Origin of the sequence: Mesorhizobium sp. M1078 (assembly GCF_040318615.1) — a bacterium.
Classification (GTDB): domain Bacteria; phylum Pseudomonadota; class Alphaproteobacteria; order Rhizobiales; family Rhizobiaceae; genus Mesorhizobium.
Map to the genome: position 1 here is coordinate 390910 of NZ_JAMYMP010000002.1, position 55969 is coordinate 446878.

The 55969-nt window shown below is 62.7% G+C and carries 55 protein-coding genes and 1 tRNA gene (2 of these 56 running past the window's edge); 23 read left to right on the forward strand and 33 right to left on the reverse strand.

Annotation, left to right across the window (positions count from 1 at the left end; translation table 11 throughout):
• Positions 1-2738: the 3' portion of an aminomethyl-transferring glycine dehydrogenase gene (gcvP, locus tag NKH38_RS06015; protein ID WP_023729867.1), read on the forward strand. 73 nt of this gene lie to the left of the window's left edge; only the last 2738 of its 2811 coding nucleotides appear in the window; its start codon lies off the left edge, out of view; the stop codon is at positions 2736-2738.
• A gap of 12 nt (positions 2739-2750) precedes the next feature.
• Here gcvP and NKH38_RS06020 read toward each other — a convergent pair whose 3' ends face one another.
• A complete protein-coding gene (locus NKH38_RS06020; RefSeq protein ID WP_352761690.1) occupies positions 2751-3233 on the reverse strand; it encodes a GGDEF domain-containing protein in 483 nt (160 codons plus the stop codon).
• Between the two features lie 557 nt (positions 3234-3790).
• Here NKH38_RS06020 and NKH38_RS06025 point away from each other — a divergent pair.
• Positions 3791-3961, forward strand: coding sequence for a hypothetical protein (locus NKH38_RS06025; RefSeq protein WP_245264503.1), 171 nt, complete (start codon positions 3791-3793; stop codon positions 3959-3961).
• A gap of 114 nt (positions 3962-4075) precedes the next feature.
• Here the strand turns inward: NKH38_RS06025 and NKH38_RS06030 are convergent, their stop codons facing one another.
• The 9 genes from NKH38_RS06030 to cpaB all read right to left on the reverse strand — a co-directional run bounded on the left by NKH38_RS06030 (position 4076) and on the right by cpaB (position 12932).
• Positions 4076-4546, reverse strand: a complete 471-nt coding sequence (locus tag NKH38_RS06030) for a hypothetical protein (RefSeq protein WP_023729868.1) — start codon at positions 4544-4546, stop codon at positions 4076-4078.
• Positions 4547-4679: 133 nt separating this feature from the next.
• Positions 4680-5732 carry a PA3715 family protein gene (locus NKH38_RS06035; RefSeq protein WP_245263958.1) on the reverse strand — a complete coding sequence of 351 codons (1053 nt, stop codon included), beginning with the start codon at positions 5730-5732 and terminating at the stop codon, positions 4680-4682.
• Complete coding sequence (locus NKH38_RS06040; protein WP_023667598.1) at positions 5663-6628, reverse strand: type II secretion system F family protein; 966 nt, start codon at positions 6626-6628, stop codon at positions 5663-5665. Before NKH38_RS06040 ends, NKH38_RS06035 begins: the two co-directional genes overlap by 70 nt.
• A 1-nt stretch (position 6629) precedes the next feature.
• On the reverse strand, positions 6630-7595 hold the full coding sequence (locus NKH38_RS06045) for a type II secretion system F family protein (protein WP_023667599.1): 966 nt from the start codon (positions 7593-7595) through the stop codon (positions 6630-6632).
• 4 nt (positions 7596-7599) lie between these two features.
• Positions 7600-9021 (reverse strand): TadA family conjugal transfer-associated ATPase, encoded by a 1422-nt coding sequence (locus tag NKH38_RS06050; RefSeq protein WP_023667600.1) that lies wholly within the window; start codon positions 9019-9021, stop codon positions 7600-7602.
• The gene (locus NKH38_RS06055; RefSeq protein WP_023667601.1) at positions 9018-10232 is read right to left on the reverse strand and encodes a CpaE/TadZ family protein; all 1215 of its coding nucleotides are present in this window, start codon (positions 10230-10232) and stop codon (positions 9018-9020) included. Before NKH38_RS06055 ends, NKH38_RS06050 begins: the two co-directional genes overlap by 4 nt.
• 44 nt (positions 10233-10276) lie before the next feature.
• Positions 10277-10543, reverse strand: a complete 267-nt coding sequence (locus NKH38_RS06060; protein WP_023667602.1) for a hypothetical protein — start codon at positions 10541-10543, stop codon at positions 10277-10279.
• A gap of 4 nt (positions 10544-10547) precedes the next feature.
• Positions 10548-11948, reverse strand: a complete 1401-nt coding sequence (locus tag NKH38_RS06065; RefSeq protein WP_031208075.1) for a type II and III secretion system protein family protein — start codon at positions 11946-11948, stop codon at positions 10548-10550.
• Positions 11949-12026: 78 nt separating this feature from the next.
• Positions 12027-12932: a Flp pilus assembly protein CpaB gene (cpaB, locus tag NKH38_RS06070; protein WP_023688289.1), complete on the reverse strand. Its 906-nt coding sequence runs from the start codon at positions 12930-12932 to the stop codon at positions 12027-12029.
• A gap of 257 nt (positions 12933-13189) precedes the next feature.
• Here cpaB and parE point away from each other — a divergent pair, with 257 nt between their 5' ends.
• Both parE and NKH38_RS06080 read left to right on the forward strand, forming a co-directional pair.
• Positions 13190-15244, forward strand: a complete 2055-nt coding sequence (parE, locus tag NKH38_RS06075; RefSeq protein WP_023667605.1) for a DNA topoisomerase IV subunit B — start codon at positions 13190-13192, stop codon at positions 15242-15244.
• A 102-nt stretch (positions 15245-15346) separates the two neighbouring features.
• Positions 15347-17416, forward strand: coding sequence for an FUSC family protein (locus tag NKH38_RS06080; RefSeq protein ID WP_352711448.1), 2070 nt, complete (start codon positions 15347-15349; stop codon positions 17414-17416).
• A gap of 4 nt (positions 17417-17420) precedes the next feature.
• On the opposite strand, the gene NKH38_RS06085 is transcribed toward NKH38_RS06080, so the two are convergent.
• On the reverse strand, positions 17421-18542 hold the full coding sequence (locus NKH38_RS06085; RefSeq protein WP_352711451.1) for a DUF2336 domain-containing protein: 1122 nt from the start codon (positions 18540-18542) through the stop codon (positions 17421-17423).
• Between the two features lie 91 nt (positions 18543-18633).
• Here NKH38_RS06085 and NKH38_RS06090 point away from each other — a divergent pair, with 91 nt between their 5' ends.
• Positions 18634-19146 carry a MaoC family dehydratase gene (locus NKH38_RS06090; RefSeq protein ID WP_444848965.1) on the forward strand — a complete coding sequence of 171 codons (513 nt, stop codon included), beginning with the start codon at positions 18634-18636 and terminating at the stop codon, positions 19144-19146.
• A complete protein-coding gene (locus NKH38_RS06095) occupies positions 19146-20021 on the forward strand; it encodes an HpcH/HpaI aldolase/citrate lyase family protein (protein ID WP_023710650.1) in 876 nt (291 codons plus the stop codon). Before NKH38_RS06090 ends, NKH38_RS06095 begins: the two co-directional genes overlap by 1 nt.
• Here NKH38_RS06095 and NKH38_RS06100 read toward each other — a convergent pair.
• Entirely contained in the window at positions 20018-21949 is a 1932-nt protein-coding gene (locus NKH38_RS06100) for a CASTOR/POLLUX-related putative ion channel (protein ID WP_352761609.1), read from the reverse strand. The two genes, NKH38_RS06095 and NKH38_RS06100, sit on opposite strands and share 4 nt — an antisense overlap.
• Before the next feature lie 81 nt (positions 21950-22030).
• Positions 22031-22615, reverse strand: a complete 585-nt coding sequence (locus tag NKH38_RS06105; protein ID WP_023723386.1) for a nitroreductase family protein — start codon at positions 22613-22615, stop codon at positions 22031-22033.
• A 165-nt stretch (positions 22616-22780) separates the two neighbouring features.
• Here NKH38_RS06105 and NKH38_RS06110 point away from each other — a divergent pair, with 165 nt between their 5' ends.
• A complete protein-coding gene (locus tag NKH38_RS06110; RefSeq protein WP_023695450.1) occupies positions 22781-23743 on the forward strand; it encodes an RgsD C-terminal domain-containing protein in 963 nt (320 codons plus the stop codon).
• Positions 23744-23899: 156 nt separating this feature from the next.
• The gene (locus NKH38_RS06115) at positions 23900-24790 is read left to right on the forward strand and encodes an ankyrin repeat domain-containing protein (protein ID WP_352761613.1); all 891 of its coding nucleotides are present in this window, start codon (positions 23900-23902) and stop codon (positions 24788-24790) included.
• 84 nt (positions 24791-24874) lie between these two features.
• Here NKH38_RS06115 and NKH38_RS06120 read toward each other — a convergent pair whose 3' ends face one another.
• Both NKH38_RS06120 and thrS read right to left on the reverse strand, forming a co-directional pair.
• Positions 24875-25813 (reverse strand): lysophospholipid acyltransferase family protein, encoded by a 939-nt coding sequence (locus NKH38_RS06120; RefSeq protein ID WP_352761616.1) that lies wholly within the window; start codon positions 25811-25813, stop codon positions 24875-24877.
• Positions 25814-25898: 85 nt separating this feature from the next.
• Positions 25899-27872, reverse strand: a complete 1974-nt coding sequence (gene thrS / locus NKH38_RS06125) for a threonine--tRNA ligase (protein WP_352761619.1) — start codon at positions 27870-27872, stop codon at positions 25899-25901.
• A 206-nt stretch (positions 27873-28078) separates the two neighbouring features.
• Between thrS and NKH38_RS06130 the strand changes: the two genes are divergently transcribed.
• Positions 28079-28915 (forward strand): SAM-dependent methyltransferase, encoded by an 837-nt coding sequence (locus tag NKH38_RS06130; RefSeq protein ID WP_023729878.1) that lies wholly within the window; start codon positions 28079-28081, stop codon positions 28913-28915.
• A gap of 13 nt (positions 28916-28928) precedes the next feature.
• Here the strand turns inward: NKH38_RS06130 and blaOXA are convergent, their stop codons facing one another.
• The 3 genes from blaOXA to NKH38_RS06145 all read right to left on the reverse strand — a co-directional run bounded on the left by blaOXA (position 28929) and on the right by NKH38_RS06145 (position 30559).
• On the reverse strand, positions 28929-29744 hold the full coding sequence (gene blaOXA / locus NKH38_RS06135) for a class D beta-lactamase (protein ID WP_352761622.1): 816 nt from the start codon (positions 29742-29744) through the stop codon (positions 28929-28931).
• Between the two features lie 161 nt (positions 29745-29905).
• A complete protein-coding gene (gene yidD, locus NKH38_RS06140; protein ID WP_352761625.1) occupies positions 29906-30271 on the reverse strand; it encodes a membrane protein insertion efficiency factor YidD in 366 nt (121 codons plus the stop codon).
• Positions 30272-30370: 99 nt separating this feature from the next.
• Positions 30371-30559: a hypothetical protein gene (locus NKH38_RS06145; protein ID WP_352761627.1), complete on the reverse strand. Its 189-nt coding sequence runs from the start codon at positions 30557-30559 to the stop codon at positions 30371-30373.
• Between the two features lie 93 nt (positions 30560-30652).
• On the opposite strand from NKH38_RS06145, the gene NKH38_RS06150 reads away from it, so the two are divergent.
• Positions 30653-31570 (forward strand): LysR substrate-binding domain-containing protein, encoded by a 918-nt coding sequence (locus NKH38_RS06150; RefSeq protein ID WP_352761629.1) that lies wholly within the window; start codon positions 30653-30655, stop codon positions 31568-31570.
• 27 nt (positions 31571-31597) lie between these two features.
• Here NKH38_RS06150 and tolA read toward each other — a convergent pair whose 3' ends face one another.
• Both tolA and NKH38_RS06160 read right to left on the reverse strand, forming a co-directional pair.
• Entirely contained in the window at positions 31598-31990 is a 393-nt protein-coding gene (gene tolA, locus NKH38_RS06155; protein WP_352520476.1) for a cell envelope integrity protein TolA, read from the reverse strand.
• Between the two features lie 31 nt (positions 31991-32021).
• Complete coding sequence (locus tag NKH38_RS06160) at positions 32022-32468, reverse strand: iron-sulfur cluster assembly scaffold protein (RefSeq protein WP_352520477.1); 447 nt, start codon at positions 32466-32468, stop codon at positions 32022-32024.
• A gap of 241 nt (positions 32469-32709) precedes the next feature.
• Here NKH38_RS06160 and folE point away from each other — a divergent pair, with 241 nt between their 5' ends.
• The 3 genes from folE to NKH38_RS06175 all read left to right on the forward strand — a co-directional run bounded on the left by folE (position 32710) and on the right by NKH38_RS06175 (position 34895).
• Entirely contained in the window at positions 32710-33345 is a 636-nt protein-coding gene (gene folE / locus NKH38_RS06165; protein ID WP_023667622.1) for a GTP cyclohydrolase I FolE, read from the forward strand.
• Positions 33346-33380: 35 nt separating this feature from the next.
• Entirely contained in the window at positions 33381-33839 is a 459-nt protein-coding gene (gene hisI, locus NKH38_RS06170; RefSeq protein WP_023729882.1) for a phosphoribosyl-AMP cyclohydrolase, read from the forward strand.
• An 84-nt stretch (positions 33840-33923) separates the two neighbouring features.
• Positions 33924-34895 carry a patatin family protein gene (locus NKH38_RS06175; protein ID WP_023667624.1) on the forward strand — a complete coding sequence of 324 codons (972 nt, stop codon included), beginning with the start codon at positions 33924-33926 and terminating at the stop codon, positions 34893-34895.
• A gap of 15 nt (positions 34896-34910) precedes the next feature.
• Here the strand turns inward: NKH38_RS06175 and recJ are convergent, their stop codons facing one another.
• From recJ to NKH38_RS06195, 4 genes are all read right to left on the reverse strand, one after another.
• On the reverse strand, positions 34911-36695 hold the full coding sequence (recJ, locus tag NKH38_RS06180; RefSeq protein ID WP_023701219.1) for a single-stranded-DNA-specific exonuclease RecJ: 1785 nt from the start codon (positions 36693-36695) through the stop codon (positions 34911-34913).
• Between the two features lie 250 nt (positions 36696-36945).
• On the reverse strand, positions 36946-38259 hold the full coding sequence (locus NKH38_RS06185; protein WP_023707143.1) for a homoserine dehydrogenase: 1314 nt from the start codon (positions 38257-38259) through the stop codon (positions 36946-36948).
• A gap of 50 nt (positions 38260-38309) precedes the next feature.
• Positions 38310-39527 carry an LL-diaminopimelate aminotransferase gene (locus NKH38_RS06190; RefSeq protein ID WP_352761632.1) on the reverse strand — a complete coding sequence of 406 codons (1218 nt, stop codon included), beginning with the start codon at positions 39525-39527 and terminating at the stop codon, positions 38310-38312.
• Positions 39528-39617: 90 nt separating this feature from the next.
• Complete coding sequence (locus NKH38_RS06195) at positions 39618-40037, reverse strand: hypothetical protein (RefSeq protein ID WP_352761634.1); 420 nt, start codon at positions 40035-40037, stop codon at positions 39618-39620.
• A 97-nt stretch (positions 40038-40134) separates the two neighbouring features.
• On the opposite strand from NKH38_RS06195, the gene phaC reads away from it, so the two are divergent.
• The 6 genes from phaC (at position 40135) to NKH38_RS06225 (ending at position 45619) form a co-directional block, all read left to right on the forward strand.
• Positions 40135-41970, forward strand: a complete 1836-nt coding sequence (phaC, locus tag NKH38_RS06200; protein ID WP_352761635.1) for a class I poly(R)-hydroxyalkanoic acid synthase — start codon at positions 40135-40137, stop codon at positions 41968-41970.
• A gap of 360 nt (positions 41971-42330) precedes the next feature.
• Entirely contained in the window at positions 42331-43452 is a 1122-nt protein-coding gene (locus tag NKH38_RS06205) for a YcbK family protein (RefSeq protein ID WP_245260877.1), read from the forward strand.
• A 323-nt stretch (positions 43453-43775) separates the two neighbouring features.
• Positions 43776-43850: transfer RNA gene (locus NKH38_RS06210), tRNA-Glu, on the forward strand.
• 292 nt (positions 43851-44142) lie between these two features.
• Complete coding sequence (locus NKH38_RS06215) at positions 44143-44409, forward strand: hypothetical protein (RefSeq protein ID WP_352761637.1); 267 nt, start codon at positions 44143-44145, stop codon at positions 44407-44409.
• Between the two features lie 63 nt (positions 44410-44472).
• On the forward strand, positions 44473-44901 hold the full coding sequence (locus NKH38_RS06220) for a hypothetical protein (protein ID WP_352761639.1): 429 nt from the start codon (positions 44473-44475) through the stop codon (positions 44899-44901).
• A gap of 37 nt (positions 44902-44938) precedes the next feature.
• Positions 44939-45619, forward strand: coding sequence for a hypothetical protein (locus NKH38_RS06225; protein ID WP_352761641.1), 681 nt, complete (start codon positions 44939-44941; stop codon positions 45617-45619).
• A gap of 118 nt (positions 45620-45737) precedes the next feature.
• Here NKH38_RS06225 and NKH38_RS06230 read toward each other — a convergent pair whose 3' ends face one another.
• Entirely contained in the window at positions 45738-46412 is a 675-nt protein-coding gene (locus tag NKH38_RS06230) for a hypothetical protein (protein WP_352761643.1), read from the reverse strand.
• Between the two features lie 415 nt (positions 46413-46827).
• On the opposite strand from NKH38_RS06230, the gene NKH38_RS06235 reads away from it, so the two are divergent.
• The 4 genes from NKH38_RS06235 to NKH38_RS06250 are packed head-to-tail and all read left to right on the forward strand — an operon-like array spanning position 46828 to position 49766.
• The gene (locus tag NKH38_RS06235) at positions 46828-47310 is read left to right on the forward strand and encodes a hypothetical protein (RefSeq protein ID WP_352761644.1); all 483 of its coding nucleotides are present in this window, start codon (positions 46828-46830) and stop codon (positions 47308-47310) included.
• A 53-nt stretch (positions 47311-47363) separates the two neighbouring features.
• Positions 47364-47669: a hypothetical protein gene (locus tag NKH38_RS06240; protein WP_352761646.1), complete on the forward strand. Its 306-nt coding sequence runs from the start codon at positions 47364-47366 to the stop codon at positions 47667-47669.
• A gap of 52 nt (positions 47670-47721) precedes the next feature.
• Positions 47722-48744, forward strand: a complete 1023-nt coding sequence (locus tag NKH38_RS06245; protein WP_352761648.1) for an acyltransferase family protein — start codon at positions 47722-47724, stop codon at positions 48742-48744.
• Positions 48744-49766 (forward strand): acyltransferase family protein, encoded by a 1023-nt coding sequence (locus tag NKH38_RS06250; protein ID WP_352761650.1) that lies wholly within the window; start codon positions 48744-48746, stop codon positions 49764-49766. The genes NKH38_RS06245 and NKH38_RS06250 overlap by 1 nt, the downstream gene beginning before the upstream one ends.
• Here the strand turns inward: NKH38_RS06250 and NKH38_RS06255 are convergent.
• The 8 genes from NKH38_RS06255 to NKH38_RS06290 form a co-directional block, all read right to left on the reverse strand.
• Entirely contained in the window at positions 49763-51919 is a 2157-nt protein-coding gene (locus tag NKH38_RS06255; protein WP_352761652.1) for a glycosyl hydrolase family 28-related protein, read from the reverse strand. The genes NKH38_RS06250 and NKH38_RS06255 overlap by 4 nt on opposite strands.
• Positions 51920-51993: 74 nt before the next feature.
• On the reverse strand, positions 51994-53187 hold the full coding sequence (locus NKH38_RS06260) for a hypothetical protein (RefSeq protein ID WP_352761654.1): 1194 nt from the start codon (positions 53185-53187) through the stop codon (positions 51994-51996).
• On the reverse strand, positions 53184-53642 hold the full coding sequence (locus NKH38_RS06265; protein ID WP_352761656.1) for a hypothetical protein: 459 nt from the start codon (positions 53640-53642) through the stop codon (positions 53184-53186). Before NKH38_RS06265 ends, NKH38_RS06260 begins: the two co-directional genes overlap by 4 nt.
• A 3-nt stretch (positions 53643-53645) precedes the next feature.
• The gene (locus tag NKH38_RS06270; RefSeq protein WP_352761658.1) at positions 53646-54323 is read right to left on the reverse strand and encodes a hypothetical protein; all 678 of its coding nucleotides are present in this window, start codon (positions 54321-54323) and stop codon (positions 53646-53648) included.
• Positions 54320-54448 carry a hypothetical protein gene (locus tag NKH38_RS06275; RefSeq protein ID WP_352761660.1) on the reverse strand — a complete coding sequence of 43 codons (129 nt, stop codon included), beginning with the start codon at positions 54446-54448 and terminating at the stop codon, positions 54320-54322. Before NKH38_RS06275 ends, NKH38_RS06270 begins: the two co-directional genes overlap by 4 nt.
• Positions 54449-54460: 12 nt before the next feature.
• The gene (locus NKH38_RS06280; protein ID WP_352761662.1) at positions 54461-54655 is read right to left on the reverse strand and encodes a hypothetical protein; all 195 of its coding nucleotides are present in this window, start codon (positions 54653-54655) and stop codon (positions 54461-54463) included.
• Complete coding sequence (locus NKH38_RS06285) at positions 54652-55254, reverse strand: hypothetical protein (protein ID WP_352761664.1); 603 nt, start codon at positions 55252-55254, stop codon at positions 54652-54654. The genes NKH38_RS06280 and NKH38_RS06285 overlap by 4 nt, the downstream gene beginning before the upstream one ends.
• 73 nt (positions 55255-55327) lie before the next feature.
• Positions 55328-55969, reverse strand: partial view of a terminase large subunit domain-containing protein gene (locus tag NKH38_RS06290; protein WP_352761666.1) — the 3' portion only. 141 nt of this gene lie beyond the right edge of the window; 642 of the gene's 783 nt are visible here — the last part of the coding sequence; the start codon falls outside the window, past its right edge; its stop codon occupies positions 55328-55330.

A 55969-nucleotide genomic window follows, 5' to 3' on the forward strand; every position in this document is an offset into this window, starting at 1 on the left:
CCGTGATCGGCGTTCCCTCAGTCGAGACGCTGATCAGCCAGGCCGTGCCGCAGTCGATCCGCCTCGATCTGCCGCTAGCCCTTCCCGCGCCGGCGAGCGAAGCCGAAGCGCTGGCCGAATTGGCTGCGACCATGGCAAAAAACAGGGTGCTGAAGAGCTTCATCGGCGCCGGCTATCACGGCGTCCATGTGCCGCCGGTCATCCAGCGCAACCTGTTCGAGAACCCGGCCTGGTACACGGCCTATACGCCCTACCAGGCCGAGATCAGCCAGGGCCGCCTGGAAATGCTGTTCAACTTCCAGACCTTGGTCACCGAATTGACCGGCCTGCCGGTGGCTTCGGCCTCCCTGCTCGACGAAGCGACGGCGGTGGCCGAAGCGGTCGGCATCGCGCTGCGCCATCACCGCGACAAGCGCACCAAGGTGGCGCTGGCCGGCACGCCGCATCCGCAGACGCTGGACGTCGTGCGCACCCGCGCCGAGCCGCTCGGCATCGAGATCGATGGCGAGACCATCGACGACAACACCGCCGCCCTGCTGGTCTCCTGGCCGGACACGTTTGGCGTCTATGGCGACCACAAGGCGGCGATCGAGAAGGCTCGCGCCACCGGCGCCGTGGTCGTCTTCATCGCCGATCCGCTTGCGCTCACGCTGACCGAAGCGCCGGCCAGGCTTGGCGCCGACATCGCCGTCGGCCCGATGCAGCGCTTTGGCGTGCCGATGGGCTTTGGCGGCCCGCACGCCGCCTATTGCGCCGTCTCCGACAAGCTGACCCGGCTGATGCCCGGCCGCCTCGTCGGCCAGTCGATCGACAGCAAGGGCCGTCCCGGCTATCGCCTCGCCCTGCAGACGCGCGAACAGCATATCCGCCGCGACAAGGCGACCTCCAACATCTGCACCGCGCAGGCGCTGCTTGCCAACATGGCGACCGCATACGCGATCTGGCACGGGCCTACTGGTTTGCAGGCGATCGCAGCCCGAATTCATGAGCTCGCCAACGGCCTCGCAGCAGGCCTGAAAACCGCTGGTGTTTCCGTGCTCGGCTCAAGCCGTTTCGACACGGTGACGGCCGAAGTGAAGGGCAAGGCAGCTTCGATCGCCGCTGCCGCTGAAAAAGGTGGCCGGCTGCTGCGCGTCATCGATGCCGACCGCATCAGCATCGCCTTCGACGAAACCTCGACCGAGGCGGATCTCGAGGCTATCGCCGCCCTGTTCGGCGCCAAGTCCGGCGCTACTGAGGCCGGCGCGATGCCCGGCAAGCCGCGCGGCAAGGAGTTTCTGACCCAGCCGGTTTTCCGCGAAAACCACTCCGAGACCGACATGATGCGCCTGCTGCGCAGGCTAGCCGACAAGGATTTGGCGCTCGACCGCACCATGATCCCGTTGGGCTCCTGCACCATGAAGCTCAACGCGGCGGCCGAAATGATGCCGGTCAGCTGGCCTGTTGTCGCCAACCTCCATCCCTTCGCGCCGGCCAGCCATTCGGCCGGCTATCGCGCCATGGTCGGCGAGCTGGAAGGCTGGCTGGCGGAGATCACCGGCTTCGACGCCGTCAGCCTGCAGCCCAATGCCGGCAGCCAAGGCGAATATGCCGGCCTGCTCGCCATCCGCGCCTATCACCGTTCGCGTGGCGAAGGCCATCGCACCATCTGCCTGATCCCCCAGTCCGCGCATGGCACCAATCCGGCGAGTGCGGCGATGGCCGGCATGAGCGTCGTCGTCGTGCGTTGCCTGGAGGACGGCAATATCGACATGGACGATATGCGGGCCAAGGCCAACGAGCATTCGAAGAATCTCGCAGCCCTGATGTTCACCTATCCCTCGACGCACGGCGTCTACGAGGAAGGCGCGCGCCACCTGTGCGCTCTCATTCACGAGCATGGCGGCCAGGTCTATTTCGACGGCGCCAACCTTAACGCCCTGGTTGCTTTGGCGCGGCCCGCCGATATCGGCGCCGATGTCTGCCACATGAACCTGCACAAGACCTTCTGCATCCCGCATGGCGGCGGCGGTCCGGGCGTCGGTCCGATCGGCGTCAGGGCGCATCTGAAACCCTATCTGCCGGGTCATGTCACCGAAGGTTCGGCGCATGCCGTGTCCGCTGCCCCGTTCGGCAGCGCTTCCATCCTGCCGATCACCTGGATGTACATCCGCATGATGGGCGCCGCCGGCCTGAAGCAGGCGACGGAGACGGCGATCATCTCGGCCAATTATGTGGCGACGCGGCTCGCGCCGCACTTCCCGCTTCTCTACAAGGGCAGGCACGATCGCATCGCGCATGAATGCATCCTCGACACGCGCGTCCTCAAGGAGAGCGCCGGCATCAGCGTCGATGATATCGCCAAGCGGCTGATCGACTACGGCTTTCACGCGCCGACCATGTCGTTCCCTGTCGCCGGCACGCTGATGGTCGAGCCCACAGAGTCCGAGCCCAAGCGCGAACTCGACCGGTTCTGCGAGGCGATGATTGCCATCGCCGGCGAGGCAGCGAAAGTGGCGAAGGGCGAATGGCCGCTCGAGGACAACCCGCTGGTCAATGCCCCGCACACGGCGGCCGAAACCCTTGCCGGCCAGTGGACTCACCCCTATTCGCGGCTGGAAGCGGCCTACCCCGCTGGCGATGTCGATACAGCGGCCAAATACTGGCCGCCGGTCTCGCGCATCGACAATGTCGCCGGCGACCGCAACCTCGTCTGCTCCTGCCCGCCGTTGTCGGAATATCTCGGCGCCGCCGAATAACACTCTGGCCTGTCAGGCTGAACGCAAGGCCGGCCCATCGGCCTTGCCGTTGAGGACAAGCACGCGATTTCGCCCGGCGTTCTTGGCCGCGTAGAGCGCCCGGTCGGCCTCGGCCAGCACTTCATCCAGGCTGCTGCCGTCTTCCTTGCCAAAGCCAATGCCGCCGCTGACGCTGCTGCGCAACGGCCCGCGCGGCGTCGGCACCACTTCCGTGCCGAAGGCGACGCCGATCCTGCTGGCGAGATCGTAGGCCTTGTCTTCGGTCATCCGAGACATGACCAACGCGAACTCCTCGCCGCCCAGCCGGAAGGCGTCGACGCCAACCCTGTCATACTTCTTGATGACTGCGGCGAAACGGCAAAGCACCCGGTCGCCGACGGGATGGCCATAGATGTCGTTGGTCCGCTTGAAGTGGTCGAGGTCGAACATGGCGACCGACATGAACGGGCCGAAGACGCGCTCGCCATAAAGCGAGTTCAAAGCCCGCCGGTTCATGAGACCGGTCAACGGGTCGGTCAAGGTCTCGGCCTTCAGTTCGATCTGTGCCTGCAGATGATGCAGCGACAGCGTCAGCGCGCCCGAGCGCCGTCATGCAGGCGACTGCCACGACCGAATTCAACCGCTCGGCCCAATTGTCGGGTGCGACGCCGAGCACCCACTGGCCCTTGACCAGAAGCACGGCGCCGCAGAGCCCGAAGGATACGCCGCAGACGCCGCTTAGCGCCGAAACGACCAGCAGAATGCCGCGATCCTGACTGCCCTTGATCCAGAACATCACCCCGATCGAGGCGAGCAGCACTGTTACCGTCGTATAGGTGAGGATGAAGCCGACACCATCGAAACCGAGATAGGTCACGCCGGCGCAGACAGCCATCGCAAGCATGGCCGGCAGGACAGCGCGGCTGTAATTTCGCACACCAAGATATTGGATGGCCGAAAGTGAAAGCGCCAGGAAACCGAGGCTGAGCAGCGCCAGCGCCGCCTGGCAAAGCAAGGGACTGGGCTCCCTCGTGTAGCGCCAGAAGACGATGACGTGGGCGACAAGGACGAGAATGCCGCACGCCACCGTCAGCACGAAGCGTGCACGCGGCGCCGTGAACCAGATCACAAACATGGTGACGCTCAGGCATGTGCCCGACAGCGCAGCCGCCAGCAATAGCGAACTGAAATCCAGCATGGATGAGCGGCAACCTTTGGGATCTTCGATTTGTGGCGCATCATAGGCATGCAACCGGCCGGAGATACCGTTTCGGCCGGTTTTCAAAGCAACCTGCCGACAGGGTTTACAAAGCGTCGACTGCCGTCCCGCGAAGCTCGGCACGCGAGTGTCCCTAGTCTCAGCCCTTGTTGAGCAGCGCCAGATTGGCGTTGATCACGCTCGGGTCGGCCATGCCGGCCCTTGCTTCCATGAGCAGCGCTCTCGCCTTCTTCTTGTTGCCGCGCAGCAGCTGCGAATAGCCCATATTGTTGACAATCTGCGGCTTGCGCCCGGCAACCTTCAAAAGCTGGTCGTAGGCGCGGTCGGCGAAGTCGAAGCGGCCGAGTTCGTCATAGGAGGCGGCAAGCCCCATCCATCCCTCGGCACTGTCGGCCTTCAGTTCCACGGCCTTGCGGAAATGCTGTTCGGCAAGGCCGTAATTGGCCTCGCGGAACTGCGCCTTGCCTTGCGCAAGGTCGGAGGTGCTGACGTCTTTTGCCACCGGTTGGATCGATGTGGTCTTGGTTTTGTCGACGTTGTCGGTCGTGCAGCCGCCGACCATCAAGACGGCCGCTAGCGCGGCCATTACCGTGAAACTTCTGTGACGCATGCCCCTGGCCCCAATCGCCCGATTTACCGGGTCGTTCTCTGAGGAAGCAGACTACAACAGGGCGATTAAACTTCAGTGCGGAAACGCGCCTAAAATTTGGTTTCGGGCACAGAAGCCATTAACCAACCGAAGCCTATTCCGGCTCCAGCGCCTTGAGCCCCGCCGGAAACTGATAGCGCCTGCCGTCGTAGCGCAGCCGGTAGGTTCGTTTCATGGACCTGCCGGGATGGGACTGGCACTCGCCATTCTTGTCGACAGACGGATTGTCGGTGTCCAACCGCTCGAACACTGTGATGTCGTGATAGCCGTGATGTCTCGCCGGGCTCATCGCCAGGCTGACCCGGTTGGATTGAAAGGATCCTGCGCAATTGGTGTCGCCTTCGCCGCCAAAGCCGGCCACGATGATGCCGTCGAGCACCAGGCGCAGAGCACCGCCGTCAAGGGCATAGAGCCGCAGGTCGGTTTCACTGAAAGGATTCGGCTGCGAATGGTTTGCCATGTCGATGCGCAGGCCGAAGGCGCCGACATCGGGCGCCAATCTGTAGCGCCCGGTATCGAAGTCGATCTCGCGGATGCCGACGGCATCATCGGTCATCAGCCCGGGCTGGAGCAGGCGCTGGCGCACCTGCCGGGTCTTCCTGTCGACGACCAGAAGCTCGACATCGCCGAAATGCCCGTCGTCGCTGGATTGGGAGCTGTCGATCAGCGGCACGGCGACCAACAACAGGTCGTCATGGGCGGGCCAGATCTTGCAGACCACGCCGAATGGCGCATCGCCATCCCAAAGCGTCTGGGCGATGCTGGTATGAGGTTCGAGCGTGAAGGAGGCGCCATCGGCACTCTTTTGGGCCTTGGGATATGCCTGCTGCACCAGAGCGGCAGCGTCGCCGCAATCGTCGGCCGCGGCCGAGGCCGGCGACAGACTGGCCGCGGCGAGGCCGAGGAAGGCGGTGCACAAGACTATTCGCATGGACGGCTCACTCATTTTGCTTTTTGCGGATTTTGCCGAAGGAGAGCGGCCAAACCGGCCGGATATGACATCCAGGCGAAGCGTAGTTGAAGTGAGTAACCGCAGAAAGCCGCCGGGCGGCCACTTGGTATCTACTGCCTTGGTATCTACTGAACCGCCGTCATTTTGACGATGATCGGGATGACGGCGATCATCAACACCACCGGCAGGATGCACACCACCACCGGCACCGACATCTTGGCCGGCAAGGCATGTGCCTTCTCCTCGGCCAACGACATGCGCTTGTGGCGCATTTCGTCGGAGAACACGCGCAGCGCCCCGGCGAGGCTGGTGCCGAGTTCCTTCGACTGCTGCAAGAGCGTGGCGAAGGAGCGCACCTCGTCCAGGCTGAGGCGGTCGGCGAGCGCCTTCAATGCATCGTCGAGGCTGCGGCCGGCCCTGAGTTCCAGCGACACCAGCTGCAGATTCTGGCTCAGCGACGGATAGGTCTTGGCCAGTTCCCTCGAGACGCGCTCGATGCCGGCCTCCATGCTCATGCCGGCATCGGAGCAGACGATCATCAAATCCATGAAGTCGGGAAAGCCGTTGCGGTATTCGCGCATCTTTTCCCGCACCTTCTGGCTGAGCACCAGGCCGGGCACGAAATAGCCGGCGGCTCCCGACAGGATGATGAAGGTCCAGCGGCTGGTCGCGGTGGAATCGGCGCTGCCCATCCAATGGTTGACCAGGAACGCGCCGATCGCTGCGCCCACGAGGCAGGCGAAGCGGATCAGGAAGAATGTGCCGACCGCGCGCGGCTCCATATAGCCCGCCTGGATCAGCTTCATACGCAACCGGGCGACATTTTCCGGATCGCTCTTGGCGTAGAATTCCTGCGCCCGCTTCACCGCCTTCTCGCGCACGACGCTCTGGTTCTTCTTCGGCGCCACCTCGGCCTGTTGGGGAGTCTTGCTGTCGTCGATCTTGAGCCGGCGCTTGAGATCGTTGCGGTCGCCTTTGGCCACCACCAGCGGCCATGCCACCGCGCTGCCGCCCAATGCCAGCAGCATCGCGGCTACCGGCATCAGCGACGTCGGCGCCAGCGAGGCAAGAAACTGGATCACCTGCTCCATCTCAGAACCGGAAGTTCGACATCTTGAACATGATGATGTTGCCCAGCATCAGCCATGTCACCGAACCGCCCAGCAGATACCAAGTCTTCGGCACATCCCAGACGCTTTGATAAAATTGCGGCATCATCACCATGATGGCGGCGAACAGCAGCGCCGGCACCGCCGTCAGGATATAGGCCGACATACGACCCTCGGTCGAAATGGCGCGCACCTTGCGGCGCAGCTTGCCGCGTTCGCGGATCGTCGTCGACAGCCCGTCGAGGATCTCGCGCAGATTGCCGCCCGAACTCGTCTGGATGGAAACCGCGGTGACGAACAGCGGCAGATCCTCCTGGCCGACGCGATCAAACAGTGAATTCAACGCCGAAACCAGGTCGGAACCATAAGTCACCTCGTCGGAGATAACGCCGAATTCGGTGCCGATCGGATCGGGCATCTCGCGCGACACCATCGAGATCGCCACCGGAACCGGATGCCCGGCCTTCAAGCCGCGCGTGATCAATTCCAGCGCCTCCGGCAACTGCACGCCGAAACGCTTCACCCGCCGGGCACGCTTGGAGCGCAGCACAATTACCGGCAGCAGCGCTGTCAGCACCACAAACAGCAAAATGGCGAGCAACAGCGGCAGGCCGTACCAGAGCGCGACGAGCATCATCGCCAGCGCCACGCCCGTCGTCATCGTCAGGAATTTCGGCAAGGGCATCACCATGCCAGACTGCGTGCGCAGCGCGCGAAAACGGTCGGGCGAGAAGGATGACGTGCCGGAATCGAGGCCGCGTTCCTTGCGCAGCTGGATCAGCACCTGTTCCTGGCTGATCTTGTTTTCCTGCAGCTTCATGCGCCGGTTGATAGCCAGGCGCTTGTCGCTGCGGCCGGCATAGAGCAGATAGCAGCCTTCGGCGATCATGATGCCGGTCAGCGCTGCCGCGGCATAGACGACATAGATCGGGCTGAAATTCTCGAACACCCGGCTACTCCTGCGGCCGGCCGGGTTCGAAATATTTGCCGGGGAATTCAATGCCCATATTGCGCAGGTCCTCGAGGAAACGCGGGCGAATGCCGGTCGCCTCGTAGTGACCGAGGATCTTGCCGTCGGCTTCCATGCCGGTGCGCACGAAGCGGAATATCTCCTGCATCTGGATGACGTCGCCTTCCATGCCGGTCACCTCGGCGACGCTGGTCACCTTGCGCTTGCCGTCCGACAGTCGCGTCAGCTGGACGATAAGGTCGAGCGCGCTGGCGATCTGGCTGCGGATCGACTGCACCGTCATCGGCATGCCGGTCATGCCCAGCATCTGCTCGAGGCGCGAAATGGCGTCGCGCGGCGTGTTGGCGTGGATGGTCGCCATCGAGCCTTCATGGCCGGTGTTCATCGCCTGCAGCATGTCGAAGGCCTCCTCGCCGCGGCACTCGCCGAGGATGACGCGGTCAGGGCGCATGCGCAGCGCGTTCTTGACTAGGTCGCGCTGCTTCAGCTCGCCATGACCTTCGATGTTGGCGGGGCGCGTTTCCATGCGCGCGACATGCGGCTGCTGCAGCTGCAGTTCGGCCGCGTCCTCGATGGTGATCAACCGTTCGTCTTCCGGAATAAAGGCTGACAATGCGTTGAGCATCGTCGTCTTGCCGGTGCCGGTACCGCCCGAGATGATGGTCGTTTTGCGGGCGTGGACTGCAGCCGCCAGCACCTCGGCCATGTTCTGGGTGATGGCGCCGAACTCGACCAGCTTGTGCAGGCCGAGCTTGTTCTTTGAAAACTTGCGGATCGACACCAGCGGCCCGTCGACGGCGACCGGGCGAATGGCGGCGTTGAAGCGCGAGCCGTCGAGCATGCGGGCATCGACCATCGGCTGCGATTCGTCGACCCGGCGGCCGACGGCGGCGACGATCTTGTTGACGATGCGCAACAGGTGCGCCTCGTCCTTGAACGGGATATGGACCTGCTGCAGCTTGCCCCGTTTTTCGACGAAGCAGTTCTGGTGGCCGTTGATCAGGATGTCGTTGATGTCGGGGTCCTTGAGCAGCGGTTCCAGCGGGCCGAGGCCGACCATCTCATCGACGATGTCATCGACCAGCGCTTCAAGTTCGACGGTGTTGATCGCCATACGCTCCTGGCGGGTCTTTTCCGACACGAACTCCTGCACCTGCCGGCGCATCTCATCCTTGGGCAGGCGCTCCAGCGCGACCAGGTTGATTTCCTCGAGCAGCAGCCGGTGGATGCGCACGCGGGCATCGAGCACCTTGTTGGCGCTTTTTCCCGGTGTTGTCTCCGGCTTCGGCGGCAAGGCCTTGCGGTTCGTCGGGATGACCACGGCGTGATGCGCGACCGGCGCCGCCTCGGCCGGCTTCAGAGCGCGGACGTCACGGTTCTGCAGGGTCGAGAAGCGGCTGGTCATCCGGCTTTCCTCTTCAGGAGGCCCCTGCCGATGCCGAACAGCGAGCGCGATTTCTCCGGCGTCACCACGGCTTCTTCCGGCAGGATGATCCTCTTCAGATCGTTGACGACATTGGCGTTCGGGTCGATCTCATGCAGCGGCACGCCGCGGTCGACCGCTTCACGCACAAGCCGGTAATTGTTGGAGATGCCGCCGACGAAATGCTCGCCCAGGATTTCCTGGACATCCGCCTGCTTGATGCCGTTGTCGAACATCTTCTGCTCGAAACGATTGACGATGACGTTCGGCTTCACTTCCTTGCCGGCCGTCTCGTAGACCGCCTGGATCAGCCGCTGCGTGTGGCGCAGGCATGGCACCGTCATTTCGGCGACGATGTAGAGCTTGTTGGAGCCGAGCAGCACCGTCTCCGTCCACGGAAACCAGGTGCGCGGCATGTCGATGACGACGTTATCGAAATAGGCCGAGACGAGATCGAGCATGCGCACCACGACATCGGTCTTGAACGAGCGCATTTCCGACGGATGCGTTGGCGCCGCCAGCACGCAGAGCCCGCTCGCATGCTTGGACAGCATCACATCCAGCAGCTGACGGTCGAGGCGCTCGGGCTGGTTCTCGATTTCGGTGATGTCGAAGCGCGGCTCGAGGTCGAGATATTCGGCGCAGGCGCCTTGCTGGAAATTGAGGTCGACCACGCAGGTCGACGCGCCGCGCGTCACCGAATGATGCAGCTGGAAGGCGGTCTGCAGCGCCAGCGTCGTGGTGCCGACGCCGCCGGCGGCCGGCATGAAGGTATAGATCTGCGACTCGGTGTTTTCCTCGCGCCCCGGCCCTTGCAGCGCGCGCACGACCGACCGCACCAGATCGGCGGTGGTGATCGGCTTGACCAGGAAATCGGCGACCTGGAGCTGCACCAGGATACGCACTGCGGCTGCGTTGAATTCCTGGGTGACGACGACCACCGGAACGCGGCCTTCAAGCCGGCGCATGATGCGCTGCAGCGACTCGATCTCTTCCAGCTTTGCCGCATCCATGTCGACGATGAGCGCGCCGAAATCGGCTTCCTGGACCTCGCCGCGCAGTTCGGTAATGTTCTTCTCGACGGTCGAAAGCTGGATCACCTCCGAGGCCGCGAACGCGGTGCGCGTATCCTGCGCAAAGGTCCGGTCGCTGGACACCAGCAGGATCTTCTTGGTCTTGATGCCGCTTGCCATTTTGTCAGCCTGTCAGGTCATTCCCGGTCAAATCACCGGGCAAATCAATCGGTTGTCGCTGTCGGTTGCACGGCCTTGGCAGCAGCAGCCTGGTCGGCGGCGTTGACTGCCGCCTCACTGCGCTGCGCCGGCACCAGCAGCCTGGTGTTCTGGACGCCGTATTTCCAGGGATCGACCATCTGCATGGCCGTATTGGCGGCCTGTGCGTTGCCGGCGGCAATCGTCGGTCCCTCGGAGCGGACATAGTCGTCGCTGGTGCAGCCGCCGGCGAGGCCGGCGATCAGCAGGGCGATGCATGATTCCACGCGCATGGCTTCAATCCTTCGGCAGGTCGAGGAAATGCCCGACGGTGGTGACCGCGGCCGGCTGTGCCGTACTGCCGCTGGCCATTGCCACTGCACGATTGGCTTCGGACGATTTCACTTCCTCGGTGTTGTTGAGGAAATAGTCGACATTGCTGGCCGGCTGCGTGCCGTCGGTCGGCTCGAGCAGCTTCTTCGACGGATCGACCGGCTTGACCAGATAGGGGGTGACGATGATCACCAGATCGGTCTCGCGCCGCTGATAGGATTTGGAGGAGAACAGCGAGCCGAGCACCGGCAGCTTGCCGAGTCCGGGAAGACGCGATGTGGTAATGTCGTTCTGTGACTGCAGCAGGCCGGCGATCATGAAGCTCTGGCCATTCTTCAGGTCGACGGATGTTTTGGCGCGGCGCACGATAAAGCCCGGGACCGAGATATTGCCGATATTGTAGGAGGCCGAAGCGTCGATCGAGGACACTTCCGGCGCGATGTCGAGGCTCACCAGCCCGTCCTTGAGAACCGTCGGCGTGAAGTCGAGGCTGACGCCGTATTTCTTGTAGCTGACGGAAATCTTGCCATTGTCCTCGGAGACCGGGATCGGGAACTCGCCGCCGGCGAGGAAGCTTGCCGTCTGGCCCGAGCGGGCGATCAGGTTCGGCTCGGCCAGCCGCCTGGCGAGACCACGTTCCTCCAGCGCCTTGATGGCGACGTCGATCGACAGGCCGTTGGACAGCAGCCGGCCGATGATCTCGCCATTGCCGGCTCCCGGCACCGTGCCAGGATCGAGGGTGACGTCGCGCCCGCCAATGCCGTAAGCGAAATTGGCGCTGTATTTGGCGCCGAGATCCTGTCCGGCCTGGCGATTGATCTCGACGAAGCGGACGTTGAGCTGAACCTGCTGCGAGGACGAGATGTTGACCGAATTGATCACTTCCTCATTGCCGGAGAAGCGGCTGGCGATCTTGCTTGCCTTCTCGGCGGCGACCGCGTCATCGGCCTCGCCCGACAGCACGACGCGGCCATTGGCCGAGCCGACCTTGATCTTGGCGTCCGGCACGCTGGCGCGAATGGTGCTGGCCAGCTGGTCGGTGTCCAGCGTCACCTCGATATCTACGGTGCCGACCAGCTGCTTGTTCTCGTCGAACAGCGCGATGCCGGTGGTGCCGAGATTGTTGCCCAGCACATAGAAGGATTTGTCGGTCAGCGGATTGACGTTGGCGATCTCCGGATCGCCGATCACGATCTGGTAGAAGGCGGCATTGGTCATGACCGTCTTCGGCTTGCCCTTGGCCACCTTGATCGACGCATTCGTTGTCGACGAGACATGGACGATATCGTTGTCGGCCTTGGCTGGCGCGCTGAGGCCGAGCATTACGGCCGCGGCAAGGCAAGCCCCCACCGCAAGCGCCCGCATTGGGCGCAGCCCTTTCGTCGTCTGAAATGCATGAAGTCCCGACATCTGTCCCGTCCCTCGCCCGGTCCCCACCGGCAGTTATTGCTGGTCCCGCGCAGGAACCTGGTATTCTTCGACCTGCGTGCCGCGCGTCACGATGATCGTCTTGAATTTCGGCTTCTCAGGCTCCTTGGTCGCGGCAGTGAACAGCGCGCCGGCAGCGGCCTGGACGCCGGAGGCGACCGATCCGCCGAAGGACGAAATGGTGGTGACGCCGTCCTTGGCGGCCCCTCCGTCTGCGGCCGAGCGGAGCGACAGCGACAAGGTGCCGACGGTGCGGGCAAGCGCCACTTTCTGCGCGCCTTCGGTCGTCACCTCGATGGTGACGGAATTGGCGATCTGCGGTGTGGTCTGGCGCTCGTCGGCGCCCTGCCCCACCGTCAGCACCTTGGCGTCGGAGACGACAATCTCGGAGGTAACGGTCGATCCGGCAGCGCCCTGCGCGTTCTTGGCCACTTCCTGGATTTCGCCCGCATCGCGTGTCAGCACCACGTCGACCCGGTCGCCCGGCATGACGAAGCCGCCGACACCGGCGATCTCGTCGGTGCGGATTGTCACCGCCCGCATGCCGGGCGTCATCATGTTTGATAGCGTCGCGCGGCCGTTCGGCCCCGACAATTTGCTGATCAGCACCGGCTCGTTGACCTCGATCGGCGACAATACCACGCGGCTGCCTTCGGCGAGCAATGCATTGACTGTGGTGAATGCGCCCTGCGGCACCGAATCCTCGGACCATGGGATTTCGCTGAGCTGCGCCCGGTCAAGCTCCATGCCGTAACGCAGCGGCGCGTTGGCCACCACTATGGTCTTGAAGACGACCTTGGGGACGGCGGGCGCCGGGATCGACGCCGTTTTCTCTTCGGCATCGGCCTTGGCCTGGCTTTTCACCCAGAAATCCGCGGCAAAGATTGAAATCGCGCCGAAGACGGCAGCGATGCCAATCATCGTTATGGCCTTGCCCCTCACAACCAACCCCTGACATTCGTGGTCTTTTGTTTTGTTGAGGCGACGCTAGGCCGCTTTGTTAAAGATTCAGGAATCGCGCCCGCTCCGCACGGACCTATTTCCGCCGGCTTGGTTATCGAAAGGTTTTAGGATAAGAAGGGTTTAATCCCCGAACGTAACAGGAACTTCCGTCGCTTGGCGCCGAAAAGCGTGGCAGTATCGACGGGTGATTCGCGGCACCGGATTCTATGGCAGGCATGGACGACAACAACGATCTTTTCGGCAATCTGGAAAAGCAGCCCCAATCGGCTCGGACACCGGCGCGGCCGGCCGACCCGCTGCTGCAGGCCACGAAACGTTCCGTTGCGACCAAGGACGGCAGCGAGGGCTATAGTGCCGCCGACATCGAGGTGCTGGAGGGGCTGGAGCCGGTGCGGCGCCGTCCCGGCATGTATATTGGCGGCACCGACGACAAGGCGATGCACCATCTGTTTGCCGAGGTCATCGATAATTCGATGGACGAGGCGGTCGCCGGCCATGCCACCTTCATCGATGTCGAGCTGTCGGCCGACGGGTTTCTGACCGTCACCGACAATGGCCGCGGCATTCCGGTCGATCCGCATCCGAAATTCAAGAAACCGGCGCTCGAAGTCATCATGACGACGCTGCATTCGGGCGGCAAGTTCGATAGCAAGGTCTATGAGACCTCCGGCGGTCTGCACGGTGTCGGCGTCTCGGTCGTCAATGCGCTGTCGGACCATCTCGAAGTCGAGGTCGCGCGCGGTCGCCAGCTTTACCGCCAAAGGTTCTCGCGCGGCGTTCCGGTGAGCGGGCTGGAGCAGCTCGGCGAAGTGCACAACCGGCGCGGCACCAAAATCCGCTTCCATCCCGACGAGCAGATTTTCGGCAAGGGCGCCGCCTTCGAGCCGGCGCGGCTCTATCGCATGACCCGCTCGAAAGCCTATCTGTTCGGCGGCGTCGAGATCCGCTGGAGCTGCGACCCATCGCTGATCAAGGAAAAGGACCAGACGCCGGCCAAGGCGGAGTTCCATTTCCCCGGCGGCTTGAAGGACTATCTCAAGGCATCGCTCGGCGATGATTTCCAGGTGACCCGCGAAATCTTCGCCGGCAAGAGCGAGAAGCAGGGCGGCCACGGTTCGCTGGAATGGGCGGTGACCTGGTTCGGCGGTGACGGCTTCGTCAACTCCTACTGCAACACAATCCCGACCGGCGAAGGCGGCACGCATGAGGCCGGCTTTCGCAATGTGCTGACGCGCGGGCTTCGGGCCTATGCCGACCTGGTCGGCAACAAGCGCGCCTCGATCGTCACCTCCGAAGACGTGATGATCTCGGCGGCAGGCATGCTATCGGTGTTTATTCGCGAGCCGGAATTCGTCGGCCAGACCAAGGACAGGCTGGCAACGATCGAAGCCATTCGCATTGTCGAGACCGCCATCCGCGATCCCTTCGACCACTGGCTGGCCGACAATCCGCAGGAAGCCTCCAAGCTGCTGGAATGGGTGATTGCGCGCGCCGACGAGCGGGTGCGCCGGCGCCAGGAAAAGGAAGTGTCGCGCAAGAGCGCGGTGCGCAAGCTGCGCCTTCCCGGCAAGCTCGCCGACTGCACGCAGAATGCCGCCGCGGGCGCCGAACTGTTCATCGTCGAAGGCGACTCGGCCGGCGGCTCGGCCAAGCAGGCGCGCGACCGTGCGAGCCAGGCGGTGCTGCCGCTGCGCGGAAAAATCCTCAACGTCGCCAGCGCCGGCAACGACAAGCTCGCCGCCAACCAGCAGATTTCGGACCTGATTCAGGCGCTCGGCTGCGGCACGCGCTCGAAATACCGCGACGAGGATTTGCGCTATGACCGCGTGATCATCATGACCGACGCCGACGTCGACGGCGCTCACATAGCCTCGCTGCTGATCACCTTCTTCTACCAGGAAATGCCGAACCTGGTGAATGGCGGCCATCTGTATCTGGCGGTGCCGCCGCTCTATTCGATCCGGCAAGGCGGCAAGGTTGCCTATGCTAGGGACGATGCGCACAAGGACGAGCTGTTGCGCACCGAATTCACCGGCCGCGCCAAGGTCGAGATCGGCCGTTTCAAGGGCCTGGGCGAAATGATGGCCGCGCAGCTGAAGGAAACCACCATGGACCCGAGGAAGCGCACGCTGCTCAGGGTCGATGTCATCGACGCCGTGGCGGCAACCAAGGATGCTGTCGACGCGCTGATGGGCACCAAGCCGGAAGCCCGCTTCCGCTTCATCCAGGAACGCGCCGAATTCGCCGCAACGGAAGTGCTGGATATCTGAGCGCCGGCCGACTCTTTGTTTTGACGCAGTTCCGGGCGGAAAACCGTTTCACACTTTTCCTCGAATTGCTCTAGCCTGCGCTTCCGATACGGAGACCAGCTTGTGATCTGGGCGCGGCTGAAGAGCTACTTCGAAACCAGTTTGGCGGGCCTGACGCAGCCGACGCGCTCGGATTGGATTTTCGCCCTGCGCACGGTTTCGGCCGGTCTGATCGCGCTTCTCGCTGCTTACGCGCTAAAACTCGACCACCCGCAATGGGCGATGATGACGGTCTTCATCGTCGCCCAGCCGGTCGCCGGCATGGTGCTGGCGAAAGGTTTTTACCGGCTGCTCGGCACGCTGGCCGGTGGACTTGCGGCGATCGGCATCACCTCGGTTTTCGGCACCAATCCCTGGCTGCTGGTCACGGCGCTGTCCGTCTGGATTGGGCTGTGCACGCTGGTTTCGTCGCTGCTGCGCAATCCGGAAGCCTATGGCGCCGCACTTGCCGGCTATACCGCGATGATCATTGGGCTGCCGGCTTTCGGCCAGCCGCACGTGGTCGTCGATCTCGCTGTCGCGCGCTGCGCCGAGATCGTGCTCGGCATCGTCTGCGCCGGCCTGACCAGCCGGCTGATCCTGCCCAAGCTGGCCGCTGACGCCATCATCTCCAGGCTGAAGCGCAGCATCCTCGACCTTGCAACCTATGCAGGCGGCGCTTTTTCCGGTGGCGACCCGGCGACGCTGGCCGGCCTGCACCGCAAGCTGATCACCGACGCCCAGATGCTGGCCGAGATGCGCGCCTATGCCCGGCTCGAAGCACCGAGCTTCGCCACCCGCGCCCATCCGGTCCGCCTAACCATCGGTCAGCTTCTCTCGGCGCTGTCGGCGGCGCGCGCGCTGCATTCGCATGCCGCGCCGAAAAACGCAGCGCTCATTCCGGTACGCTCCGAACTGCAGTCGTTGGTCAGCGAGCTGGCAGCGACGCCCGAGGCGCTGGACGACACGTCGCCCTGGGTGACGCGGCTCGACGCGATTGCCGGCAAGGCCCGGCAAATGCCCGACGCCTCGACCGATCAGGGCGACGACAGGGTCGGCACCATAACCCGCCTCACCATCGCCGCCGATTTCGCCGAAGCCTTCAAGCAGGTGCTGCGCGGCCTCGACGCCCTGCGCGCACCAGTGACGCGCCCGAGCCGGATGAACAGGCAGCAGCCTGCGCTGGTGGTGCACCGCGATTATCCCGGGGCTTCGCGCAATGCCATACGCGCGGCGCTGGCCACGCTGGCGGTCGCCGCCTTCTGGCTGACGACGAAATGGTCCGACGCGGCCGGCACCGTCATCCTCGTTGCCGTCGTCTCCAGTCTTTTCGCCGCGCGGCCTGACCCGGTGCGGGTGTCCTGGGGCTTCTTCAGGGGAACGCTGCTGGCTTTGCCCTTTGCCTTCCTCGTTGGCCAGGTCGCGCTGCCTGCCCTGCCCGGCTTCGGCTGGTTCACGCTGTTTGTCGTGCCGATCCTGGTACCGACGGCGCTGGGCATGGCCAATCCGCGCACCGTCGGCGTGGCGACGGCCTTCGCCATCAATTTCCTCGCCTTCCTCAGCCCGCATCAGGCGATGACCTATGCCCCAGGCCCGTTTTTCGCCGGCTCGGCGTCGGTGCTGGTCGGCATCCTGCTTGCAATCGGCGTCTTCATCGTGGTGCTGCCCGCCGATCCATGGCTCGCCGCCAACCGCATCGTGCGCGCCATGCGCGAGGATCTGGCCCGCCTGTGCCTGCATGAGCGGGTGCCGCGGCGTTCGGCCTTCGAGAGCCTTGCCTATGACCGCATCAACCAGCTGATGCCGCTGCTGCAGAATACCGGCAGGAAAGGCGATGCCATCCTCGGCGGCGGCGTCGCCGCCGTCACCGTCGGCCTTGAAATCCTGCGGTTGCGCGCCGCGCAGCAGAGCCCGGCCATTCCTTCCGAAACCGCGCTTTCGATCGACAATTTCCTGCGCGGCCTGGCGCGTGAACTGCTCTTTCGCGCACCCGGCGATCCGCAGACGGCAACCATCACTGTGGCCCGGCAATATGCAGCAGGCCTCTCAGAGCGCAGCAGCAGTGCGGATATGCTGCAAATCGCAGCCTCGCTGCGCATCATCGCCGCCGCGATCGAAGACTTTCCGGATTTTTTTGCGAGGGATCGCGGCTAGGACGTCAAGCCGCCGCTATCGCCAGCGCGTGGCCGCGCGCGTTTTCGCGTAGCGCATCGAGATGGATCGACTTGACCAGGCCGGCGAGATCGCCTTCGGCGGCCTGACCACCCAATTCCTTCAGCATCAGCCAGCTGACTTCCTGCACGCCGGCGACACGCTTGCCATTGGCGACCTCGCGCCAGATCTTGAGTGCCCGCAGAATGATGCCATGGGTGGGCGCGGCAAGGCCGGCGCTGCGAAACAGCGCCTGCAGCGCAACGTCCTGGCCGCCGGCAAGCAGCGCCCGCACCCGCTGCTCCGACTGCTGGCTGAGCGCAACCAGGGCCGAGCCGAAAAAGTCGACCTTGCCGTGGGCAATGGCACGGATGATGAAACTTGCGGTCAGGTCGCCGCGCAGGCGCAGATGTTCGATAAGTGCCGCATGTTCCTCCGCGCGCGTGCCTTCGACCAGCCGCACCGAAGCCTTGACGCAAGCATCGCGCGTGACGCGCTCGGCTCTGGCCGCCCCCATCAGCGCCATCACCAGCGGCGAAGCCTTCAGCGTTTCGCCGAGCTTGACCAGTAGCATGTGCCGGCAGTCGGCCGGCAGCCGCACATCCGTGACCATTGCCTCGCGCAAATGAGCGATATGGCCATGCCGCTCGGCGATGCGGCGGAAGGAGAGCGAGGCTATGTCGGCGCCGTCATTGGCGAGCAGCGCCGCACACGCTTCCGGTTCGCCGATCTCGGCGATCGCCGCGGCAACCGCCATCGAAACGACCGGCCGGTCGGCGATCAGTTTTTGCGTCGCCTTGTGCCCGGCCGCGACGCGGTCGATCAGGTCGGCGTCCGTCAGCAGCGGGGAGCGCGCCAGCACCAGGGCTGCCACTTCCGGCTGATCGGAGGCAAGCGCGCTGATGATCTGCAGCGGCGCGTGATGGCTCATCGACAGCGCTTCGGCCATAGCCAACCGCACCTTCGACGAGGCGTCGTCGAGCAGCAGCGTCAGCGCCGCTTCGGCCGCGCAACGGTCTTCGAAAGGCAGGTCGGAATTGACGTAGGCGCGGGCCAGCGCGCTCGCCGCCGCGGCGCGCTCCGAAACTCTCGCGGTGTAGATCCATTTGAGAAAATGGGAGACAACCATACTGCCTGCTACGCCCCTTGCCGGAAAGCTTCCGGCCCCAGGAATGACCCTAGGCAGAAATGGTTTACGAACGGTTCACCATGTTTATTAACTGGCTTGCGGGTGGCATGGGCAGCGCCTATCAACCGTCAGGCAGCGGAGGAGAAAAACGATGCCCGGGCTTTATCTCGAAGAGTTCGTCGTCGGACATGTCTTTCGGCACACGCTGCGCAAGACCGTCACCGAAAGCGATAACATGCTGTTCTCGGTGATGACGCTGAACCCACAGCCGCTGCACATCGACTTCGACTTCGCCGCCAAGAGCGAATGGGGCAGACCGCTGGTCAATTCGCTGTTCACGCTCGGCCTGATGATCGGCATTTCCGTCAATGACATCACCGTCGGCACCACAATTGCCAATCTCGGCATGAAGGAGACGGTGTTTCCGCACCCGGTCTTCCACGGCGACACCATCCGTGTCGAAACGACGGTGCTCTCAGTCAGGGACTCGAAATCGAAGCCGGACCGCGGCATCGTCGAGTTCGAGCATCACGCCTACAATCAGAACGATGTGCTCGTTGCCAAATGCACGCGCCAGGCGATGATGATGAAAAAGGCGGCCTGATGCGCTCGCTGCTGTTTGTGCCCGGGGATTCCAAAAAGAAACTGGAGAAGGGTTTTGGCGCCGGCGCCGACGTGGTCATCGTCGACCTTGAGGATTCCGTGGCGCCACAAAACAAGCCGTCGGCACGCGACATCGCAGCACGCTTTATTGCCGGCAACAGGCAGCAGACAAGCTCCGCCATCTATATCAGAGTCAACGACCTATCGACCGGGTTGACCGACGATGATCTGGCCGCCCTGGTTCCGGTCAAACCCGACGGCATCATGCTGCCGAAGTCGAACAGCGGCCAGGATGTCCAGCAGCTATCCGTAAAGCTCCGCGTACATGAGGCCGAAAACGGATTGCCGGATGGCGCGATCAAGATCCTGCCGATCATTACCGAGACCGCTGCTGGGTTGCTGGCCGCCGCGACCTATGCCGGGGCAAGCGCCAGGCTTGCCGGCCTCACCTGGGGTGCCGAAGATCTGTCGGCGGCGATCGGCGCGCAGGCTGCGCGCGACGACAACGGCCGCTACACCGATGTCTTCCGCCTTGCCCGCACCATGACCATCCTTGCCGCCGGCGCAGCTGAAGTCGCGGCGATCGACACGGTTTTCCCCGCCTTTCGCGACATGGCCGCCTTCGAAGCCGAATGCACGGAGGCCGAGCGTGACGGCTTTACCGGCAAGATGGCGATCCATCCGGCGCAAGTGCCGGTCATCAACGCCGCCTTCACGCCATCGGCGGAGGCAGTGCAACGCTCGCAGGCCATCGTCGCGGCCTTCGAGGCGGCCGGAAATCCCGGCGTGGTCGGCATTGACGGCAAGATGTATGACCGGCCGCATCTCAGGCTCGCCGAACGGCTTCTGGCTCGCGCCAAGGCAGTCGGGGTTTAGTCCCGCGCCAGCACGATGACCCGGTCCTCAGGCAGGTAGGCCAGCGCTTGCGACTTCAACGGGTTGACGGTGACGCCGCCCAGAGCCCGCTCATCATTCTGCGCAGCGCGAACGCGCCTATGCCCGATGGCGATCTCGCCGCGCAGACGCGCCGATTCCGCGATCGTCCAGAACGTCACCGGATGGTCGATGGCGACATAGTCGCCGACCGGACGCATGTAGATTTCGGAGCCCTCCTCGTCGAGCAGGTCATCGAAGATCGCGGCGAGATGCTGGTTCTCGGATGCCTGCGCCAGCATCAGGCTGACCAGCCTGTTGCTGACGACGAAGTCATCGGCCTTGGTCACCGCCGCCAACTCGCGGTTGCGCACGTCGATCATTTCGCTGACAATCGAGATATGCGTGCCGGCATCGTCTGCGATTTTGCGCAAATGCAGCAGCGTCACCAGCGTGCGCGTATCGGCGGGCTGCGCTGCCATGGTCTCGCTGTAGCCGAGGACGAGCACGTGGTCGTAGGAAGGCACGTCCAGGCTTGCCAGTGCTGTGCTGCTCGACGTGTCGGTGATCCGGCAGGAAACCGACAGATTGTCGCCGACGACCGGCAGCCCGGCAACTTCCTGTTCGAGGCCTGGCGTATCGGCGGCGATGGTCAGGATCGAACCAGGCGCGACATAGCGCGACAGTTCATAGGTTATGATCGGACCGCGCCGGTTCCAGCCAAGGATCAGCGTGCGCTCCGGCTTCGCCTCGATGGGATGATGGCGAAGAATCGCCGCGGCATCGATCTTGGCTCCGGCGCTTCCCAGCTTGATGGCGGCATCGTCCTCGGCAATGATGATGGCGCGCATGTCCTTGCCGATTACCAGCTCCGACGGCGGGTTGAGATTGACGCGCCCCTGCTGGTCGCAGAGCCCGATCAGCGTGCAACGCTCATACGCCATCACTGCCTCGCCGAAGGTCTTGCCGGTGAGATCAGGCTGCTCGGTCGTGTAGATTTCGCAGCCGTCGAAATCGAGCAGCTCCGAATAGACGCCGCTGAGACCCGACTGCCGGCTCGAATGCACGACGATGCGCGAGATCAGCTGGTCGGCCAGGACAAGCTGTACCTCGGCCCCGCCGACGACGCGGGCGACCTCGGCGTTCTTTCCGTCGCGGATCTCGGCGGCGATGTTATAGGGCGCCGTGCGCCGGTTCGGGTCGTTGGCCAGCGCCAGCACCGTCTTGATCACCTGCGAATCCGGGTCGTCGCCGTCCGGCGACAGCACGATGATCGAGCGCGAGGTCTGCGGGTTGACGATGGCCAGATCGTAGAGGTCGGTCGGGTCGCCGCTGCGGCAGATGATGCGTGTATTGCCCAGTCTGCCGACTTTGGCGGCGATCTCGTCCTCCATCGCCACCTTGTCCATATTGGCCATGACGACAATGCGCGGATGGCGGCGGCTGGCATTGGCAATGACGAGTTCGGAGATGACGTCGAAGATCGACGGCGACCAGTTGAGGACGATGGTGTGGTCGCTCTCCAGCACCCGCGAACGGCCCTTGCGCAATTCATCGAGCTTGCTGTCGACGCCGGCGCTGAGCACGCCGATGAGGGCCGACACGACGAAGATGCCGGCGAGCGTGACAAAGAGCATGACGAGACGAAAGGCCCAGCCGGTGTCGCCGCCCATCGTGCCGGAATCGAGCGTGCGCATCAGCGATTCCCAGAATGCTTCGAAGAAGTTCAGTGGTTCGCCGCCCTCCGGCGCGATGCGGGTCACCGCAAGAAAAGCCGCGGCGGCGATGATGATCAGCAGCGAAGCGACGGCGAGCCAGCCGATCAGCGCGATCGGCCCGGCCGCCATGCTCTTGTCAAACCCATAGCGCAGCCGGGTTCGCAGCGAGTCTCGTTTCTTCATGTCGCCGGCGACCCCCAAAAAAATCCCCATGGTCGATGCGCCACCCCCCAACGCATCGCCGAAGCCGCTGTCTTAGCCTGTGTTTAAATAAAGGGGAATCGCTTTCGGGTGTCAGCCGTTCCACGGCCCCGCATAATCGGCATAGAGCTTTGCCGGATCGGGCCGCGGCCGTTCCGGCGCCGGTCCCTGATAGCAGCCGATATGGACGAAGCCGACAACACGTTCCTGTGGCGCCACTCCCAGCAGCGCCCTGCCCTCCGCCACGTCGGAATACCAGTTGCTGATCATGTTGGTGCCGTAGCCCAGCGCATTGGCTGCGATCATCAGGTTCATCGCCGCCATGCCGCCGGACAGGAACATTTCCCATTGCGGGATTTTTGGATTGTCCTTCGGGCTCGAGACCACGCCGATCACCAGCGGCGCACGCGAAAACCGAGCCAGTTCCTGGTTGCGGCGGTTTTCCGGCAGCGGTCCTTCGCGCTGTTCGGCGAGCGCCGCCAGCTTCCTGCCGATCTCGACGCGCGCCTCGCCGCGATAAAGGATGAAGCGCCACGGCTCCAGCCGGCCGTGATCGGGCACCCGGCTTGCAGCCGCGATCATGGTCGCGATATCGCCATCGCTGGGCGCCGGTTCCTTCAATTCAGGAATCGGTGCGGAGTTTCGGGTCAGCAGGAAGTCGATGATCGGCGACGCCATGGGGGCCAGGTCTCCTAAAGCACTCGATTTTGAGCTGAAGCGCGCCATTGCGGATCGGGGCGGCTCGGGCATTGGCGCGGGCGCGCCGGACGAAAGAACCTGTTGCCAAGGCGGTCGGACTCTTAAGCCTTGAAATTGCCACCGCCTTGGGCTTCAACGCAAGGCATGTTTGAGGGGACATCGCGCCTTTTCCTGATTTGGCTCGCCGTAGCGCTGTTTGCGCCGGCCTCGATGGCCATGGCGCAGAATGCCGACGGCATCGGCAATCTGAAACTCCCCGATATTTCGAGCTATGCACCGCCCAAGGGCGAGACGCCGCTGGCACTCGGTGGTGGCGGTGCCATAACGCTGTCGGCGCAGTTGACCGACAAGGGCGCCGACATCACGCGCGGCATCGTCTGGCGCGTCTTCAAGCCCGAGGCCGCCGGCGACGGCAAGCTGCCGATGGTGGCTTCCGCGCATGGCGGCAGCGCCGTGTTTCAGCTCGAACCCGGCAGCTATCTGGTCCACGCCTCATACGGACGCGCCGGCGCCACCAAGCGCATCACCGTCGGCAAGGACGCCAGGCGCGAAAGCCTGGTGCTCGATGCCGGCGGCCTCAAGCTCGACGCGGTGCTGTCGGGCGGCGTGCGTATTCCGCCGAAAAAACTGCGCTTCTCCATTTATGAGGGCACCGCCGAGGCCAATGGCGACCGCGCTTTGATCATTCCCGATGTCGAGCCGAACAGCGTCGTGCGGCTCAACGCCGGCGTTTATCATGTCGTCTCCACCTATGGCGCGGTCAATGCCGTCATTCGCTCCGACATCCGCGTCGAGGCCGGAAAGCTGACCGAAGCCACCGTCGAGCATCGCGCGGCGGAGGAGACCATGAAGCTGGTGCGCGAGACCGGCGGCGAGGCCATCGCCGATACATCCTGGTCGCTGCTCAACGAATCCGGCGATCCGATCAAGGAGGCCGTCGGCGCCTTCGCCTCGATGGTGCTGGCCGAAGGCCAATACACCATCATCGCCAAGAACCGCGACCGCATCTACCAGAAGGATTTCACCGTCGTTGCCGGACAGAACCAGGAGATCGAGGTGCTGGCCACCGAGGCGTCGGCCATCGATCCCGAGGAAGGCGCCGACTAGGTTGTGGACTCATAAGCCCGAAGCCACAGCCGGACGGATCGACCTTGCGATTCGTTTCTAGGCACCGGTTGGAGTGGCCACGATCCGGCATTCGTGGTATGTTTTTGCGGCCTTGAAAGCATGACCCGTACCGCAGTTTGCCTTGGGAGATGCCAAATGCGCATGTCCTTGCTTTTCATTCCACTACTGCTTGCACCGATTGTATCGCATGCCGCCGGCATTCACGACGCCGCCATGAAGGGCGATGTCGCGGCGATCACGGCAGCGCTCGACGCTGGTGCCGGCGTCGATGAGAGCGACGGGCGCACGACACCACTCTATCTTGCGGTCAAAGGCGGTCATTTTGCAGCGGCAGAACTGCTCATTGAACGCGGTGCCGACGTCAACGCCGTCCCGGACCCGCGTTTGGGTCCTGCCCTTATTCTGGCTTTGGCAAAACGCAGGACCGATTTGATCAATCTGTTGCTGGACGGGGGCGCAAATCCAAATTCGAAGCGCAGCCGCGAAAACGCTATCCACATCGCGGTCAATCTCGGTTGCCTCGATTGCGTGAAAGCACTGGTTGAGGCCGGCGCGGACGTGAATGCGAAGACAAAGGACGGCAAGACACCGCTCCATCTGGCAAAATTCAAGGGGCAACGCGAAGTTGCTGACTATCTCATGTCGCACGGCGTCGTGTTGCCAACGCCAGCTCCGATCTCGATGAAGTTGGCTGCTGCCGATGTCGAGAAAGGCCGAACCTACTTCACACACGTGTGCCACGGTTGCCACAATGCCGAGCCACAGGGAGGGATCAAAACGGGACCGAACTTATGGGGCGTCGTCGGCCGCGACAAGGCATCCATGGCAAATATGCGTTACTCCGACACCTTGCTGGCCTTAGAGGGTGTATGGACGTACGAGGACCTGAACACATATCTGCTTGAGCCCATGCTCACCACGCCGGGTGTTTACATGGAGGTGCCTGGCGTCCCGGACGAGACCGAACGGGTCAACCTGATCGCCTACTTGCGTACACTCAGCGACAAACCGCTCCCACTGCCCTAGGAGCTATTGAGCAAAAAGGCCGAGGTTGTCGAAAAGTTGACCGACTGAACGTCGTTTATGAGTACACGCCCTAGTTAGCGTCTCTCAGGCTGCCTTGCGCATACGGCGCGGCAGGAAGTGGACGCGGCTGCGCGGTGCGTCGGGCGCCAGATCGAAGACGCCGCGATGAAGGCGATCAAGCAAGGTCTTGCGGTCGCGCAGCGGCTCCAGCTCATCCCAGCGCAGTACGTTGCCGACGCGAACGTCGATCGCTTTGCCGGACAGCCGCGCGAATTCGCGGATGAGCATTGAAAGGCGCAACGTCAGCGACGCCTTGCCGACGAATTTCGCCAGCCTTCCTTCGCGCTCCCCCATGTTCATCGGGCCGCTGACCAGATGGAACAGCCGGCCGTTCTGCCCGGAAAAATGCATCGGCACCACCGACGCCTTGGCGTCCTGCACGAGGCGCGCCGGAAACATCTTCCACGGCAGGTCGCGCGCCCGGCCAAAGCCTCTCGGCGCGGTGGCGACGCCGCCGGCCGGAAATACCACTATGGTAACGCCCTCTTTCAACAGCCGCACTGCCTCGTGGCGCACCGCCATGTTGTTCTTCACCGCGTCCTTGGTCTCGGAAAAGTCGATCGGCAGCGAGTACGGTTCCATTTCGCGGACCTTCAGCAGATCCTTGTGGATCATGACGCGGAACGGACGCCCGAGCTGCTCGACCAGCGACAGCACTGCAATGCCGTCGCCAATGCCGAACGGGTGGTTGGCTACGATCACCAGCGGTGTGTCCGGCAGCTTTGCCGGCGGCCACTGATCGGTGCTGCGGACCTTGACGTCGATCAGCTGCAGCATGCGGCTGAACACGCGCTCGCCGGTCGGCGCCACCTGGCGGCGCCAGAAATCATAGAGCGCGGCATACCGGTCGCGCCCCGACAGACCTTCAATGGAATGGATGAACCAGCGCGTCAGCGCCGGCTGGCTCGCATTGGCGTAGGAGAGTTCGGGAAACGGCCTTTCCCGTATCTTCAGCTTGAGCATGGGGGCTCGTTACAAGGTTGGCGTGACAGGCATGTGAAAATGGCGGTGGATCGCTCCACCGCCATTTCTCCGAAATATTGATTGCTCAGGCCGCGCTGCGCCTTCGGTCGGGCGAAACAGCCTCGTCGGAAAGCAGCTTCAGCGCGTCGGCCAGCTTGAGCGATTCCTGATCGCGCGAGCCGAGCCGGCGGATGTTGACCGTCTCCTCTTCCGCCTCGCGCTTGCCGCATACGAGGATCACAGGAACCTTGGCCAGCGAATGCTCACGCACCTTGTAGTTGATCTTCTCGTTGCGCAGATCCGGTTCGGCCAAAAGTCCTGCCGCCTTCAACTGTGCGACGACCTTTCGCGCATAGTCGTCAGCATCCGAGGTGATCGTCGCCACAACCACCTGCAGCGGCGCGAACCACAGCGGGAAATGACCGGAATAATGCTCGATCAGGATGCCGAGAAAGCGTTCCATCGAACCGCAGATGGCGCGATGCACCATCACCGGCTGCTTCTTTTCCGAATCCGAACCGATGTAGAAGGCGCCAAAGCGTTCCGGCAGATTGAAGTCGACCTGCGTGGTGCCGCACTGCCATTCGCGGCCGATGGCGTCCTTCAGCACATATTCGAATTTCGGCCCGTAGAAAGCGCCCTCGCCCGGATTGATCGAGGTCTTGATGCGGTTTCCCGAGCGCGTCCTGATTGTATCCAGCACGTTGCCCATGATCGCCTCGGCATGATCCCAGGCCTCGTCGGTGCCGACGCGCTTATCCGGCCGCGTCGACAGCTTCACGCTGACATCGTCGAAGCCGAAATCGGCGTAGGTCGACAGGATCAGATCGTTGATGCGCAGGCACTCCGCGGCCAGCTGCTCCTCGGTGCAGAAGATGTGCGCATCGTCCTGCGTGAAGCCGCGCACGCGCATCAGCCCGTGCAAGGCGCCGGACGGTTCGTAACGATGCACATTGCCGAATTCCGCAAGCTTTACGGGCAGATCGCGATAGGATTTCAACCCATGCTTGAATATCTGCACGTGGCCCGGACAATTCATCGGCTTCAGCGCGAACACGCGGTCGTCGTCGGTGTCGTCGCCGGCCACCGTCACCTTGAACATGGCATCGCGATACCAGCCCCAGTGGCCCGACGTCTCCCACAGGCTCTTGTCGAGAACCTGCGGTGCGTTGACCTCCTGGTAGCCCTGCTCGTCGAGGCGGCGGCGCATGTAGTTGACCAGATTCTGGAACATCTTCCAGCCCTTGGCGTGCCAGAAGACGACGCCCGGCCCCTCTTCCTGGAAATGGAACAGGTCCATCTCGCGGCCGAGCTTGCGGTGGTCGCGCTTCTCGGCCTCTTCCAGCATCGTCTGGTAGGCATCGAGTTCAGCCTGCTCGGCCCATGCCGTGCCGTAGATGCGGGTCAGCATCGGGTTGTTCGAATCGCCGCGCCAATAGGCGCCGGCCACCTTCATCAGCTTGAAGGCGTTGCCGATCTGGCCGGTCGAGGCCATGTGCGGGCCGCGGCAGAGGTCGAACCATTCGCCCTGGGAATAGATCTTGAGATCCTGGTCTTCGGGAATGGTGTCGATCAGCTCGAGCTTGTAGCGCTCGCCCTTCTCGGCAAAGACCTTTTTCGCCTTGTCGCGCGACCAGACTTCCTTGGTGAACGGCTTGTTGCGCGCAATGATCTCGCGCATCTTCTTTTCGATCACCGGGAAATCGTGAGGCGTGAACGGCTCGTTGCGGGCGAAGTCGTAATAGAATCCGTTCTCGATTACCGGCCCGATGGTCACTTGCGTTCCCGGCCACAGTTCCTGCACGGCCTCCGCCAGCACGTGTGCTGCATCATGACGGATGAGCTCCAGCGCGCGCGGATCGGTGCGGGTGATGATCTCGACCTTGCCGGACTTGCCAAGCGGGTCGGAAAGATCGCGAACGGTGCCGTCGATGGCATAGGCGACGGCTTTCTTGGCCAGCGACTTCGAGATCGATTCGGCGAGGCCTGCACCGGTCATCGCCGCGTCATAGTCGCGAACGGAGCCATCGGGAAATGTCAGGGAAACGGAATTCAGCATTTGTATCTCCTATCCAGTCCCGCAAACGAGCGCGGGTGGTCGTGGTGTGAAGCCGGAGGCATCCGGCAGCGGGCGGGTTTTAGAGGCCACGCGGCATCAGGTAAAGAGCCGTCGTTGGCGCAGCTGTCAGGAAATGGCGCGACAGATGTCGCAGGCCAGTCGCACAGGCTTGCGAATCTCCCCGACACGAGGTTGGAATCCCCGGCATGGAAGACGCAAAACCCAGCCGAACCGCCTTGGGCGTCGCGCGCATGCGGGCCCTCCACCAGTTCTCGCAGCAGGCGGCGCTGTTTCGCGACCCATATGCGAGTGCGATACTGGGCGATGCCGCACCGACGGTGCAGGAGCTCGAGCAGGAAGGTGAGCGCAGCCGGCGCATGCGCCTGTTCGTGGCAGCGCGCGCCCGCCTCGCCGAGGACTGGCTGGCTGCGGCGGTGCGCCGGGGCGTCCAGCAAGTGGTGGTGCTCGGCGCCGGCCTCGACACTTTCTCGCTGCGCAATCCGTACCCTGATGTCGCGGTGTTCGAAGTCGATCACCCGGCGACACAGGCCTGGAAACGGAAATGCATCGCCGATGCTGGTCTTGCCGAACCGCGGGCCACCATGTTCGTGCCGGTCAACTTCGAGCGCCAGCGCCCCGCGGATGAACTGGCATCGGCCGGTTTGCGGCAGACCGAGCCCAGTTTCTTCATCTGGCTGGGTGTCGTTCCGTATCTGAGCCAGGACGCAATCTTCAGCACCCTGTCCTGGATTGCCGGCATGCCCGGTTCGGAGGTCGTCTTCGACTACAGCGAGCCGGCCGAGAACCGCGATGCGGCTGGACAGGCTGCCCTCTCTTTCCATGCGGCGCGCGTCGCCGCTGCCGGAGAGCCCTGGATCAGCTTCTTCGTGCCCGCGGCACTGGCGCAATCGCTGCGCGAGCTCGGCTTCGATGAGATCGAAGATCTGGAAAGCAGCGACATCGCCGCCCGCTTCTCCAGGACGCCAAAGGCGGAGACAAGGAATTCCGGCGGCCACATCCTTCGTGCCCGCCGGAGCACTTGAAGCTAAAGCAAGTTCACTTCACCAGTTGCGGCAAATCCCTCAGGAACGCCCCGCGGGTCGCCGGGCCCTTCGGTGTGTCGATCGGTTTGGTGTCGACGACCAGCCGGGCGAAGACGATCCGCCGGCCGCCCTTTTCGGCCCAGCCGACGAACCAGCCCAGCGAGCGCTTGTCCTTGCTGTTTCCCAGCCTGGTGCTGCCGGTCTTGCCCTGCACCGTCCAGCCGTCGGCCTGGAAACTCGGCAGGATGGCTCGGGTCATCTCATGTGCCTTGGCAGAAACCGGCATCTTGCCGGCGAGCAGCCGGCGCAGGAAGGCTGTCTGTTCGACCGGCGATATCTCAAGCGAGGAATTTATCCACAATTGCGTGAGCCCGTTGTCCTTGTCGGCATCGCCCGAGACATCCATGTTGCCGTAGCCGAATTTCGAGACGTAGAGGGCAAAGCTTTTTGCGCCGAGCCGGCGCACGATCTCGCGCGAATACCATACGATCGAGTCGCGCTCCCAGATCGTCGGGTCCACGGCCTTGTGGTCGCGCTTCACCGCCTTGAACTCGGGCTTGTAGTCCCAGCTCGGCGTATGCGCGTCGCTGAGGATGCCGCTGTCGTAACCGATCAGCGCCAGCGGCACCTTGAAAGTGGACGCCGGGCTGACGCGCTGGTCGCAGACGCCGTTCTGATAGAGCGTCTCGCCGCTTGCGGCATCCTGGATCAGCGTGCATTCGACATCGCTGAGCGGCGCCGATTGCGCCCGCATCGGAAATCCCAAAAACCAGGCCAGCAGGAACAGGATCGCGGCAATGATGAAGGGATGGGTTTCGATCCGGCGCATGCGAGCTCTCTCCTGGGGAATGACCAGGAGCCGCTTAGCGAACTGTCTTGGCTCGATTTTGACTCAAATGCGCAGTCTTTGTGCAGCCCGTTGTTAACCCTACCGGATCGTAAAGAAATACGGCCTCGGCGATATGGGATGAGGCTGCTCTGGCGCTGCCGTCAGGCCTCGCGCTTCCTGCCGATCTGCCAATAACGCCATGGCATGAACCAGACGTAGCGCGGGGCGAGCACCTCCGGCACGCGGTCGATGCCATGCGTACCGAACGGACCGCAGCGCAGCACGCGAAACAGCCCCATCCAGCCGCCGGCCCACAGGCCGTGGCGGGCGATCGCCTCATGCGCGTATTCGGAACAGGTCGGCAGATGCCGGCAGGAATTGCCGACAAAGCCGGAAAGCGTCAGCTGGTACAAGCGCACCAGCGACGTGCCGAAAATGCGGCCAGGCGTCTTGCGCCAGGAACCGGGCCAATTGCGCCCGCGCCGGGTCTGTCCGGCGGCATGCACATGCCGATGTTGGTCGCCCACCGCGGTCTCTTTCTGAACGTGATCCCCAACCCGGTTTCGGGATCAGCTTGCGTTTCCAAACCGATAGATGTGAGCTTCGGCAGGCAAACGCAATCCCATTCACGCACTCGCCTCTTTGTCGGCATCAGGGTCTCGAGCGGCGAAACGGATGCCGGTCACCCGACGTCGACCAGCGACCGGGGCTCGCCGGCCTTTCTGCAATGCACGAGGCATGATGCCGCTGTCGCCATGCCACTGAAATGTCGCGATCCGCATCACATCGCAAAAGATTTCCAGTAACTGGATCATGGCCGCATCTCCTTTGAGACGGATTAGACGCCCGCTGGCCTTCGCCTTCAAACGAGTATAATTTCCGGCTCAGATAACTTCGGGTTATGCGAAATGAAGCGCGGACGGCTGCCCCTGACGGCATTGCGAAGTTTCGAGGCAGCCGGCCGGCAATTGAGCTTTAGCCGGGCCGCCGAGGAGCTGTTCGTCTCCCAGGCCGCCATCAGCCGGCAGATCCGCGAACTCGAGCAGTTCCTGCGCCAGCCCTTGTTCCACCGCCATCACCGCCGCGTCGAGCTGAGCGAAGCCGGCCAGCGCCTGCTCGATCAGTTGGTCAGGAGTTTCGACGACATCGACAGGCTGCTTTCGGACCTGGTGGCGGCCCCGGCGCAGTCGGTGGTTCGCGTCAGCGTCGAGCCGTCGCTGGCCTCTGTATGGCTGTTGCCGCGGCTCAACCGCTTCAGCCAGTTGCGGCCCGATATCGACGTTTCCCTCGAGGTCGACCCAAGGCCGATCGAGTTCCGCAGCGATCAGCCCGAACTCGCCTTGCGCTTCAGCGCGCGCGCCACCTCATGGCCGCGCAGCGAGGCCGAATGGCTAGCCTCGACCGTCGATTCACCGGTCTTGTCGCCGGCCTTGCTGGCATCGGGCCCTGCCCTCGAAAAGCCGCTCGACCTTGCCCGCTACACGCTGTTGCACGAGGAAAATCGTCAGGGCTGGGCGCGCTGGTTCGAAGCGGCTGGCGTCGCCGCCGACGCCATTCCGGCGCGCGGCCCTATGCTGGCGGATGTGTCGCTGTCGAAGCAGGCGGCCCTGCTCGGCCACGGCGTGGCGCTGGGCGACCTCTTGCAGATTGGCGAGGAGATTGCATCCGGCGCGCTGATCAAGCCGTTCGACATCGACGTCGCATCGGGCGCCTACTGGCTGGTGGCCAGGAGTTTGAAGGATTTGCCGGAGCCGGCTAAGGCCTTTGCCGACTGGGTGAGAAGCGAATTTGCCGAAAGCAGACGGGCGCAGGAACAGCAGACCTAAGCCGTCGTGCTTCTTAAGCCTTCGGTTCTATTTCTGCTGCGCGCCGGATGACATCACTCGGCCGTCGAAATTGACCGTCGTCTCGCGCCAAGCCTGGTAGCTATCGGCATAAGTCGCAAGGCCAATGAAGGGCGCACAGCGGGTAATCGCCCGAACTGCGCTGTCATTGAACTTCTTGCCCTGTGGTTCTGTTGCAGGATTGAGTACCTTCGGCGGCGCCGCCAGCGAACCATCCCGGTTAAAGCTGATTTTGACGCGTGTGGCCACAAGTTCGTCGCCGAGGGGGATAATCCAGCAGCCAGCCAGCTTGTCAGCGAGGTAGGCGGCAGCCTTCTGCTGCGAGGCGTTTTCTGCGCCGGCAGCATAGCCACTCGTGACCAGCGAAACCACAAGGCCCGAAGCCACCATCAACCAATGCAAACGTCATGTCCTGCGCGAAGCCCGCGCTATGTCACGCTGCTTCTTCGGCGCGTTTCTTCTCGATCTGACCGATGGCATCGACGACCGCATCGAAGGTCAGCATGGTCGAGGCATGACGCGCCTTGTAGTCGCGCACCGGCTCCAGATATCTCAGATCGGCAAAGCGGCCTTGCGGCGGCGCGCCGTTTTCCTTGAGCATCTTCAGCATGGTGTCGCGCACCGCCCGCAATTCGTCGGCGCTGGCGCCGATGATATGTTGAGCCATGATCGAGGACGAGGCCTGGCCGAGGGCGCAGGCCTTCACGTCATGCGCGAAATCGGTGACGACGCCATTGTCCATCTTGAGGTCGATGGTCACCGTCGAGCCGCACAATTTGGAATGGGCCTTGGCCGTCGCATCCGGATGATCGAGCCGGCCGATGCGTGCGATGTTTCCGGCAAAACCCAGAATTTTCGCATTGTAGACGTCGTCAATCATATTTTTCCAATCCGTCGCCGCCAAGCGAACAGCGATTGCCGCTGTGGCGTCTTTCATTCGCTGCGTACGACCATATATAATGGTGGCAGTCGGGTATCGACAAGGCAACGCAGAGCCATCGTCCTTGCCCATTTCGTTCACGCCGCTTGCGGGCTGGAAACCGGGCGAGTTTTCAGCACCCGAAAGGTCGTGGTCCGTTCAACTCGTTCCTCCTGAGAGAGGAACTACGGGAGACGCCTTTATGGATGCCGTCATCAAGAAAATCATGCCCCCTTCCGACTATCTGGACAAGCCGGTCACCGACAGGCCGAGCGAGGCCGAGGTCGAGGCCGCCGTGCGCACGCTGTTGCGCTGGACCGGCGACAATCCGGACCGCGAGGGCCTGATCGACACGCCCAAGCGCGTCACCAAGGCCTTTCTCGAAATGTTCAACGGCTATGACATGTGCCCGGCCGAAGAACTCGGCCGCACCTTCGAGGAAGTCGCCGGCTATGACGATCTCGTCATCGTCAGGGACATCCAGTTCCACTCGCATTGCGAGCACCACATGGTGCCGATCATCGGCAAGGCGCATGTCGGCTACCTCCCGGACGGCAAGGTCGTCGGCCTGTCCAAGATCGCGCGCGTCGTCGATATCTTCGCCCATCGCCTGCAGACTCAGGAGGCCATGACCGCACAGATCGCCGGCGTCATCCAGGACGTGCTCAATCCGCGCGGTGTCGCCGTCATGATCGAGGCCGAGCATATGTGCATGGCCATGCGCGGCATCCGCAAGCAGGGCTCCACCACGCTGACCTCGACCTTCACCGGCGTGTTCAAGGACACGCCCGAGGAACAGGTCCGTTTCGTCACCATGGTGCGCGGCCTCGGGGCGTAAGCCCCTCGCCGGCATCGCTAGATCAAGGACCGGCGATGTCGGCACTAACATTTCCCACGGCTCCATCAGACAAGAAGGCTCTCGAAGAAGGCGCGGTGTTTTCCCCGCGCTTCGATGCTGCCGGGCTGGTCACCGTCGTCGTCACCGACGCCGCTGACGGTATGCTGCTGATGGTCGCCCATATGAATGCCGAGGCGCTGGCGCTGACGCTCGAAACCGGCATCGCGCACTACTGGTCGCGCTCGCGCAGCACGCTGTGGAAGAAGGGCGAAACATCAGGCAATTTTCAGACCGTCGTCGAGATGCTCACGGATTGTGACCAGGACGCCATATGGTTGCGCGTCAAAGTGTTGGGCCACGACGCAACTTGTCACACCGGCCGGCGTTCATGTTTTTATCGGACGGTGGGGCTAATCGGCGGCAAGGCAACGCTTGCCGGCGATGGCAGCACGCCGCTGTTCGATGCGGAAAAAACGTATCGGAAGCCCGCGTGAACCATTCAACAGTCGCAAACCACTCATATTCACTATTCTCAAACGTCCTTCCTGTAGAACGGACGCGGGACAAGGGAGATCATGATGCTCGAGTGGGCGTCATTGCGTAGCAGACCGGACGTGCGGGAGGCCAATGGCCCCTCATCGTCCGGCGGCGTGCCTGACCCGCAACCCGCGGGCAAGACAGGCATTTCGCTCGCGCTGGGCGGCGGCTGCGCACGCGGCTGGGCGCACATTGGCGTGCTGCGCGCGCTCGACGAAGCCGGCATCGAAGTCTCGATGATCGCCGGCACCTCGATCGGCGCGCTGGTTGGCGGCTGCTATCTGGCCGGCAAGCTGGACGAACTCGAGGAGTTCGCCCGCAGCCTGACCAAGCGGCGCATCTTCGGCCTGCTCGATCTCAATCTGCGCGGCAGCGGCCTGTTCGGCGGCATGAAACTGGACGTCAGGCTGCGCGAGCACATGGCAGGCATCCGCTTCGAGGATCTGACGAAACCCTTCGTCGCCGTTGGCGCCGAAATTCGCACCGGCCATGAGATCTGGCTGTCCAGCGGTTCGCTGATCACCGCGATGCGGGCTTCCTATGCGCTGCCCGGCGTGTTCGAACCGGTGAATTGCAACGGCCGCATTCTGGTCGACGGCGCGCTGGTCAACCCGGTTCCGGTTTCGGTCTGCCGCGCCTACGAGCAGCCGCTGGTCGTCGCGGTCAACCTTCACTACGATCTGTTCGGCCGCGCCGCCGTCATCAAGCACAGCGCCGGCGAACTGCTCATCGAGAAGGACGCGCCCCGGCCAGGCCAGGCCAGCCCCGACCACCAGCCGCACCAGAGCCGTCTCGGCATCACCGGCGTCATGGTCGAAGCCTTCAACATCATCCAGGACCGGATTTCACGCGCAAGGCTAGCGGGCGATCCGCCCGACATGTCGCTCCAACCGAAACTCAGCCATATCGGCTTGACCGAATTCCACCGCGCGGATGAGGCGATCAGCGTCGGTTACCAGGCGACGATGGCGCAGATCAGCGAGTTGAAGCGGCTGCAGACGGTTCTCGCTTAAACCAGTTCGGCAATGTCAGGCTTTGGCCGCATCGGTGATGCGGAACTGCACCGTGCGGTTGCCGTTCCAATAATTCCCCGACAGCGAGCCGGCTACATGGATCGTGTTGCCCCTGTTCTTGAACAGGAATTCGCCCAGCGCGGTATCGACGGATCGAAAGGCGATGCCCTGGATGCGGCCGCCGCTTTCCGACTGCAGATCAGCCCGGATGTGGTTGGTGCCGACGGCCCGCGCGTCGGCCAGCCGATGGCGCGGCAGCGCGAACACCGGCGCGACATGACCGGCGCCGAAAGGCCCGGCCTTTTCCAGTGCATCGAGCAAAGCAATCGTCGCGCCCTCGGCGGCGAGCGCGCCGTCGACGGCCAGACTTTCTTCGTCCTGGAGCCGGAACACTTCGGCCGCCGCGCGCTCCTCGAAGAAAGCACGGAGTTCGCCGAGCTTGGCGCGTTCCACCGTGATGCCGGCGGCCATGCCGTGGCCGCCGCCCTTGACGATCAGCCCGGCATCGGCGGCTGCGCGCACCAGCCGTCCGAGATCGAAGCCCGACACCGAACGGCCGGAGCCGGTGCCGATGCCATTGGCGTTGAAGGCGATGGCGAAGGCCGGCCGCCGCGCATGGTCCTTCAGCCGCGAGGCGATCAAGCCGACAATGCCGGGATGCCAATTGGTGCTGGCGGTGACGATGATGGCCGGCCCGTTGCCGCCGGCAAGTTCGGCGTCAGCCTCCGCGCGCGCCGCTGCCAGCATCTCCAGCTCCATCTGCTGGCGTTCCTGGTTGAGCCGGTCGAGTGTCTCGGCAATGGTCCTGGCCTCAACCGGATCGTCGGTGGCGAGCAGCCGGCTGCCAAGTGCTGCATCGCCGATGCGGCCGCCGGCATTGATGCGCGGCCCAATCAGATAGGCGAGATGAAAGGTGCTTATCGGCTCACCAATGCGGGACACCCGCGCCAGTGTGGCGAGCCCCTCATTCTTCTGCTGCCGCGCCATCTGTAGTCCCTTGACGACGAAAGCGCGGTTCACGCCGATGAGCGGCACCACATCGCAAACCGTGGCCAGCGCCGCCAAGTCGAGCAACGACAACAGGTCCGGTGGCGCTGCGTCGGGCAATCGGCTGCGCAGGACCCTCGCCGTCTGCACCAGAGTGAGGAAGACGACACCGGCGGCGCACAAATGGCCTTGCCCGGAAAGGTCGTCCTCGCGATTGGGATTGACGACCGCGGTCGCCTCCGGCAGCGGGCCGCCGACCTGATGGTGGTCGAGCACCACCACATCGGCGCCTGCGGCCTTGGCGGCATCAATGGAGACAGCGCTGTTGGTGCCGCAATCGACGGTGACGATCAGCGTCGCGCCGCGCGAGACCAGTTCGCGCATAGCCTCCGGATTGGGGCCGTAGCCCTCGAAGATGCGGTCGGGAATGTAGATCTCCGAAGGCACCAAGAAATGCGTCAGGAAGCGTTTGAGCAACGCCGAAGAGGCGGCGCCGTCGACATCGTAGTCGCCGAAGATTGCCACCTTCTCCTTGGCCATGACCGCTTCGGCGATGCGGGTCGCAGCCTTGCCCATGTCGGTCAGCGAAGCCGGATCCGGCAACAGATTGCGGATCGTCGGATCGAGGAAGCGCTCGGCCTGGTCCGCGGTGACGCCGCGCCCGGCGAGCACGCGCGCCACAATGTCGGGCACGCCGTGGCCCTGCGCTATGGCGAGCGCAGTCATGTCCTGCCGCTCGCTCAACCGGTGTTCCCAGGAAACACCGGTCGCCGACTGCCTGACATCGAGGAAGAAGCGTTTGTCGCCCGTCATAGGAGGCGTAATCTATAGATTGTCATTTCCGGCAATATGCGACGGCTAAACAGGAAAGTCTCAAAACTTTTCCACATCCTGGTGACGCGCCTTGATCTCGCGGCTCACGCCTCCGCCAGAGCCCGATGATGATTGGTGGGTTCGACCTGAAATCTCAATCCGGCTCCAAATCAAAGAGATAGAGCATTATGGCGTCTGAACCACTTTTCAGCAGCAGTATCAATCGGTTAAAGGAGAAAAATGACTTGGCCTAGCCCGCACGCTCGATGCGGATAACCTGCGGCTTGTCTGTGAGGTGGCCGTCCTTGGTGATGCCGTCGACAGCCTTGCGCACCGCTGCTTCCGTCGTCTCGTGGGTGACCAGGATCACCGTCTTTTGCGCGTCCGTCTCGCCGCTGACGGCATGCTGGACGATCGATTCCAGCGAAATGTCGTTGTCCGCCATGCGCTTTGCGATCGCGGCGAAGACGCCGATGCGGTCGTGCACGGTCAGCCGGATGAAATAGCCGCCGGCATGGCTGCGCATCTGCGCCTTCTTGTAGGGGCGCAGTTCCTTGGCCGGCAGGCCGAACACCGGACCGTGCTGGAAGCCCGGCCGGCTCTTTGCGATGTCGGCGATATCGCCGACCACTGCCGATGCGGTGGCGTTGCCGCCGGCGCCGGGGCCGGAGAGCAGCAGTTCGCCCAAAATGTCGGTTTCGATGGCCACTGCATTGGTCACGCCATGCACCTGTGCGATCACCGACGCGGTCGGCACCATGGTCGGGTGCACACGCTGCTCGATGCCGCTGTCGGTGCGCTGCGCGACACCGAGCAGTTTTATCCGGTAGCCAAGGTCGCCCGCGGCGCGGATATCGGCCTGGCTGATATTGGAAATGCCTTCCATGTAGATGTCGTTGGCGGCGATCCTGGTGCCGAAGGCCAGGCTGGTCAGGATCGACAATTTATGCGCCGTGTCATGGCCCTCGATATCGAAAGTCGGGTCGGCCTCTGCATAACCCAGCCGTTGCGCGTCCTTCAGGCACTCGTCGAAGGAGATGCCCTCGGCCTCCATGCGGGTCAGGATGTAGTTGCAGGTGCCGTTGAGGATGCCGAAGACGCGGGTGACCGAATTGCCGGCCATCGCCTCGCGCATCGTCTTGATGACCGGGATGCCGCCGGCAACTGCCGCCTCGTAGTTGAGCAGCACGCCCTTCTTCTCGGCGATTTCGGCAAGCGCCACGCCGTGCTTGGCCAACAGCGCCTTGTTGGCGGTGACGACATGACGTCCGGCTTCAAGTGCTGCCTTGACCGACGCGCGCGCTGCCCCTTCATCGCCGCCGATCAGTTCGACGAAGACGTCGATATCGGCGGCCTGCGCCATCTTGATCGGATCGTCGAACCATTTGGCGGCGCTGAGGTCGACGCCACGGTCGCGCTTGGGATCACGCGCGGAAACGGCCGCGACGATGACATCGCGTCCGCACTGGCGCGTCAGTTCCGCTGCCTTGTCGCGCAGCACGCGCGCCACCGAGGCACCGACAGTACCCAGACCGGCAATTCCAACACGCAACGCTTCAGCCATGCCCGGCGACGCCCCTCAAAAAATCTACTCGAATAAGATGTGCGTCGACTTTAGCGATGCGCGGCGAGCGGCACCACATTGTTCGGCTGCTTGGCGCTGGACGCCAGGAAGCGCTTGATGTTGCGCGCCGCCTGCCGGATCCGGTGCTCGTTCTCGACCAGCGCGATGCGAACATGATCGTCGCCATGCTCGCCAAAGCCGATGCCCGGCGCCACCGCCACGTCGGCGTGCTCGATCAGGAGCTTGGAAAACTCAAGCGAGCCGAGATGCTTGAACGGCTCCGGGATCGGCGCCCAGGCGAACATCGAGGCAGCCGGTGCCGGAATGGTCCAGCCGGCGCGGCTGAAGGCGTCGACCATGACGTCGCGGCGCTTCAAATAGACCTCGCGCACTTCGGCGATGTCGGCGCCGTCGCCATTCAGCGCATGCGCCGCCGCCACCTGGATCGGCGTGAAGGCGCCGTAGTCGAGATAGGACTTCACCCGCGTCAACGCCGAGATCAGCCGCTCATTGCCGACGGCAAAGCCCATGCGCCAGCCGGGCATGGAGAAGGTCTTCGACATCGAGGTGAACTCGACGCAGACATCGATGGCGCCCGGCACTTGCAGCACCGAAGGCGGCGGATTGCCGTCGAAATATATCTCCGAATAGGCAAGGTCCGACAGGATGATGATGTCGTTCTTCTTGGCGAAGGCGACCACGTCCTTGTAGAAATCGAGCGAGGCGACCAGCGCCGTCGGGTTCGACGGATAGTTGAGGATCAATGCCAGTGGCTTCGGGATCGAATGACGGACACCGCGCTCGAGCGCCGGGATGAAGCCGTCATCCGGCTCGACCTGCAGCGAACGGATGACGCCGCCCGACATGATGAAGCCGAAAGCATGGATCGGATAGGTCGGGTTGGGGCACAGGATCACGTCGCCCGGCGCGGTGATCGCCTGCGCCATATTGGCGAAGCCTTCCTTCGAACCGAGCGTCGCCACCACCTGCGTGTCGGGATTGAGCTTCACGCCGAAACGGCGCTGATAATAGGCGGCCTGGGCGCGGCGCAGACCTGGGATGCCGCGCGAGGAGGAATAGCGATGCGTGCGCGGATCGCGCACCACTTCGCACAATTTGTCGACGATCGCCTTCGGAGTCGGCAGGTCGGGATTGCCCATGCCAAGGTCGACAATGTCAGCGCCCCGCGAACGGGCGCTGGCCTTCAGCCGGTTGACCTGCTCGAACACGTAGGGCGGAAGCCGGCGGACCTTGTGAAATTCTTCCATGTCAGTTCCAGACGATTTAAGATTGGCTTCAGCACAGTTGGCTTGGCTAGGCGCCCTTGGCAAAGACCGCTTTCGGCGCGCGATATAGCCTTATTTGCAGGTAGGGTCGAGGGCGGGATCGCATTTGGCTTCGATCTGCTTCAGCGTGTCCTTGCCATGGTTCTTCGCCAGCGAATTCAGCGCCGCCGGGCTGGTGGACGGGGCACCGCCGCCGCCGCCGCCGCCCTTGGCCACTTGCCCCTGCTGTTCGCCCTTCAACTGGGCAAGCTTGGCCTGCGTCTCCTCAGGGGTGAGTTGCTTTGCCGCCACCTGGGGTGGGATGTTGAGATTGGGATAAGAGCCGGTGTCCTGCGCGCCCTGGGTCAGGCCGACATTCATCCCGTTGCCGGTGTTGGCGCTCGTGCAGCCACTTGCCGCCAGCAGCCCTGGCGCCAGACAGGCGATTGCAACCGCGATGCGGCAAAAGCGGCCTGCCCCCGAAAAAATGGTCTCGCCGGTGTTAATCGTCATATTGTTTTCCTGGCAGCCGGGGTACAGCGCATTGGACCCGGTCAGATGTCCCATGATAATATGTCAAGAAAACGCCTCGGGAGGAACCCCGCGAGCCATGTCCAAAACACCTGATTCGAGCAAAGCGGAAGATGATCAATCTTCGACCGTCGAGCAATATCTGGTGAAAGACCCGGAACGCTTCGCGTTGAACATGGCGCGTATGGTCGAACAGGCCGGCAAAGCCGCCTCCGCCTGGGCCGAGCCGCGCGAAAAAGGCGAGGTGCGCGATCATGTCGCCGAACCCGTGGTCGACATGGTCAAAACCTTTTCCAAGCTCAGCGAATATTGGCTGGCCGACCCGCAACGCGCGCTGGAAGCGCAGACGCGACTGTTCTCCGGCTACATGACGGTCTGGGGCAACGCCATCCAGAAGGTTAGCCCGAATGCTGAAGCGCCGGACGATGCGGTCAAGCCCGAGCGCGGCGACAAGCGTTTTCAAGACCCCGAATGGGGTCGCAACGCTTTCTTCGATTTCCTCAAACAGGCCTATCTCGTCACCTCGCGCTGGGCGGCCGACCTGGTCGAGCACGCCGAAGGCCTCGACGACCACACCCGCCACAAGGCGAGCTTCTACGTCAAGCAGGTGTCCAATGCCATCTCGCCGTCGAACTTCATCCTGACCAATCCGGAGCTGTTTCGAGAAACCGTCGCCTCGAATGGAGAAAACCTGGTGCGCGGCATGAAGATGCTGGCCGAAGACATCGCCGCCGGCAAGGGCGACCTGAAGCTGAGACAAGCTGACTATTCGCCCTTCGAGATCGGCAAGAACGTCGCGACATCTCCCGGCAAGGTGGTCGGCCGCAGCGATGTCGCCGAAATCATCCAGTACGATCCGACGACGGAGACGGTGCTCAAGCGCCCGCTGCTGATCTGCCCGCCCTGGATCAACAAGTTCTACATCCTCGATCTCAACCCGCAAAAGTCCTTCATCCGCTGGGCGATCGAGCAAGGCCATACCGTGTTCGTCATCTCCTGGATCAATCCCGACGAGCGGCACGGCGCCAAGGGCTGGGAAGCTTACATACGGGAGGGCCTGCAATACGGCCTCGACACGATCGAGAAGGCGACCGGCGAGAAAGAGGTCAACGCCATCGGCTATTGCGTCGGCGGCACGCTGCTGGCGGCCGCACTCGCACTGCTGGCACAGGAAGGCGACAACCGCATCAAATCGGCGACCTTCTTCACCACGCAGGTCGACTTCACCCATGCCGGCGACCTGAAAGTCTTCGTCGACGAGGACCAGGTGGCAGCGGTCGAGAAATCGATGAACGAAAAGGGCTACCTCGACGGCACCAAGATGGCGACCGCCTTCAACATGCTGCGCTCGGGCGACCTGATCTGGCCTTATGTCATCAACAACTACATGCGCGGCAAGGATCCCCTTCCCTTCGACCTGCTCTACTGGAACGCCGATTCCACCCGCATGGCGGCCGCCAACCACTCCTTCTACCTGCGCAACTGTTATCTCGAGAACAATCTGACGCGTGGCGTGATGGAACTCGCCGGCCGCACTTTGTCGCTGGCCGACGTCACCATCCCGGTTTACAACCTGGCGTCGAAGGAAGATCACATCGCGCCGGCCCTTTCCGTGTTTCTCGGCTCGCAATATTTCGGCGGTGAGGTCGAGTTTGTGATGGCTGGTTCCGGCCACATTGCCGGTGTCGTCAACCCGCCGGCAGCCAAGAAATACCAGTACTGGACCGGCGGCAAACCGACGGGCGATTTTGGCCAGTGGCTCGCCTCGGCGGTGGAGCATCCCGGCTCCTGGTGGACGCACTGGCAGCACTGGATCGAAACCCAGGACGACACCCTCGTTCCGGCCCGCAAACCGGGCAAGCACATGAAAACCCTGGGTGATGCCCCCGGCACCTATGTGAAGGTGCGTGTGTAACGGCCGGCACCTTTTGCAGGTGCCTGTGTGTAACGGAATGTAATGTCTGGTGAGTTGACGAGCCGGCAAAACGGGGCGAAATGGTGTCGTCAACCTTCAAGAAGCCTCAATTGGCCTCCAACGAGCAAATAATTCAGAGGCTTGCAGAATTGACACAAGTCTCGTTTCCGGTTTGGGAACACAAGGTTATTGGATGTGAACGTTTCCACGCCGCACCAATAGCAGGCCGACCGGACACCGAGGGGGAATTTAGTTTTGAAATCAGTAGGATCGCGTCTCGCGGGGAGAGAAGGTCGCACTATAGCGGCAGCGCTTTTCTCCGTGCTTCTGGCGTCCTGCACCTCCGCTGGCGACCCCACAATGTCCGTCGGCATGCCTGGCTACAACGCGACCGCTTCTGACATCGCCGCGGCTTCCGGCGCCAGCCCTGCGGCGCCGGGCGATTCGACCGTGCAGGTCACATCCACCGGGCCGCAGATGATGATGACGGCAGCGGGCGATGCGACACTGCCCGAGCAGGTCGCCTATGTGCCGGTGGCCAAGCCCGGCACCGGCTTCCCGGTCAATGTTCCCGCCGGCTCCGAAACCATTGTCGGCCAGACGCCGCAGTCGCTGCAGCAGTCAGCACAGACCGCGGCCGCAACGGACGCCGTGGCGCAGAAGATCGCCGCCGCCGATGCCGGCGTGACCGCACCGAAAGCGACGGCAGCGGCACCCGCGACCAACGAGGTCTACGTGACCGCCGCGCCCCAGCAGATCGACACGCCGAAGAAGGGCTTCCTGGCCTCACTGTTCAGCACCACGCCAACCTCGGCGGCACCTGCTCCGCTGGTCAACTCGCGCTCGGGCGAACAGCCTGCGGTTGCTGCCCAGAAGGCCGCCCCGGCAAAGCCGATCATCACGTTGGCCTCAGCCAGTTCGGCCGACAAGCCCTTGCAGCTTGCCTCGCTTGGCAACGAGAGCAACCACATCACCGGCAGCGATGCGCTGCCCGGCGTGCGCCAGACGGCGCTGTTCGAGATCAAGCGCAAATCCGGCCTCGACGATGAAAGCGACGTCGACCTGAACGAGGACGAGGGTTCGGGCGGCGCCTATCAGGTGGCTTCCGCCGCCGGCCTCGCCCGGTTGGCGCCCAACGGCCTGTTGAAGCAAAACGAGAGCGTCGACGTCGCCTGCCTGAAGCCGTCGCTGGTGCGGGTGCTGAAGACCATCGAAGGCCATTACGGCCGCAAGATGATGGTCACATCAGGCTACCGCGACCCGGCCCGCAACCGCCGCGCCAACGGCGCCAAGAATTCGCTGCACATGTATTGCGCCGCCGCCGACATCCAGGTTCCCGGCGTCTCCAAATGGGAACTGGCGAGCTACATCCGAACCATGCCCGGCCGCGGCGGCGTCGGCACCTACTGCCATACCGAATCCGTTCACGTCGACGTCGGCCCCGAGCGCGACTGGAATTGGCGCTGCCGCCGGCGGGGGTAGCATCCCCATTCGGCAAACGGGCCGAGGGGCTGTTAGCAGCCCGCCGTTTTTTCCGATTAGCTATCAGCGACGTTCGAGATTAGCCGAGGCACCCGCGACTTCGTCATCCTATGGCGAAGCAAGGCGCGCAGCGACGCAGCGCAGACCATAGGATGACGACTGCGCGGCGCGTTCATCCAAAGATGTGCAACGACGCGAGGCCAGAAACCTGCGCTGGCTCACCAAACTGGCTTTTCTTGCCCCTCTTGAAAAAAGTTTCCGCATCTGGCGGCTGATGGGTTGCCGGTTGGCAACAACGCAATTATAAGCCGCTTCGTCTGAGCGCGCCCATCGTCTAGCGGTTAGGACACCGCCCTTTCACGGCGGTAACAGGGGTTCGATTCCCCTTGGGCGTACCAGACATTTCAAGCACTTAGCCAAAGACTCGCCTTGGACTGTCCAACGTTTGGCCAATTTCGGAAAGTCATCTGTACGCGGAGGAGACGTTGGCATACGCAGTCGCCACAAATAATGGCGGGACTCTTGTTCCAGGCGAGAAGCTTTTTGACGTTGGGCGCTGCCCGCACTGCGCGATTGCCAGCCCCAATCTTAACCGCATATGGACCGACACTTGGACAAGAGCAGCCGAAGAGGCTTGGGCCGCGTACCGTTGCAACACTTGCTCAGGCGTTACGACTGTGACGATGCGTCATGACGGAGGTGGGCGAATGTACACGGTTGCGCCAAGCGCTGGAGCAAAACCTTTTGACCGACGGGATGGCTACATGGGCGCATTCGGTCAGGCTCGGGTCGAATCGCCCGAGGCATGCGGATGAGAAAAGTCCGCACGTTTCGGCCGACGAAACAAAACAGTCGGTGGAGTTTGCGGAAGCGCTTGGGAACTTTCTGTTCGTGCTCACGGCAAAAATTGACCGTGGCATCAAGGCGGCCGAGGAGGCTGAGAAAAGCCCGCCGTGAGGCCAGCTTGCGTTTGCTTCGCATCCTGCGATTATCCCGCGGTCTTGGCCTTGGGAGGGGATCATGGGCTGGCCGAAGCCGTTCCTCGCGATGTTGGTGCTCTGCCTTTGGGCCATGCCCGCCGCGGCCGGCCAATCGTTCTCATGCTCATTTGGCGAGCCGGCCTGCTTGGATTACGGCGCAGTCGTCTGCAAGAGCAGCGCCATGTGCGTGGCCAAGGATTCGGTCTGCTTCGATTCTTACACGTGCGACTACAAGGGCTTCGTCTGCAAATCGAAATTCGACGTCGCGATCGACGCCTACGATACCCAGCTGAGAAAATACAACGACCTCGTCGACAAGTTCAACACGTTGAACTCGGCCTATGAAGAAGCTCAATCTGAAAAGGCTTCAGCGGTTGCAGAGTTGGAGGCCGCCCAGGCAAAGGCGCAACGCATGTCTGACTGCATCGCTCGGGTCGAGACCGTCGAAGGCGCCAAGGCGTGTTATTGAAATCATTCCGCACCCGAAATGAAAGCCTTGCCACTTGATGTCCGCTGATAAATGGCTGGTCGCCGCGAGCAACGTTGTCGCGGCTCTCTTTGGAGTGTTCGTCGGCTTGGCGCTGGTTGATTTCCCTGGCGTCGAAACGTGGCTAGAGCATTGGCAGACCCTAATTGCCGGTATTCTCGCCGTCGTCGCCGCCGCTGTGACCATACGTCAGATGCAGGTGTCTGATGCAGGCCAGCAAAGACGGCATGAACACCTTATCCGAATGAGTATGCGGACCGAAACCTTGGTCGTCCTACGAGCCCACACGATCCTTACCCCTACGTTTCTGAGAGTGTCCGAGGGTCTCCTCACTGCACTACGAAACTACGAGAAACGACAGATGCCGGCCGGCGCCGTCACACCATTCGAGACCCAGATTGATGCGATTGAACATGCCTTTGCAGCTGAGGAAATGAGAGCGTTGCGACCGCTGCTTGGTCCTCCCGCCGCCGCGTTGCTGCTTCGGATCGCAGAGCGTAACGCTGCGTTTAGGACGAGTCGCGGCGTCTTCAGCACCGCCTTGGTCAAACAGAACAATGCCGACTCCGCAAACCAGATCGCAAGCTTGCTACGCCAAGAGATTGAACTGGGAACACTCGTCGCGGAAGACTGCAGATTATTTGCTCAAGAACTGGAAGCTTTGGCGATTAGCTACGGCGATGCCGAAGCGACAAAATAAGCCAGCCAACAGGGGAGCTCATGGTTTCGGGAAACGGAATGTTGCGCTTGGCTCGCAAATGGCCCGCGACCGTGAGGCAGCGGGCCATATTCGTCAGCGAGCCACCTTCTGGAAGATGTCACGCATTCTCGTGCGCTCGGCCGCCGCCTTCACCACCGCCCCAGATGAAGCCGGGAGGGTCATTCTCGCCGCCGTCGTAATCTCCCTCATCGCCATTGAAGTCCAGTTCGTCGCCGTTCGGCTCGATCGCATCGACCGGATCGCCTTCGCGCCAGCCGGTAGCAATGCCGGTCCATCCGAGATCGGGCTCGCCTTCGGGATGGTTCCATGTGCCTTCCTGCACTTTGCCGGCAAGACGCTGGTCAATGTGCTCGGTCCAGCCGAGTTCGTATTCATCGTCGGCTCTCATGCTGAATCCGTCGCCTTCGCCTTCAAGGTCGTTCTCCAGCGCGCCAGTCGTCGGGTTGTATATGGCGGTGCCGCACAGTGACGGTTCCAGCGGGTCGCTATCCTCGCCCGGGTCGCTGTCCTCGTCGTCGCCGCCATCTTCATAGTCGCTGTCGTCGCCTTCCCGGTCGTCCGTCGTGCCGGCTTGATATGAGCCGAGCGACAGCGACCCTAACGATGGCTCGTCGTCGGCGTCGTCCTCGAGGTCAGGATCCGGCTGCATGGCATCGAGCAAGTCAATCAGCCGCTCGATCGAGGTCGCTATAGCCAGGCGGTCGTTTTCCGCCACGGTGAGGAAGATCGCCCCGTCTTCACGGCGCATTTCAGGTTGATGGATGGTGGTCATTGTCTATCACTCGCGGTTTGAAACCGGCCTCTCACAGCCGGCGGCAAAAGCGCCAACGTTGGCGGTTTTGCCAATCATCGGTGGCGGACCGATAGCCGGGGGGTGAGAACCTGCCGCGAGACAGGTCGAACGCTTTTAAGGTTTCCCTCTGGACAGCACGCTCGCCCCCGGCCATAAAGGTCGGGTTCGGAGCCGTGCCGCCAAGCACGTCCGTTGTTTCCAGAGTTCTGGAAACTTTAAACCGGGGTCTTTCTGCCAAGAGAGACCGAGCCCGCCAAGGCTCCACCGGTCGATCGCAGTCCGGGTTCTCACACCCACGGACGATGATGCGCCTACATCCTTAAAAATTCAAGCGCGCCCTTGCGGGGGCGAAGCTTGCGCGCGATGCTCGTTTTTGGTGAGGGGGAATGACGCGATGAGGCTCGACGGCGACCTGCAGCAGACGATGCTGCGAGCAATGGCCGAAGTTTATCCAGAGCCACTCCGGAATTCTGCGGGGATTGAAGCGGTCGACAGAGCGACTTTCGCGGCAAATCTCCACTACCTTTGCGAGCACGGCTTGGCGGACGCCAAATGGACGCGGACCCTTAATTCGCCTGCCTCTCCAACAGGGTCACGCATCACTGCTGCTGGCATGGATTTCCTTGCGGACGATGGCGGCTTGTCGGCTATCCTTGGGGTTGTGACGATCCGTCTTCACGAGGACACGATCAAAGCTCTCCTTATCGACCGGATCGAAAAATCGGATGCACCGGCCAGTGTTCGAACAAAACTTGTCGACCAGATCAAGGCGTTGCCGGCCGAGGCGACAAAGGCCTTAACGCTCGAATCGGTCAAGGCAGGCTTGGCGAATGTGCCGGAATTCCTTACATGGCTGCACGGGGCGCTAACGACATAAGCTTGCCAGCCGCTCATCTTGACGCGAGCTCCCGCTGCTCCAGAATCTTAGACATGGCTCGGGGTAATATCAAAGTTGGCGATGAGGTCGCCGTCACCGCGGTTGTGCGCGGTCGGGTGACGCCCGATCGCATAAGCGTGACAATCCCGTCCTATGACTTTCCGCATTCGGTGGTCGATTCGACTTCGAAGGCTGTGATTGGCCAGCATATGGAATTGATCGGCCCTGTCACACACATCGACGGGGACAAGGTAACCGTCAGCCTCCGGCCGTTGGTGACTGTCGACGTCGAGCATGTTCGCCTGGTCGAGAGCTACGTCGCGCCAAAGCGGAAGAATCCACTTGTCGATAAGGCCTAGCTACTACCCTTGGCTGCTGGCTACAGGCGTTTCTCTGTGGTATCGGCAAAAGATGGGAGGCAACAACAAAGAGCAACGTTACACCGGTCTGCAGGCTTTACGAGCTATCGCTGCCCTATTGGTTGTGATTCAACATGTGGGCTATTTTTCCGGCCTTGCGACAGGATCTGATACGCTCGGCTTTCGGCATCTCCAGCTTGGCACCACTGGTGTTTTCATCTTCTTCGTCATTTCCGGCGCAGTCATGGCACTGGTGTCGAAGGAAGGGCCGACGGCCTTTGCTCTTGCGCGCCTGACACGAATATACCCTGCCTTCTTCCTCGCCCTCGTCTTCGCCTATGTCGTACTGTGGATCGCAGGGACACGCCCCCACGTCGGACCGGATGCTTCCCTGCTTCTGCTTCCGACCGGTGATCTCAATTCCACGTTCAATATCCCCTATTGGACGCTGATTTACGAGATGCAGTTCTATTTCCTGCTTTGGCTGGCCATGCTTTGCCGGACTTCTCACCAGCAGAGGATGTGGCTGGCTGTCGGTTGGGCTGTAGTCATCCTGGCTGCAGGCGCTGCGAGAGTGGCGGTGCCCGTTGCAAACCCAACTGCCACACAGATGCCGCTTGTCGGAGTGAATTTATTTTTCGTCACCGGCTATGTGATGGCGTCGGGCATGATGACAAAGGACTGGCGACCGTTTTTTATCATGCTGGTGCTGACTTCGATCATGAGTGTGTACGCAAATGCCTGGAGCGGAACTTACCTCGGGCTCGCTGTCCTGAGTGCTTCGGCGGTATTCGTCGCCCTCAAAATCGAAGCCGGCTTAGTGCCGAAATGGTTGGCAAAGGCAGGGGACTATTCCTACGGGCTCTATCTCGCCCATCTGTCGATCATCTCCGCGATCTATACCTTGGCGCCAGGCTGGCCGCTTTGGGCGATGGTGGTCACTATGCTGTGCGCAGGGCTGGGAGGCGGCTTGATGTTTGGCCGCCTGGAGCAATGGCTCTATGTGAGATACTGGCGGCCAATCGCCAAATGGGCATATTTGGTTACTCCCGTAGCTCAGGCTCAAGCCAGTTAATGGCGGCGCAGCGAAATTACGATCTGGACGCGCTTCGCGGGCTGGCAGCGCTCAGCGTGGCGGTCGGGCATTGCGCTACCGCTATAGGTAGCGTTGGCCCAGCGTTGCGTATGACGATCGAAACAGCACCGGACGCGATGCTGCAGGATGGCGTTTTTCGGCTCCTGCACATCGTCTTTCATGCCGACGCTGCGGTTATCGTGTTCTTTGTTCTGTCGGGTCTGGTGCTTTCCCGGTCGCTTAGGAGCCGAGACGATGGCATTGTGACCTACATCGTCCGAAGAACTTTCCGCCTTTTCCCGGTGGCGGCCGCCTCAGCACTCATCATTGGCTATCTGACGCCGGCAAGCACATGGTCGCAGATCCTCGGCGCGTCGATCTTGTACGACACCTCTCTAAACGGTGTGCTGTGGACACTGCAGATCGAGGTATGGGGAAGCATTTGGGTCTACGCCGCAGCGACAGGCAGGCGAATACACCCGGCACTCTTCTATGCCTTTGTAGCCGCCACAATCGCAGTTTCCTACTTCGACCATCGCCCGGTTCCGCTGTTCATGAGCGCCTTCGCCCTTGGCGCGATCATCGACGATCTGCCGGCGACCGTGATCACCCGCGTTGCCGCTGTGCTCGGGCTTGTCGCCCTAATGACGGCTGACTTCATGCTCGGCCAGGGCTTTGCAATGCGTTGTTGGCAGATGGCGGGAGCGGTTTGTGTAGTTGCCTACATTTCACGCAATTCGATCTGGCTGACGGCGAATCGCTTCGCCCATTTCCTCGGGCGGATCAGCTACCCGTTTTACCTACTTCACCTCGCGGGCGCGCTGATCGTCGCAAAGCTCGGGGTAAGGTCGCTAGACCTCAACCCCTTTTCGCTCTTTGCAGTCTACAGCGTCACGTCGATCGCCATAGCCATCGCCCTCGCGTGGATCACTCACCTTGCTGTCGAAGTCCCGGGCATGGCCATGGGCGAGAAGACCCGGCGCCTGCTTGCAGCGCCGAGGCCCGCGCCCAAAGTGGCCTAGTCCACTATCTCGACCGTCAAGCCCTGGCAGGTGATATCGCCAGCGCTCGCGACGCCGTTCTGCCCTTGGAACTTGATGACGATTGCTCCGCTGGTGGCCTCGGCACCTGTGCCGCCTACGACCTGCGAGATGCTGCTTCCTCCGACTGTCGTGCGCCTGTAGGTCTCCGCCGAAGCGCCAGTCACGAGCACCTCGGAGCTCACCTCCCAACCGATGGCGTTGAGCGTCGTAGACCAGCCGCCCATGTTGGTCGCGCCGAACCAGAGCCGGCCGGTCTTGGTGTTGGCATTGGCGGCAGTCGTGCCCCAGGACCTGATGCGAACGCGCTGACCAACCTTGAGCGCAGCAGCGGGGATGCTGTAGGTCATCAGATCTTCGGCGGTCGTGACGGCGGTTGTCGAGGCCGGCGTGACGTTCACCGAAACGGCGTCGGAAGTGACACCATTGATAAGGCGCTGGCCGGTGGCGTTGACGCCTGCCGTGCCGAGAACGTTTTTACCGAATAGCCGAACGTCGGCATAGGGGGATGCGCCCAGATCGACGTCATAGAACGCGCCGGCAACCTGGTTGTTGTTCTCGGCCGTGTAGTTCCCGACGCGGACTTTCTTGGCGCCGTTTTGCACCACGAGACCTGACTTCTGATCGTAGGCGAAGAGCGCATTTTGGACCACGATGTCGGTGCATGTCGACTTGATCAGGCACGCTTGGCCGGTGTTGGTATGAACGTAGCCATTTGCAAAATTCGCATTCGTGATGAACCACGTCCGGCCCTCGATCTCGGCTCCGCTAACTGTGTGCTGATCAACACCGATATTCGACATGTAGACATAGGCCGGCTTGAGCGTATCGGTCCAGGTAAGGGCCTGGATGCCGATTGTCGGCCAGACAAACGTTGAGTTCGTTACGAACACACCCTGGCAATCACCACGGAGGCGGAGGCCAGCGGCTCCACCATCAAGGGAACCGGACCAGCAATTGTTGATCGACAGGCCAACGGCGCGGCGACCCTCAATCCAAAAGTCATTCTCCCAATTGGCGGCGCTACTCGTTCCCACCTGATGAATGTTGTTCATCTCGATATGGAATAGGTACTTCGTGTCATCGAAGCCGTAGAAGGCCCATGATCCACCGCCATACTGGCGGACGTTGCTGATCTGGATCCATCCGGTCTGCGTTGCCAAAACAGAACCGCCGACGAAGGACGCGCAAAACGCCATCTGCGTGAAGGTGCAGTTTTCGATGGTCGTCCCATATGGGGTAGTTTCGTGAACGCCTCGGCACGCAGTAAAACCACCACCGTGGAAGTGAATGCCGGTTATCAGGAATGGCTTATTAGTCGTTCCAGCGACCGCGCCCGTCAGGATACACAGGAACGTTGTGTTTGCCGAAGCGCGGAGCATGGCTTCACCGATCCCGCGCCAAGCGCCGCCATTCGCGCGGTTGACAGTGATGCTTGCCGCGCTGATCTGGTAGGTGCCGGGCGGGAAAACCAATTCACCACCGACCGTCGCGCGATAAGTTTCCGCTGCCTGAATGGCCGCCGTGTCATCGGTCACGCCATTCCCGACAGCGCCGAAGTCCTTGACGCTGATGCGCTCGCGCGCCTTGTCCTGCCATGTGCGCGTAACGGCACTGGTGCCGGCCTGAAGGAAACCAGCCCAAGACGGGTCAGTCTCAGCGCCATTGGTCTGCAACAGGTAGCCCGCGGTGGACGCGGCTAAGCGCGCCGGCTCAGTTGCATTCCGGAATAGGAGGTCACCGCGCGTCGTGAGCACGTCGGCAGCGATCGGTGTTTCATCAGCAGTGATGCCCAAGTTGGTGTCGCCAACCACCGGGTCGAGCGTGTTGAAGGTGAACGTCTTCCCGGCGTTTGCCGTCCCCTCCTGGACGTAGGCGGTCGTACCTTTTTGGATAGTGCGGGCGGTGCGCGCGTCGGACGCACGATACCACTGCCCGGTGCTGGCGGTGCGGATGCCGTTCTCAGAACCATCGGTCTGACCGGTCAGGAGAATGCGGTCGCCGACCTCTGTCAGCACGCCGTCGATGGTCTGAAGACCACCGGTGTCGACGTCGATGTTAGTTGTGGCGCAAAGCCGGACAGGCTCACGCGCGCTGGTGAGTAGGCGGACGGCGGCAGTTGTGGGTCGGGGCATAGAGAAGGCTCCTTCAACGGGACGGGCGCGTCATCACGACGGGCCGATAGACCTTGCCTAAGGGTCGTTTCTGGCTACCGGGCTCCCCCGGATGATTTGGCGCTTTCCGGCAGGCCCAAGGCGTCGCCAGCGGCGTGCTCGACCCTGTCGAAAAGGGTACGGATGTAGAAAAGGTTCTGAGCCGGCAGCAGCTTGCGCAGGGTGTGCACATCGCTCCGCTTGAAGTCGCCTGCGGAGATGGCGCCGGAAATCTGAAAGGCGTCGCCGGCCATGTCCAGCGTAGGCCCCAGCAGCGCGCCAGCGGTGTTCCTGGAGGCGTAGCGCGAGATCTGCTTGCCGGTCAGCATGGAAAGGCCCAGCTTGCCCCTGGTGGCCTTCTCCACGACGCCGTTGGCATCCATTGCCCAGCCGGTAAGGCCCGACCAGTCCAGCGCCTCGACAGCCCACACCGTCGGGTCGTCCGATGTCTCCCGGCCGGCGATTGTCTCGCGAGCCCAGTATGTCAAAGCGCCAAGACCGAGCGACAGGAGCACGCCGTTGAGGGTGGCGGCATCCCGCTGCTGAAAGCCAGCGAGCATGGTCTTCTGCATGCTCGAGACGGCGAAGCTTTTGAACTGCGATACCGTCTTGCCGAGCTCGGTGCTCATCCATAGGGGCTTGTCCTGCCCGGGGGTGACGATTATGCGATCGACTTCACGCACGACGGCAGTGCGGAATGCGTCAATGGCGCCGCGGTCGGTCCAATCCCCTGCCTTGGCAAAAAGGATGCCGTTCTGCTCATCGCCGTGTTCGGCGTATTGCTGGACGATGCGCGCGGCCAGATCGGCATCGATGCCGGATGACGCGAGGCTCCTGATGTCTCTGGCCGTCGCCTTTCCGTCAACGACGCGCTGCGAGGCGCGCATGATGTTCGTCATCGTGACGAGCCCCGAGAACTGCTTGAGGCAGGCGTTCCATGGGGCCATGAGCGAGACAACGCCGAAGCGCGACGACAGCGCCGTCAGACCGCGTTCAAAGGCGGTGTGCCGGCCGAAGTCGTCGGTGATGTCAGCCATTGCCATAACCCGGCTATCCAGCACCAGGTCGAGGGCTGTTCCCGCCTCTTTCACCTCCTGAGCCGCAAGCTTGAACGTGCGGAAATTTGTCACCAGCGGGACAAAGCCATCCTTGAAGGTGCTGGTGAGACCGTGGCTGAAAACAACCTTGGCCATGTCAGGAACAGCCGACACGGTCATGCCGCCGACGAGATGCAGCGGGTGCACGGTCATTGCGGGTATCCCTTCGGCTGCCAGGCTGGATTGATCGGCGATCGGGCATCTCCCGAGGTGACGAACGGAACCAGCAGATCCATCGCGGCCACGTCTTCGGCAGAGAGCGGAGCCTTCTCAGTCAAGACGCCTGCCTCCGTGCAGCGATGCAGGGCCTTGATGGCGCTCACCGGAATCGGGGAAATCAACGGTGGGTTCAACTGTGCGACCAGGTGGATTGCTTCGCCATGCCGCGACACATGAGAGCCAAGATAAATTTTGCAGACGCCCATGAAGCCGCCGGCGCCGATGCTGTTGATGAAACCAGCAAACGCCCCGCCTGCTTCGGGATCGAGCAAGACGGCCACGACGTCCAGCGGCCGAATCCCTAGCGAAGGATCGACTTGGACGTCACTGCCGTTCGGCACGATGTCGCCCAGGCAGTTGCCGCAGAATTGGAAACCGTAGCCCTCCATGGATCAGGCCTCCTCGCCTTGCCCTGGATGATGCGTGTCGCCCTTGCGCACGGTCGGGTTGAGGCTGGCGCGCACCGTGGCGCGACCATCGGGCGGACCACCGAGGCTCAAGAACGACAGGAGCGTCTTGTCGACAAGGACAGCCGGGCGGCTCAGGCGCTCAGGTGAGGCCGCGCGTTTGCCAGCCATGGCTTCGCGGCGAACGCTGTTGAGGTTGATGCGCAGGTCAGGACGCCGCGCCCGCTCGAAGTCGCCATCCGTCGCCATCAAAGACCGTTTCAGTGCATCGCATTCGAACAGTTCGCCTCGAACCTCCTCGATGAGCCCGGCGACACGGCGCCAGCGCTTCGAAAGGTCGGCCGCCTTGGCCTTTGCATCCTTGCCCAGCGCCTCGATATCGATCGCGGCCTCGTTCTTCGCGGCCTCAATGCGGCGGATGTCGGCGCCCTCGATCGCCTTCTCGTAGAGTGCAATCTCGGAAATGCAGGCGGCGAGATCGGCGCGGACTTCGGCCAGATCACCATCGCCAAAAATGGCCTTGTCCTCGGCCTTCTCGAGTTCGGCCTTGCGGACCATGGCGGAATTCATGTCGGTGTCGAGCGCGGAGATCACCGCGGCGAACTCGCCGGACGTGCGGGCAGCGTGCAGCGCTTCGGTGTGGGCAGACAAGAGCAGGGTCATTTCCGGGTTCCTTTTCGGCTGGCGTGCGCAAGGGCCCGGGCCTGACGGGCCTTCGCCTGGGCCTCGCGCTGCTTCTGTTCCTTGCGCAGCTTGGCCGCGTTGGCTGGTCCTGCATAAACGGGCATTGTCGACCTCCTTCAGCGAGGGTTCATCGGAAACCAGGCATCGAGGTTTTCCCCGGCTGCCTTGCAAAGCTGGATGGCGCGCGTCGGGTTCTCCCGGATCGCGGCGGAGATCGCCGATACACTGACGATCCTGCCCTCGGCATCGCGCTTGAACGGGTTCGGGCGTTCCCGGCCATTCGAACCGAAAACTTCGCCAAGTGTGCTCATCGGAATGCCTCCAAAGGATCGCTCATTTTGCCGGTCGGCTTCGGGCCGTAGTAATAGGTTCGGGTGGACTCCTCAGCTGTCGGCGCATTGACGATCGCGCCAAGAGCAGCGTTGGCCAGGTCGTCGGACATGCCGCGCATGTGGTCGACGGCGTCGCGTCCCGAGCGCATCGTGCGGCGCTCAAGCTGGGAAATCTGACCGACCAGTCGGGGGTTATCGAGAAGGACAGCCGAGCGGGACATCAGCGTCGGCAATGCGTCGAGGTATAGCTCTGACCGGTTGCGCTCACTCAACACGTACCGGACGCCGGCTTTCTCAAAAGCATCTCGCACAAACCCGACGGCGTATGCATCGCCCTTCACGGACGTAATCTGGTAGTTCTTCAGGACAGCTGCGAACTCGCGCACGACGTCGGCCGGGTTGAAGGGCGCCTTCACCTCTCGCAGGCAGTCCAGAACGGCGCGAGCGCCTTCCCTGTGGCTGACGCCAAGCGCCATGCTGTCGGACGCGCCGGAACTCGTGTCGACAAAGGCGGTGTACCGATAATCCCGAACGTAGCCACGCTCGTGCACGCCGGGCTCGATGCAGGCTTCCACCACGCGGCGATCGATATAGTTGGACAGGTCCCCGCGGAACTCTGCATCCCACTCTGCCGATGCGCTTTCGGGGTCTTCACGATGCGCCTGCTCGATGATGCTGGTGTCGATCGTCGGATTGAAGACGGCCGTAGCTGCCTTGACGACGGAGGACGTTGGGAATGTTCTGCCCGTAGGCGTCCTGGAACTTGCTGTAGAGCAGGCCGGCCTGCCGATAGGGCGAGGAGATGGCGACCAGCAGACCTTTGGTCGTGGCCAGCGCCGGCAGGATCGCTCGATAGCTCTCGACATCGGGCTGGCTGCTGCTCTCGTCGCGCCAGAATGCCGTCTCATCGAACACACAGGCGACCAGGGTGCGGCCGCGAACGGTCTTGTAGGAGCTTGAGTGCACCGCGATGACGATGCCGTTGGAAAGCCGGATTTCGTCGGCCGTCGGCTGCAGCAGCATCGACCGAAGGTAGGGCGACGACTGGAAGAACGCGCGGACGTAGTTGTGGACGGCTGATGCCTGCGACTTGGATGCCGCCAGCACCAGCACAGTACCGACCTCGCCGGGGCTAAGCTTCGAATGGTCGATGGCAAACGCTGCCATGTAGGCGGCCACAGCGGCGGCCATGCGGCTCTTGCCGGATCGGCGGCCGACGATGGCCCACAACTCGCGCACGCGGCTCTCTGGCACTTCCCGGCCGCCAGCAACTTGGTTGAAGGTGGCGAGGTC

Bases quoted from the DNA above. Each gene is read 5' to 3' on its own strand.
- NKH38_RS06115 (WP_352761613.1), top strand. From the start codon at position 23,900: ATGCGCATGTCCTTGCTTTTCATTCCACTACTGCTTGCACCGATTGTA.
- NKH38_RS06130 (WP_023729878.1), top strand. From the start codon at position 28,079: ATGGAAGACGCAAAACCCAGCCGAACCGCCTTGGGCGTCGCGCGCATG.
- NKH38_RS06030 (WP_023729868.1), bottom strand. From the start codon at position 4,546: ATGCGTCACAGAAGTTTCACGGTAATGGCCGCGCTAGCGGCCGTCTTG.
- NKH38_RS06255 (WP_352761652.1), bottom strand. From the start codon at position 51,919: ATGCCCCGACCCACAACTGCCGCCGTCCGCCTACTCACCAGCGCGCGT.
- NKH38_RS06275 (WP_352761660.1), bottom strand. From the start codon at position 54,448: ATGCCCGTTTATGCAGGACCAGCCAACGCGGCCAAGCTGCGCAAGGAA.
- NKH38_RS06020 (WP_352761690.1), bottom strand. From the start codon at position 3,233: ATGAACCGGCGGGCTTTGAACTCGCTTTATGGCGAGCGCGTCTTCGGC.
- NKH38_RS06240 (WP_352761646.1), top strand. From the start codon at position 47,364: ATGGCTCGGGGTAATATCAAAGTTGGCGATGAGGTCGCCGTCACCGCG.
- cpaB (WP_023688289.1), bottom strand. From the start codon at position 12,932: ATGATTGGCATCGCTGCCGTCTTCGGCGCGATTTCAATCTTTGCCGCG.
- NKH38_RS06060 (WP_023667602.1), bottom strand. From the start codon at position 10,543: ATGCGCGTGGAATCATGCATCGCCCTGCTGATCGCCGGCCTCGCCGGC.
- NKH38_RS06265 (WP_352761656.1), bottom strand. From the start codon at position 53,642: ATGGAGGGCTACGGTTTCCAATTCTGCGGCAACTGCCTGGGCGACATC.
- recJ (WP_023701219.1), bottom strand. From the start codon at position 36,695: ATGACGGGCGACAAACGCTTCTTCCTCGATGTCAGGCAGTCGGCGACC.
- NKH38_RS06270 (WP_352761658.1), bottom strand. From the start codon at position 54,323: ATGACCCTGCTCTTGTCTGCCCACACCGAAGCGCTGCACGCTGCCCGC.
- NKH38_RS06235 (WP_352761644.1), top strand. From the start codon at position 46,828: ATGAGGCTCGACGGCGACCTGCAGCAGACGATGCTGCGAGCAATGGCC.
- hisI (WP_023729882.1), top strand. From the start codon at position 33,381: ATGTCGGCACTAACATTTCCCACGGCTCCATCAGACAAGAAGGCTCTC.
- NKH38_RS06230 (WP_352761643.1), bottom strand. From the start codon at position 46,412: ATGACCACCATCCATCAACCTGAAATGCGCCGTGAAGACGGGGCGATC.
- NKH38_RS06175 (WP_023667624.1), top strand. From the start codon at position 33,924: ATGCTCGAGTGGGCGTCATTGCGTAGCAGACCGGACGTGCGGGAGGCC.
- NKH38_RS06120 (WP_352761616.1), bottom strand. From the start codon at position 25,813: ATGCTCAAGCTGAAGATACGGGAAAGGCCGTTTCCCGAACTCTCCTAC.
- NKH38_RS06215 (WP_352761637.1), top strand. From the start codon at position 44,143: ATGACGGAGGTGGGCGAATGTACACGGTTGCGCCAAGCGCTGGAGCAA.
- NKH38_RS06095 (WP_023710650.1), top strand. From the start codon at position 19,146: ATGCGCTCGCTGCTGTTTGTGCCCGGGGATTCCAAAAAGAAACTGGAG.
- NKH38_RS06040 (WP_023667598.1), bottom strand. From the start codon at position 6,628: ATGGAGCAGGTGATCCAGTTTCTTGCCTCGCTGGCGCCGACGTCGCTG.
- parE (WP_023667605.1), top strand. From the start codon at position 13,190: ATGGACGACAACAACGATCTTTTCGGCAATCTGGAAAAGCAGCCCCAA.
- NKH38_RS06245 (WP_352761648.1), top strand. From the start codon at position 47,722: ATGGGAGGCAACAACAAAGAGCAACGTTACACCGGTCTGCAGGCTTTA.
- NKH38_RS06190 (WP_352761632.1), bottom strand. From the start codon at position 39,527: ATGGAAGAATTTCACAAGGTCCGCCGGCTTCCGCCCTACGTGTTCGAG.
- NKH38_RS06105 (WP_023723386.1), bottom strand. From the start codon at position 22,615: ATGGCGTCGCCGATCATCGACTTCCTGCTGACCCGAAACTCCGCACCG.
- NKH38_RS06250 (WP_352761650.1), top strand. From the start codon at position 48,744: ATGGCGGCGCAGCGAAATTACGATCTGGACGCGCTTCGCGGGCTGGCA.
- NKH38_RS06205 (WP_245260877.1), top strand. From the start codon at position 42,331: ATGTCCGTCGGCATGCCTGGCTACAACGCGACCGCTTCTGACATCGCC.
- NKH38_RS06100 (WP_352761609.1), bottom strand. From the start codon at position 21,949: ATGGGGATTTTTTTGGGGGTCGCCGGCGACATGAAGAAACGAGACTCG.
- NKH38_RS06220 (WP_352761639.1), top strand. From the start codon at position 44,473: ATGGGCTGGCCGAAGCCGTTCCTCGCGATGTTGGTGCTCTGCCTTTGG.
- NKH38_RS06260 (WP_352761654.1), bottom strand. From the start codon at position 53,187: ATGACCGTGCACCCGCTGCATCTCGTCGGCGGCATGACCGTGTCGGCT.
- NKH38_RS06195 (WP_352761634.1), bottom strand. From the start codon at position 40,037: ATGACGATTAACACCGGCGAGACCATTTTTTCGGGGGCAGGCCGCTTT.
- phaC (WP_352761635.1), top strand. From the start codon at position 40,135: ATGTCCAAAACACCTGATTCGAGCAAAGCGGAAGATGATCAATCTTCG.
- NKH38_RS06280 (WP_352761662.1), bottom strand. From the start codon at position 54,655: ATGAGCACACTTGGCGAAGTTTTCGGTTCGAATGGCCGGGAACGCCCG.
- blaOXA (WP_352761622.1), bottom strand. From the start codon at position 29,744: ATGCGCCGGATCGAAACCCATCCCTTCATCATTGCCGCGATCCTGTTC.
- NKH38_RS06055 (WP_023667601.1), bottom strand. From the start codon at position 10,232: ATGGCAAGCGGCATCAAGACCAAGAAGATCCTGCTGGTGTCCAGCGAC.
- NKH38_RS06145 (WP_352761627.1), bottom strand. From the start codon at position 30,559: ATGATCCAGTTACTGGAAATCTTTTGCGATGTGATGCGGATCGCGACA.
- NKH38_RS06225 (WP_352761641.1), top strand. From the start codon at position 44,939: ATGTCCGCTGATAAATGGCTGGTCGCCGCGAGCAACGTTGTCGCGGCT.
- NKH38_RS06160 (WP_352520477.1), bottom strand. From the start codon at position 32,468: ATGATTGACGACGTCTACAATGCGAAAATTCTGGGTTTTGCCGGAAAC.
- thrS (WP_352761619.1), bottom strand. From the start codon at position 27,872: ATGCTGAATTCCGTTTCCCTGACATTTCCCGATGGCTCCGTTCGCGAC.
- NKH38_RS06025 (WP_245264503.1), top strand. From the start codon at position 3,791: ATGCCGCACGCCACCGTCAGCACGAAGCGTGCACGCGGCGCCGTGAAC.
- NKH38_RS06150 (WP_352761629.1), top strand. From the start codon at position 30,653: ATGAAGCGCGGACGGCTGCCCCTGACGGCATTGCGAAGTTTCGAGGCA.
- NKH38_RS06110 (WP_023695450.1), top strand. From the start codon at position 22,781: ATGTTTGAGGGGACATCGCGCCTTTTCCTGATTTGGCTCGCCGTAGCG.
- folE (WP_023667622.1), top strand. From the start codon at position 32,710: ATGGATGCCGTCATCAAGAAAATCATGCCCCCTTCCGACTATCTGGAC.
- NKH38_RS06085 (WP_352711451.1), bottom strand. From the start codon at position 18,542: ATGGTTGTCTCCCATTTTCTCAAATGGATCTACACCGCGAGAGTTTCG.
- NKH38_RS06050 (WP_023667600.1), bottom strand. From the start codon at position 9,021: ATGACCAGCCGCTTCTCGACCCTGCAGAACCGTGACGTCCGCGCTCTG.
- NKH38_RS06185 (WP_023707143.1), bottom strand. From the start codon at position 38,259: ATGGCTGAAGCGTTGCGTGTTGGAATTGCCGGTCTGGGTACTGTCGGT.
- NKH38_RS06065 (WP_031208075.1), bottom strand. From the start codon at position 11,948: ATGCGGGCGCTTGCGGTGGGGGCTTGCCTTGCCGCGGCCGTAATGCTC.